The organism is Bradyrhizobium sp. USDA 4011 (assembly GCF_054063415.1).
In genome coordinates this window covers 6,171,159-6,228,829 of the sequence record NZ_JBSSGG010000001.1, presented here as the reverse complement: position 1 = coordinate 6,228,829, position 57,671 = coordinate 6,171,159, and the positions used below count along the sequence as shown (strand labels likewise).

The 57,671-nt window shown below is 59.8% G+C and carries 30 protein-coding genes and 32 pseudogenes (2 of these 62 cut by a window edge); 29 read left to right on the top strand and 33 right to left on the bottom strand.

The genetic code is table 11. The annotated features are described in order from the left end of the window. Nucleotides 1-111, bottom strand: a pseudogene (locus tag ACVW1C_RS29450) (IS110 family RNA-guided transposase); it reaches 931 nt to the left of the window's first position. Nucleotides 112-188: 77 nt separating this feature from the next. On the opposite strand from ACVW1C_RS29450, the gene tnpA reads away from it, so the two are divergent. From tnpA to tnpB (ACVW1C_RS29435), 3 genes are read left to right on the top strand one after another with little or no spacing between them, the layout of a single operon-like run. Then, nucleotides 189-584 carry an IS66-like element accessory protein TnpA gene (gene tnpA, locus ACVW1C_RS29445; RefSeq protein ID WP_456761296.1) on the top strand — a complete coding sequence of 132 codons (396 nt, stop codon included), beginning with the start codon at nt 189-191 and terminating at the stop codon, nt 582-584. Further along, complete coding sequence (gene tnpB, locus ACVW1C_RS29440) at nt 581-733, top strand: IS66 family insertion sequence element accessory protein TnpB (protein ID WP_456761295.1); 153 nt, start codon at nt 581-583, stop codon at nt 731-733. Before tnpA ends, tnpB (ACVW1C_RS29440) begins: the two co-directional genes overlap by 4 nt. Beyond that, nucleotides 696-836 carry an IS66 family insertion sequence element accessory protein TnpB gene (gene tnpB / locus ACVW1C_RS29435; RefSeq protein ID WP_456761294.1) on the top strand — a complete coding sequence of 47 codons (141 nt, stop codon included), beginning with the start codon at nt 696-698 and terminating at the stop codon, nt 834-836. Before tnpB (ACVW1C_RS29440) ends, tnpB (ACVW1C_RS29435) begins: the two co-directional genes overlap by 38 nt. Nucleotides 837-1,124: 288 nt before the next feature. On the opposite strand, the pseudogene ACVW1C_RS29430 reads toward tnpB (ACVW1C_RS29435), so the two are convergent. Then, nucleotides 1,125-2,197 (bottom strand): annotated as a pseudogene (locus tag ACVW1C_RS29430) (IS110 family RNA-guided transposase). A 39-nt stretch (nt 2,198-2,236) separates the two neighbouring features. On the opposite strand from ACVW1C_RS29430, the gene ACVW1C_RS29425 reads away from it, so the two are divergent. Beyond that, entirely contained in the window at nt 2,237-2,452 is a 216-nt protein-coding gene (locus tag ACVW1C_RS29425; RefSeq protein WP_456761293.1) for a hypothetical protein, read from the top strand. A gap of 13 nt (nt 2,453-2,465) precedes the next feature. Beyond that, a pseudogene (gene tnpC / locus ACVW1C_RS29420) lies at nt 2,466-3,379 on the top strand (IS66 family transposase); the annotation flags it as partial. Here tnpC (ACVW1C_RS29420) and ACVW1C_RS29415 read toward each other — a convergent pair. After that, nucleotides 3,380-3,889: pseudogene (locus ACVW1C_RS29415) on the bottom strand (IS5 family transposase); the annotation flags it as partial. It abuts the pseudogene before it with no gap. Nucleotides 3,890-3,969: 80 nt separating this feature from the next. Between ACVW1C_RS29415 and ACVW1C_RS29410 the strand changes: the two are divergent. From ACVW1C_RS29410 to ACVW1C_RS29395, 4 pseudogenes are all read left to right on the top strand, one after another. Next, a pseudogene (locus ACVW1C_RS29410) lies at nt 3,970-4,410 on the top strand (IS66 family transposase); the annotation flags it as partial. A 315-nt stretch (nt 4,411-4,725) separates the two neighbouring features. Continuing rightward, a pseudogene (locus tag ACVW1C_RS29405) lies at nt 4,726-4,941 on the top strand (ATP-binding protein); the annotation flags it as partial. Nucleotides 4,942-5,413: 472 nt separating this feature from the next. After that, nucleotides 5,414-6,354, top strand: a pseudogene (locus ACVW1C_RS29400) (IS21 family transposase); the annotation flags it as partial. 8 nt (nt 6,355-6,362) lie between these two features. Next, nucleotides 6,363-6,595: pseudogene (locus tag ACVW1C_RS29395) on the top strand (ATP-binding protein); the annotation flags it as partial. A gap of 325 nt (nt 6,596-6,920) precedes the next feature. On the opposite strand, the pseudogene ACVW1C_RS29390 reads toward ACVW1C_RS29395, so the two are convergent. Further along, nucleotides 6,921-8,075: pseudogene (locus ACVW1C_RS29390) on the bottom strand (IS630 family transposase). Here ACVW1C_RS29390 and ACVW1C_RS29385 point away from each other — a divergent pair. After that, nucleotides 8,045-9,081: pseudogene (locus ACVW1C_RS29385) on the top strand (IS630 family transposase). The pseudogenes ACVW1C_RS29390 and ACVW1C_RS29385 overlap by 31 nt on opposite strands. 137 nt (nt 9,082-9,218) lie before the next feature. Here the strand turns inward: ACVW1C_RS29385 and ACVW1C_RS29380 are convergent. Beyond that, nucleotides 9,219-10,121, bottom strand: a pseudogene (locus ACVW1C_RS29380) (TauD/TfdA dioxygenase family protein). A gap of 282 nt (nt 10,122-10,403) precedes the next feature. After that, entirely contained in the window at nt 10,404-11,540 is a 1,137-nt protein-coding gene (locus tag ACVW1C_RS29375) for a threonine aldolase family protein (RefSeq protein ID WP_456761292.1), read from the bottom strand. A gap of 1,020 nt (nt 11,541-12,560) precedes the next feature. On the opposite strand from ACVW1C_RS29375, the gene ACVW1C_RS29370 reads away from it, so the two are divergent. After that, nucleotides 12,561-13,664 (top strand): saccharopine dehydrogenase C-terminal domain-containing protein, encoded by a 1,104-nt coding sequence (locus ACVW1C_RS29370; RefSeq protein WP_456761291.1) that lies wholly within the window; start codon nt 12,561-12,563, stop codon nt 13,662-13,664. Nucleotides 13,665-14,449: 785 nt separating this feature from the next. Beyond that, nucleotides 14,450-15,223: pseudogene (locus tag ACVW1C_RS29365) on the top strand (transposase); the annotation flags it as partial. A gap of 15 nt (nt 15,224-15,238) precedes the next feature. On the opposite strand, the gene ACVW1C_RS29360 reads toward ACVW1C_RS29365, so the two are convergent. After that, complete coding sequence (locus ACVW1C_RS29360) at nt 15,239-15,901, bottom strand: IS630 family transposase (RefSeq protein ID WP_456763208.1); 663 nt, start codon at nt 15,899-15,901, stop codon at nt 15,239-15,241. Beyond that, on the bottom strand, nt 15,802-16,185 hold the full coding sequence (locus tag ACVW1C_RS29355) for an IS630 transposase-related protein (protein ID WP_456761290.1): 384 nt from the start codon (nt 16,183-16,185) through the stop codon (nt 15,802-15,804). The genes ACVW1C_RS29360 and ACVW1C_RS29355 overlap by 100 nt, the downstream gene beginning before the upstream one ends. A 171-nt stretch (nt 16,186-16,356) precedes the next feature. Here ACVW1C_RS29355 and ACVW1C_RS29350 point away from each other — a divergent pair, with 171 nt between their 5' ends. The 3 genes and pseudogenes from ACVW1C_RS29350 to ACVW1C_RS29340 all read left to right on the top strand — a co-directional run. Next, entirely contained in the window at nt 16,357-17,442 is a 1,086-nt protein-coding gene (locus ACVW1C_RS29350) for an IS5 family transposase (RefSeq protein WP_456761289.1), read from the top strand. A 134-nt stretch (nt 17,443-17,576) separates the two neighbouring features. Next, nucleotides 17,577-17,822, top strand: a pseudogene (locus tag ACVW1C_RS29345) (IS5/IS1182 family transposase); the annotation flags it as partial. Between the two features lie 65 nt (nt 17,823-17,887). Beyond that, a pseudogene (locus tag ACVW1C_RS29340) lies at nt 17,888-18,592 on the top strand (IS481 family transposase); the annotation flags it as partial. A 491-nt stretch (nt 18,593-19,083) separates the two neighbouring features. Here the strand turns inward: ACVW1C_RS29340 and ACVW1C_RS29335 are convergent. From ACVW1C_RS29335 to tnpC (ACVW1C_RS29325), 3 genes and pseudogenes are all read right to left on the bottom strand, one after another. Next, nucleotides 19,084-19,359: pseudogene (locus tag ACVW1C_RS29335) on the bottom strand (IS256 family transposase); the annotation flags it as partial. A 54-nt stretch (nt 19,360-19,413) separates the two neighbouring features. Next, nucleotides 19,414-20,772: an LLM class flavin-dependent oxidoreductase gene (locus ACVW1C_RS29330; RefSeq protein ID WP_456761288.1), complete on the bottom strand. Its 1,359-nt coding sequence runs from the start codon at nt 20,770-20,772 to the stop codon at nt 19,414-19,416. Nucleotides 20,773-21,081: 309 nt separating this feature from the next. Beyond that, nucleotides 21,082-21,692, bottom strand: a pseudogene (tnpC, locus tag ACVW1C_RS29325) (IS66 family transposase); the annotation flags it as partial. A gap of 74 nt (nt 21,693-21,766) precedes the next feature. On the opposite strand from tnpC (ACVW1C_RS29325), the pseudogene ACVW1C_RS29320 reads away from it, so the two are divergent. Continuing rightward, nucleotides 21,767-22,793, top strand: a pseudogene (locus ACVW1C_RS29320) (IS110 family RNA-guided transposase). A gap of 604 nt (nt 22,794-23,397) precedes the next feature. Here ACVW1C_RS29320 and ACVW1C_RS29315 read toward each other — a convergent pair. After that, nucleotides 23,398-23,917: pseudogene (locus ACVW1C_RS29315) on the bottom strand (IS66 family transposase); the annotation flags it as partial. 74 nt (nt 23,918-23,991) lie between these two features. Continuing rightward, nucleotides 23,992-24,201: an IS66 family insertion sequence element accessory protein TnpB gene (gene tnpB, locus ACVW1C_RS29310; protein WP_456761287.1), complete on the bottom strand. Its 210-nt coding sequence runs from the start codon at nt 24,199-24,201 to the stop codon at nt 23,992-23,994. A 185-nt stretch (nt 24,202-24,386) separates the two neighbouring features. On the opposite strand from tnpB (ACVW1C_RS29310), the pseudogene ACVW1C_RS29305 reads away from it, so the two are divergent. Beyond that, nucleotides 24,387-25,498, top strand: a pseudogene (locus ACVW1C_RS29305) (IS110 family RNA-guided transposase). 315 nt (nt 25,499-25,813) lie between these two features. Here the strand turns inward: ACVW1C_RS29305 and ACVW1C_RS29300 are convergent. From ACVW1C_RS29300 to ACVW1C_RS29275, 6 genes and pseudogenes are all read right to left on the bottom strand, one after another. Continuing rightward, nucleotides 25,814-25,924: pseudogene (locus ACVW1C_RS29300) on the bottom strand (transposase domain-containing protein); the annotation flags it as partial. A 113-nt stretch (nt 25,925-26,037) separates the two neighbouring features. Continuing rightward, nucleotides 26,038-27,039, bottom strand: coding sequence for a tyrosine-type recombinase/integrase (locus ACVW1C_RS29295; protein WP_456761256.1), 1,002 nt, complete (start codon nt 27,037-27,039; stop codon nt 26,038-26,040). Then, complete coding sequence (locus ACVW1C_RS29290) at nt 27,036-27,962, bottom strand: tyrosine-type recombinase/integrase (protein ID WP_456761255.1); 927 nt, start codon at nt 27,960-27,962, stop codon at nt 27,036-27,038. Before ACVW1C_RS29290 ends, ACVW1C_RS29295 begins: the two co-directional genes overlap by 4 nt. Then, complete coding sequence (locus tag ACVW1C_RS29285) at nt 27,959-29,059, bottom strand: tyrosine-type recombinase/integrase (protein WP_456761254.1); 1,101 nt, start codon at nt 29,057-29,059, stop codon at nt 27,959-27,961. The genes ACVW1C_RS29290 and ACVW1C_RS29285 overlap by 4 nt, the downstream gene beginning before the upstream one ends. Nucleotides 29,060-29,459: 400 nt before the next feature. Continuing rightward, nucleotides 29,460-30,556, bottom strand: a pseudogene (locus ACVW1C_RS29280) (IS3 family transposase). A gap of 143 nt (nt 30,557-30,699) precedes the next feature. After that, nucleotides 30,700-31,458, bottom strand: coding sequence for a GntR family transcriptional regulator (locus tag ACVW1C_RS29275; protein WP_456761286.1), 759 nt, complete (start codon nt 31,456-31,458; stop codon nt 30,700-30,702). A 1,481-nt stretch (nt 31,459-32,939) separates the two neighbouring features. Here ACVW1C_RS29275 and ACVW1C_RS29270 point away from each other — a divergent pair. The 4 genes from ACVW1C_RS29270 (at nt 32,940) to ACVW1C_RS29255 (ending at nt 37,370) form a co-directional block, all read left to right on the top strand. Next, on the top strand, nt 32,940-33,365 hold the full coding sequence (locus ACVW1C_RS29270; protein WP_456763207.1) for a beta-eliminating lyase-related protein: 426 nt from the start codon (nt 32,940-32,942) through the stop codon (nt 33,363-33,365). 1,038 nt (nt 33,366-34,403) lie between these two features. Continuing rightward, entirely contained in the window at nt 34,404-34,655 is a 252-nt protein-coding gene (locus ACVW1C_RS29265) for a hypothetical protein (RefSeq protein ID WP_456761285.1), read from the top strand. 616 nt (nt 34,656-35,271) lie between these two features. Next, on the top strand, nt 35,272-35,511 hold the full coding sequence (locus ACVW1C_RS29260; protein ID WP_456761284.1) for a hypothetical protein: 240 nt from the start codon (nt 35,272-35,274) through the stop codon (nt 35,509-35,511). A 104-nt stretch (nt 35,512-35,615) separates the two neighbouring features. Next, nucleotides 35,616-37,370 carry a recombinase family protein gene (locus tag ACVW1C_RS29255; protein ID WP_456761283.1) on the top strand — a complete coding sequence of 585 codons (1,755 nt, stop codon included), beginning with the start codon at nt 35,616-35,618 and terminating at the stop codon, nt 37,368-37,370. 175 nt (nt 37,371-37,545) lie between these two features. Here the strand turns inward: ACVW1C_RS29255 and ACVW1C_RS29250 are convergent, their stop codons facing one another. From ACVW1C_RS29250 to ACVW1C_RS29240, 3 genes and pseudogenes are all read right to left on the bottom strand, one after another. After that, nucleotides 37,546-38,394, bottom strand: coding sequence for an IS3 family transposase (locus ACVW1C_RS29250; protein ID WP_456761282.1), 849 nt, complete (start codon nt 38,392-38,394; stop codon nt 37,546-37,548). 33 nt (nt 38,395-38,427) lie between these two features. After that, a pseudogene (locus ACVW1C_RS29245) lies at nt 38,428-38,976 on the bottom strand (transposase); the annotation flags it as partial. A gap of 228 nt (nt 38,977-39,204) precedes the next feature. Then, nucleotides 39,205-39,417: pseudogene (locus ACVW1C_RS29240) on the bottom strand (transposase); the annotation flags it as partial. Between the two features lie 346 nt (nt 39,418-39,763). Here ACVW1C_RS29240 and ACVW1C_RS29235 point away from each other — a divergent pair. Then, nucleotides 39,764-40,625 (top strand): annotated as a pseudogene (locus ACVW1C_RS29235) (saccharopine dehydrogenase family protein); the annotation flags it as partial. Nucleotides 40,626-41,624: 999 nt separating this feature from the next. Here ACVW1C_RS29235 and ACVW1C_RS29230 read toward each other — a convergent pair. From ACVW1C_RS29230 to ACVW1C_RS29215, 4 genes and pseudogenes are all read right to left on the bottom strand, one after another. Beyond that, nucleotides 41,625-42,530 (bottom strand): TauD/TfdA dioxygenase family protein, encoded by a 906-nt coding sequence (locus ACVW1C_RS29230; protein ID WP_456761281.1) that lies wholly within the window; start codon nt 42,528-42,530, stop codon nt 41,625-41,627. 982 nt (nt 42,531-43,512) lie between these two features. After that, nucleotides 43,513-43,638, bottom strand: a complete 126-nt coding sequence (locus ACVW1C_RS29225; protein ID WP_456763308.1) for a hypothetical protein — start codon at nt 43,636-43,638, stop codon at nt 43,513-43,515. A 139-nt stretch (nt 43,639-43,777) separates the two neighbouring features. Beyond that, nucleotides 43,778-43,912: pseudogene (locus tag ACVW1C_RS29220) on the bottom strand (IS66 family transposase); the annotation flags it as partial. Nucleotides 43,913-43,971: 59 nt separating this feature from the next. Further along, nucleotides 43,972-44,193, bottom strand: a complete 222-nt coding sequence (locus ACVW1C_RS29215) for an IS66 family transposase (RefSeq protein WP_456761280.1) — start codon at nt 44,191-44,193, stop codon at nt 43,972-43,974. 47 nt (nt 44,194-44,240) lie between these two features. On the opposite strand from ACVW1C_RS29215, the pseudogene ACVW1C_RS29210 reads away from it, so the two are divergent. From ACVW1C_RS29210 to ACVW1C_RS29200, 3 genes and pseudogenes are all read left to right on the top strand, one after another. Then, nucleotides 44,241-45,267 (top strand): annotated as a pseudogene (locus ACVW1C_RS29210) (IS110 family RNA-guided transposase). 663 nt (nt 45,268-45,930) lie between these two features. After that, nucleotides 45,931-46,737 carry a class I SAM-dependent methyltransferase gene (locus ACVW1C_RS29205; RefSeq protein ID WP_456761279.1) on the top strand — a complete coding sequence of 269 codons (807 nt, stop codon included), beginning with the start codon at nt 45,931-45,933 and terminating at the stop codon, nt 46,735-46,737. 249 nt (nt 46,738-46,986) lie between these two features. Continuing rightward, nucleotides 46,987-48,022, top strand: a pseudogene (locus tag ACVW1C_RS29200) (IS701 family transposase); the annotation flags it as partial. Nucleotides 48,023-48,034: 12 nt separating this feature from the next. Here the strand turns inward: ACVW1C_RS29200 and tnpC (ACVW1C_RS29195) are convergent. Then, nucleotides 48,035-49,636 (bottom strand): IS66 family transposase, encoded by a 1,602-nt coding sequence (tnpC, locus tag ACVW1C_RS29195; RefSeq protein ID WP_456761278.1) that lies wholly within the window; start codon nt 49,634-49,636, stop codon nt 48,035-48,037. Nucleotides 49,637-49,704: 68 nt separating this feature from the next. After that, a complete protein-coding gene (gene tnpB / locus ACVW1C_RS29190; protein ID WP_456761277.1) occupies nt 49,705-50,475 on the bottom strand; it encodes an IS66 family insertion sequence element accessory protein TnpB in 771 nt (256 codons plus the stop codon). 89 nt (nt 50,476-50,564) lie between these two features. Between tnpB (ACVW1C_RS29190) and ACVW1C_RS29185 the strand changes: the two are divergent. Further along, nucleotides 50,565-50,828, top strand: a pseudogene (locus tag ACVW1C_RS29185) (transposase); the annotation flags it as partial. Then, nucleotides 50,806-51,024, top strand: a pseudogene (locus tag ACVW1C_RS29180) (helix-turn-helix domain-containing protein); the annotation flags it as partial. The pseudogenes ACVW1C_RS29185 and ACVW1C_RS29180, both read left to right, overlap by 23 nt. A 69-nt stretch (nt 51,025-51,093) precedes the next feature. On the opposite strand, the pseudogene ACVW1C_RS29175 reads toward ACVW1C_RS29180, so the two are convergent. Then, nucleotides 51,094-51,968: pseudogene (locus tag ACVW1C_RS29175) on the bottom strand (IS3 family transposase); the annotation flags it as partial. A gap of 229 nt (nt 51,969-52,197) precedes the next feature. Here ACVW1C_RS29175 and ACVW1C_RS29170 point away from each other — a divergent pair. After that, nucleotides 52,198-53,580 (top strand): IS110 family RNA-guided transposase, encoded by a 1,383-nt coding sequence (locus tag ACVW1C_RS29170; protein WP_456758468.1) that lies wholly within the window; start codon nt 52,198-52,200, stop codon nt 53,578-53,580. 2 nt (nt 53,581-53,582) lie between these two features. Here ACVW1C_RS29170 and ACVW1C_RS29165 read toward each other — a convergent pair. Then, a pseudogene (locus ACVW1C_RS29165) lies at nt 53,583-53,840 on the bottom strand (transposase); the annotation flags it as partial. 91 nt (nt 53,841-53,931) lie between these two features. On the opposite strand from ACVW1C_RS29165, the pseudogene ACVW1C_RS29160 reads away from it, so the two are divergent. Then, nucleotides 53,932-54,650, top strand: a pseudogene (locus ACVW1C_RS29160) (IS630 family transposase); the annotation flags it as partial. 335 nt (nt 54,651-54,985) lie between these two features. Here the strand turns inward: ACVW1C_RS29160 and ACVW1C_RS29155 are convergent. The 3 genes in view from ACVW1C_RS29155 to ACVW1C_RS29145 are tightly spaced (each overlapping or abutting the next) and all read right to left on the bottom strand, a layout consistent with a single transcriptional unit that may run on beyond the window. Beyond that, a complete protein-coding gene (locus ACVW1C_RS29155; RefSeq protein WP_456761276.1) occupies nt 54,986-55,801 on the bottom strand; it encodes an NAD-dependent epimerase/dehydratase family protein in 816 nt (271 codons plus the stop codon). Further along, the gene (locus tag ACVW1C_RS29150) at nt 55,798-57,018 is read right to left on the bottom strand and encodes a pyridoxal phosphate-dependent aminotransferase (protein ID WP_456761275.1); all 1,221 of its coding nucleotides are present in this window, start codon (nt 57,016-57,018) and stop codon (nt 55,798-55,800) included. Before ACVW1C_RS29150 ends, ACVW1C_RS29155 begins: the two co-directional genes overlap by 4 nt. Beyond that, nucleotides 57,015-57,671 carry the 3' portion of a hydantoinase B/oxoprolinase family protein gene (locus tag ACVW1C_RS29145; RefSeq protein ID WP_456761274.1) on the bottom strand. The gene runs 963 nt beyond the window's last position, so the window shows 657 of its 1,620 coding nt (coding positions 964-1,620); its start codon lies beyond the right edge, outside the window; the stop codon is at nt 57,015-57,017. The genes ACVW1C_RS29150 and ACVW1C_RS29145 overlap by 4 nt, the downstream gene beginning before the upstream one ends.

Here is a 57,671-nt window from a genome sequence, read left to right as displayed (position 1 = left end):
CCACTTTTGCCGCAGCACGATGGCGCCGCGCGCATCGTGGCCCACGACGTGGTACGAGTTTTTGCCGATATCGACGCCAATCACGGCGATCGCAGTATTCGGTGTAGACATGGTGTGGCTCCTTGTCTTTGGCGCCCTTGTCAGCTTCGTTTAGTGGCGGGGCTGGATCGCGGCCGGTCACGTGGCGAATGCAGGTCAATGTGTTGGGCGCCGAGCGTCGGCGGCGATGGAGTTACGACGAGAAGGTCCGCCTTGTCGAAGAGACCTTGCAGGCCGGCGAGACTGTTTGTGGGGTGGCGCGGCGGCATGGCGTGGCACCGAGCCTGTTGTTCACTTGGTGTCGACAAGCGCGCCAGGGCCGCCTGGGCGGTGATACCGTGCCAGCTCTTGTTCCTGTTGAGATCACACCTGCGCCGGCTCCGGTATTGATCAGCACGCCGCAACCGGCGTCTTCCCCGCCTGCGCAGCGTGCAAGGGCTGGAATCATCGAGATCGAGCTTGGCGGCGGCTGTCGCGTTCGCGTTGACCGGGACGTCGACGGTGAAACGCTGCAGCGGGTTCTTGAGTTCCTGCGACGACGATGATCCCGATCCCGAGCGGCGTCAAGGTCTGGATCGCCACTGGCCACACTGACATGCGTCGCGGCATGCAAAGCCTGGCTCTTATGGTTCAGGAGAGCTTGAAGCGCGATCCCCATGCCGGCGATCTCTATATCTTCCGAGGCCGCCGGTGACCTGGTCAAGATTCTTCGGCACGATGGGCTGGGCATGTCGCTCTACGCCAAGCGTCTGGACCGTGGAAGGTTTATCTCCTATGGCCTTTGTCAACCGTTTTGAACACAGCTTCCCGACCGCTCCTTTGGAGACGGGATATTTTGATGCATACGATCCGCATGGGTGAGGACGCCGAGTGTTCTCGACGGTCGCTCAGACTCCTATGCGGGGATTGGTTACCCCATGATGACGGTGCGTCGGAGGGCTGCCTCGCTCTGGCCACGGACGTAGGCGACACGGCTGTCCAAGATAAACTCGAGGGTTCCCTCTACCGCGCTCGGCGTCCTCGCTGATGCGGATCGTAGGATGCGTGGTCGATCACGCGCCTAGCGGGACGCGCTGGCCGATGGACTAGATGAAGCCGAGCAGTTCCCGCGCAACTGCACAGTCGCGACAACCGAGCGTTTCCCGCGCGCGGTTAGCTTCCGGTGGGTCTTGTGAAGGCGTAGCTGGGCCTTCCAGGCTAGAGCAGCAATATCTTGTGAAACTGGCGGGCAACGCTCTTTCATCCACTGCCCGACCTTCGGCGTTGTCCGATAACTCCAGGCAGCTTCACACAGCATCGCCCGTGCGATCGAGCTTCCGGCCTTGGTAATGCCGCGCGGCCTTACCGTACCGCCGCTGCTGTGCTCGCCGGGAGCGAGGCCGAAGTAGGCAACGAGTTGCCGCGGATGAGCGAGGCGGGAGAAGTCTCCGACCTCAGCGAGCACAGTGGCGGCGACGATTGGACCGACACCCTTCAATGCTTGCAGTGCCTGCATCTGCTTGGCCCATGGCGAGCCCGTGATCACTTCTCGGATTTGCTGCTCGATTCCTGCCTTGTGTGCCTCATTATGCCCGAGCGCGTTGAGGTAGGTCTGGAACGCAATCTGTTGCGCTGGATGGCCGAACGTTCTGTTGCAGAGCAACATCCGGTGTCGGCGGCTCCAGGCTTTACCTTCGAAGCGCAAGCCGCAACGGAGCATGAACGCCTGGATGCGGATGCGATCACGGCGGACATCTTGACCGGCTGCGCGCCGCGCTCTTACCAAGTCGCGCAGTGCCTCATGAAGCGCGTCTGGTACCCAGACATAGGTGAGCTCACCGGCCCGGTGCAGACGAGCCAGAGCGATGGCGTAGCGCCGATCATTTTTGATCCGCTCGCCCGGCTTTCGTGGCGTCAGCGATGGGGCGCACACTCTGCAGATCATCCCCATTGCCGAGAGTTGACGCTGAACGTTGTAGCCGCATGACCCGGCCTCGTAGACGAACTCGACGACACCGTGTCGACGCGCCAGACTTCGAGCGAGCTTGCCGATTGCTGTCGGATCGTTCTTGATCGTGCCGACATGTCGAACCTCACCCGCTCGTCCAGCGTCCGCCACCGCTACAGAAATTGTCTCCTTGTGCACGTCGAGACCAACGAAGGCACAAACACCTTGCATAGCATCTTCTCCTTCCTTGCCGGGCACCACGCTCGGTCGATGGCCAAGATGGAATCCTGGGCAGGAAAAGGCCATGTCATCTGGCCCGCGGCGTCGGCCGGCGCGGTATCGATCTCAGCGGCGCAGATGACCTATATGCTCGAGGGCATCGACTTGCGGAAATCCGCAACTGAGTTGGCGATCGCAAAGCGCTGGCTGGCGAAGAAATCTGCGGTTGCCGCCATTTGGGGGAGTCACATCGCGCCCGATCTGTGATTCACTGCGTCACATGAATGCCGATCGTGACGCTGTTCCGGATGACGTTGCCGCCCTGAGGAAGGCGCTGGCAGTCGAGCGCGCCAAGGATTTGGAGATCGCGGCTGAACTCGCAATCGCCCGCGCAAAGGCATCGGAAGACGAGGCGCTGATTGCACAGCAGAAACTGCAGATCGACAAGCTGAAGCATCAGATCTACGGCCAACGGTCAGAGCGCCCGGCGCGGCTGATCGAGCAGTTGGCATTGGCGCTCGAAGAGCTGCAAGCCGACGCCACCGAGGACTAGCTTGCGGCGGAACAGGCCGTGGCCAAGACGACGACGGTGCGCGGATTTACGCGCAAGCGCGCTGAGCGCCAGATCTTCCCTGAGCACCTTCCCCGGGAGCGGGTGGTGATCGAAGAACCTACGGCTTGTGAATGCTTCGGCAGCAATCGCCTTCGCAAGCTACGCGAGGATGTGACGCACACGCTGGAGGTGGTGCCGCGCCAGTGGAAGGTGATCAAGACGGTCCGGGAGAAGTTCTCCTGCCGCGATTGCGAGAAGATCAGCCAGCCGCTGACGCCATTCCATGCCGTCGCTCGAGGATGGGCCGGCCCGAGCCTCCCGGCCATGATCATGTTCGAGAAGTTCGGTCAGCATCAGCCTTTGAACCGCCAGGCGGAGCGCTACGCTCTGGAAGGCGTGCCGATCGCGCTGTCGACCATGGCGGATGCCGTGGGATCGGTCTGTGCGTCGCTGGATCCCCTGCTGCGCCTGGTGGAAGCCCATGTGATGGCGGCCGAGCGGCTCCATGCCGATGATACGACCGTGCCAGTGCTGGCCAAGGGCAAGACCGACGCGGGACGGTGCTGGTCTACGTCCGGGACGACCGGCCCTTTAGGGGCGCGGGCCCGCCGGCGGCGATGTTCTATTACTCACGCGACCGCAGCGCCGTGGACATCCTGAACGTTGGCGGGATGCACGTGGACTGCCAGCAGCAGACCATTGGTGTCGGTGACGATGTGCCGCTTGCGTCCGTGAAGGCGCTTGCCGGGATCGAAGCCACGTGGCCCGCCGGCCTGCGTCGTCGGAGCCTTTTGGCTATCGATAACTGCCGCCGTTGGTCCCGGCTTGCGCCCGAGTTTCCGCCGCGCTTGCCGGACCAAGGCTCCGACGATCCGGTGCCACCGGCCACTGTCGCGCCAGGCATAAAAATCGCCTTGGACCGTCGAGTACGGCGGGAACTCGCTCGGCAGAGCTCGCCATTGGCAGCCAGTCGACAAAATGTAGAAGATCGCCTACACCACCTCGCGCAAATCGACTTCCCGCGGGCGTCCTTGTCGCTGCCGCGTCGGCATCTTCCGGGATATCAGCGCCCACTCCGCATCGGTCAGATCGCTTGTGTAGCGCAGCCCTTTGCGTTGATACTCGACACGAGTGATTTCGGTCCACGGCATCGTGCCCTCCCTCGAATCTTCGCAAATCCGAAGGAATCACAGCCAACCGAGATCACTCACTCCTTTTTCAGTCAGGCTCTCAGGTGCATCTGGCCCGGTATGCCGGCATCCTGCAGGCCGACGCCTATGACGGGTACAACCAGTTCTATCTGGCCGGGCGCCAGCCCGGACCGATCCGGGAGGCTGCCTGCTGGTCGCATGGAAGGCGCCCGTTCTTCGCCATGGCCGACATCGAAGAGAATGCGCGGCGCCAGGCTGCGGGCAAAAGGGAAATCCCGCTCTCTCCGATCGCGATCGAGGTCGTGCGGCGGATCGATGCCCTGGTCGAGACCGAACACTCGATCAATGGCAAGAGCGCCGAGGAACGCCTTCAGGTGCGGCAGACGCTGAGCCGACCCTTGGTCGAAGATCTGCAGGTCTATATGCGCGAACAGCTCGCCAAAGTGTCCCGCGGCCATGACCTGGCCAAGGCCTTCAACTACATCCTTGAGCGATCGACGAGCTTCACGCTGTCCGTTGAAATTGAAATTGAGATCGAGGATGGGGTCATCTGGGTCTATGGCGTCGGAAAAGATGGCGTCAAGGTGTTCACCGGCTTCGGCATCGAACGCCTCATCGAGCTCATCCAAATTTAAAAGAAAATCCGGAGTTGCTTAGGCGCTGGCCGTCAGAACAATCCAACCGAGCCCGCGGCCTAGGCCGAATGCGTACTGAGCTGGCGGCGCGCGAACAGTGCAAGCGCGCGACGTTGCTGAAGCTGGCGACGATGTCGGCGGTCAAGACGTTGGAGTACGACTTGAACACCGGCAGCGGTGGCTCAACGCGCAGATCTTTAGATCGGGTACCTGCGGTTTGGGCGCGAGGAAGCCACTCTGCTCTTCACCGAGGTCGCCAAACGTTGCGAACGCGGCTCGATCGTGCTTGCCAGCAACCTATCGTCCACGCAGGGGGCCGAGTCTTCGCCGACGATCAGACGTTGATTGTCGCCATGCTCCTTCGCCTGCTGCATCACGCCCAGCGTCCAAGTCAGTGGCGAAAGCTATCGCCTGCGCGGTTCTGGGAGACATGATATCCCAAGCCAAGTCCCTCCCGAGATTTGGAATTCCATACTGCAAATGATCCGGGATACGTTCCGAAGGCGGCAGCCGGCGAACCTACGATTTCGCACTTCGGCATGGCATGCGAAGCGCGGGTGAGGTCCCATCCGTTGTGGCTACCGAGCCAACGACCTCGCGGCAAAGATCGTCGCCACAATGCTGTAAACGGAAGCGCTGCAAGGCTCACCAAGGTGGAATTGATGGACCGCGCTTGGTTTCTTTCGAAGGGACGTGGATCAAAAGCAGCATGGCGCCGCTCTCCGGCTGAGGACCAAGTGGTCAACGGGCCCAAGTATCGACGCATTTCGGCTAGCAGTTGCAAGCTGGACGACGGCGATCCGGAAGGGACCCCGCCGTCTGGCGATCTCGGCAGGCTGGTTGTGCAAGTAGTTCTTCGCCCAAGAGGATCGCTCGCTAGCGCCGACACATCACCGATCACCGGACGAGGCCTACGAGAAGTGGCGTCAGACCGATACCCGCCAGTCCCCCCGCAGGCGTCGTTCAGTATGTCAACCGCCTATCGGATCGAGCGAGATCCCCCACCTGCCATCGCAGAAAAAGGAGCCGCGGAAGTCGGCGGTCGGATCCTTTGGCCGGCGTGTTTGAGACCGAGATTGTTCCGATGCTAAAGGCCGCGCCCCGTCGTGCGGCCGATTGCGGTCTTCGAGGAGATATTCCGGCGCCATTCTGAGCTCGGAGCCGGAATCCGCCCAGCGCTGGAGCGCCGGATTCGTGCCTGGCAGACGATCCACGGCGAGGAACAGGAGGTGATCTTCCGCCTAACCCACGAAGTGGGCTAGGTCGGCTCCTCCGGTTTCACCGACATCAGAGAGCTTGGGTCGCCCTCGCTGGCGCGCCGCTCAATCGTCGCCTCTATCACTTCCGGTTGGCTTATTGCGGGTTTGAGCACGCCCACGTCGTGTTCGGCGCTTCAGTTTGGCCGAAGGGCCGCAGAATACCCCGTGGTCGCTCAGTGGGACACCGCGAGAGCATCGGACCGAATGGGCTGCCTTCTGCAATCTCGATGGCAATGCGAGGATGATCTGACTCGGCGGCACGAGGACCTCTGCGCCCGCTACGGCTGTGACCTTCCCTCAACAATCGCAGAATCGCCCACGAGAACGTGGCGATCGGGAGCTCGCATGGCCATCTCAAGCGGACGATCGCCGATGCGCTGTTGCTGCGCGGGATTGCCGACTTCGATGATCTCGCCGCCTACCGCCGCTTTATCGACAAGATGGTCAGTTGCCGAAATGCCCGTAACGGCAGGCGGATCGACCACGAGCGCGCCGCCCTGCGGCATTGCCGGGTCGCGCACCTCGGATTGTCAGCGTGACGTCAAGCGGCGGCTTCACCCTGCAAAGTGTTCTAGCCAGATCAGCTCGCGTTACGAGCGGCGCTCCAAGGATCACCGTCAATCAGCCATTCGGCGAATGGAATAGGGTCTTCCCGAATGTCGCCACGACACTCGCTCCCATCGATCGCCTCGGCCCCACGCCACCAACGTCGAGATGAACGTGGAGAACTATCGCAGGCGCGCCGCACTCGAACGCAAACGCGGATCGAGATGACGCCCTCGCAGGCTACAACCCAAACCCTCGCTGATTGACGCTCCGCGACAATCACAACCAACAAAATTCTCGCGCGCGAAGGGTTCTCGGCAATAATCACGACGCCGCCATGTTGGCTCGCCATCCTAATTGTCGCGCACTTCCCATCCTCAGATTGTCGCGCTATACTAACAACAATCTTCATCGTAACCATTGCGCTAGATCAGCTCAGGACACGTGGCTCATCGACGGCGTCATTATTGGAAAACATCTTTACGCTCTACATGGTGCCCACTCTGGCAAAAGGCGAGATCGTCGTTCTCGACAGGCTCGGAAGTTAAAACGGCGAACCCCGCCCGCAATGCAATCCGTGCTTCCGAAGTTCTATTCCTGTCGCCCTACAGCCCCGGATCTCAATCTGAGAGACCGTCCTGGACCGGAAGTTCGCAACATCGCGTCGTATTCTGCTGGGGCATTGTAACGGCAGAAGCGCTCGATGGAAGCAAGGATGTCATCGGCGGGTTTGGTCCCGCGGTGCGGCTTGGGATCGGCGTTGTGTTGGTCGATGAACGAAGTGATGTCAGCCCTGAGGGCGGCGACGCTGCGATATACGCCGCGCCTGATCTTCTTATCGGTGAGGAGCACGAAGAAGCGCTCGACCTGATTGAGCCATGACGAACTGATCGGGGTCAGGTGCACATGCGAACGTGGCCCTTTTGGCCAGCCATCGCCGGATCTGCGGGGTCTTGTGCGTGGCGTAGTTATCGATGACGAGATGGACGTCGAGTTCACGCGGCACGGCGGCCTCGATCTCGTCGAGGAACTTGCGGAACTCAGCGGGGCGGATGCCGTCCGTAGCATTTGCCGATCACCCGTCCGGTTGCGATGTCGAGGGCGGCGAACAGCGATGTGGTACCGTGCCTTTTGTAGTCATGGCTCCTTCGGGCCGGCTGACCGGGACGCATCGGCAACATCGGCTGGCTGCGGTCCAGCGCCTGGATTTGCGACTTCTCATCTATCACAGAACGATGGCATGCTACGGCGGCGAGACATAGAGGCCCGCGACGTCGCGTACCTTGGCCACGAAGTTTGGATCGGTCGAGCGCTTGAACAGCTCCAGCCGGTGCGGCTGGAGCCCGAAGGCCCGCCAGATGCGTTGCACCGTCGACACCGACAGGCCTCTGGCCTTCGTCATGCCGCGGGAACTCCCATGGGTGACGTTCTCGGGGCAGTTCTCCAGCGTTCCCACGATCACGGCTTCGATGCGGGCATCGTCAATCTTGCGCGGCGCCCCGGACGCGGCTCGTCGTGCAGTCCGGCCACGTGCCGCTCTACAAAACGCCGCCGTCACTTGCCCACGGTCCGTCGTCCGAGCCCCAGCTTGGCCGCCACTTCGTTGTTCTGACCCTCCGCGCAGGTCAGCACGATATGCGCTCTAAGAGCCAGCGCCTGCACCGTCTTCCGACGCATCGTCAGCGACTGTAGTTCGGTACGAACATCATCGCTCAATATCAGGGCTGCAAGTTGCCGGGCCACCATCAGATCCCCTATCTGAGCGGTGCCGCGCGATCCTGCGGTGTGCGGATGGATTGCCAAGCAAGTCCGTGGCTGCCGAACTCGGCCTAACACACCGTTGGCAAGTGGCGTCGCCGATTTTTGAAGGACCGCTGTGATGGCCTGCTTGACGAGGCGCGCCCCGGCCGCCCTCGAACCATCAACGACGATCAGGTTGCCGAAGTGATCGAACGAACATTGCGGACGACGCCAGCCGACGCGACGCACTGGTCGATCCGCTCGATGGCTGCGGAAAACCGGCTTTTCCCACACCACGATCCGCCGAATGTGGGCAGCGTTCGGCTTGCAGGCGCACCGTAGCCAGACATTCAAGCTGTCGAGCGATCCGCTGTTCGTCGACAAGGTACGCGATATCGTCGGCCTTTACCTATCCCCGCCGAACCGAGCCCTTGTCCTCAGCATCGATGAGAAAAGCCAGATTCAGGTGCCCGATCGCGAGCAGCCGGTCTTGCCGATGCTGCCCGGCATACCGGAGCGTCGTACGCACAGCTATGTGCGGCATGGTACGACGACGCTGTTTGCCGCGCTCGATGTCGCCTCGGGGTTCGTCATCGGCAAATGCTACAAACGCCACCGGGCAGTCAAGTTCTTGAAGTTTCTAAAAGAGATCGATGCTCAAGTTCCTGAAGGCCTCGATGTCCATATCGTCATGGACAACTACGCCACCCACAAGACACCCAGGATCAAGGCCTGGCTCGCCCGTCGGCCGCATTATCATGTCCACTTCACGCCGACTTCCGCGTCATGGATCAAGCAGGTCGAGCGCTGGTTCGCTGAACTCACCAGAAAGCAGATCCAGCGCGGTGCTCACACCTCCGTCAGGCAACTCGAGGCCGACATCCGTACCTTCATCGACCTGCACAACAGAAACCCGAAGCCCTTCAAATGGACCAAGTCCGCCGACCAGATTTTGGCTTCCGTCAAACGCTTCCGCCACAAAGCCCAGCAGACTTTATGCGGTGAACTTTAGATTCACGTGACTAGTGACTCGGGACACTAGCATGTCTTCGCCAAACTCAAACATCTAGGTCCGAGCGGCAGGGCCTTGCGATGTCGAGGCAACCTGGCGACGGCCGACCAACGGGAGTGCGCAAAGTACGTCAAAACTCAGGTTATGTTGGGCGCGGGCTGCTCGATGAGCTTGATACGCGCCACACTGCGCCGACCGTCGACACTGACCGGAACCTCGCCGTCAATCATCGCACGATGAACGACACGAGGCTGATCGCCGTAATCCATAGCCGCATAATGCATCGTGATGCGGTTGTCCTAGATAGCGACATCGCCCTGCTTCCAATTCCAGCGCACAGTATTTTCCGGCGCAATGATATGAGACTCAAATAGATCAAATAATCTCTGACCGTCACTTTTTCGGACGTCAACAAAACGTTCCAAATAAGAGCCGAGCACCAGGGTGCGCTCACCCGTCTCGGGATGGACACGTACGACAGGATGCTCGATCTCCAACCTCACTCGAATATGGGCGTCATCAAAATGATTCTTATCGGCTTCGCTAGGGCTGTCAAATATGACGAGGCTGTGAACAGCCCAGAGGTCGTCGGCAAGCCGTTGCAGTGGCGGCGGCAAGTCCAGATATGCTGTTGCGGTGTTCGACCACACCGTGTCGCCGCCGAGTGGCGGTATCACAACGGCCCGCAGCACCGAAATCTTGGGATAGGCATCTCGGCACGACCAATCCCTGTGCCAAACGTCAGCTCGGAAGGGTGGGCGTCTCGAAGCAATCTCGAGGATCGAGGTAGTTCCGTTGTTAGCAGCAAACGTCGGATTTGGCGCAAGCTTTCCAAAACGCGCAGCAAAGCGCTCCTGCTCTACGTCGTCAAGATGACCCTGGTCGCGGAAGAATATGACTTTGTGATCAAGCAGCAGGCCGTTTATCATAGCGATGGTCTGGTTAGGCAGATCGCTCGTTAGCCGAATATTCCTGATTTCAGCGCCGATACGCGGCCCAGGTTTTACAACATCGGTACGCGGAATGACATTATCGATCAAAACCCTTTCACTGAATCCCCGCGGCCACCCTGCGGCCGCAGCAGAAGAACAACCGGCGGTAGCCGAACAGCGGCGCTCGTTGACAGGGTTTTCGTGGACACGTTGGCGCACGACAAAGGCGGTTAGCTCGGTAAAAGACGTAAAGACACGTTTGGTAAATGCTGGCAGTGGCTATTCCGAAGCGAGACGCGTTTCGGCAACATCACCAAGAGCGTCTTCAACGACCGGAACGTGTTGATATCCACAAAGGCCGTTTTCACGTATCTTGTCTCCTCCCCGTCGTCAGGTTGCTTGCCTGACTGCGGTGATGACACGTTCGAGACGCTGGAGGGCGTCCTCTACATCCACGCGGTCCACATCGAGGTGAGTCACCATCCGGACAACGTTTGGAAGCCACGGCATTACCAGCAAATTCTCCGCCCTCGCCCGCTCGGCAAATGTCGCGGCGCTCATACCAAACAGGGTGACGTCCAGCATCACGATGTTCGTCTCGACGGCTGAAACCGCGATCGCAGGCTCGATCATCCGCGCCAGTCCGACGGCAAGCGTCCGAGCGTTGGCGTGATCGTCCACTAGGCGTGCTTGGTGGTTACGGAGCCCGAAGAGTGCAGCCGCGGCTAGGATTCCTGCCTGGTGCAGCGAACCACCGTACCACTTTCGGTAGCGGCGCGCAGTCTGGATCACTTCCGCGGAACCTAACAGGACGGAGCCGGCCGGTGCGCCCAACCCTTTCGCCATGCACACTGATACTGTATCTACATCTCTGCAGTACTCGGAGGGCGCGATGCCCGTAGCCACGCAGGCGTTCCATAAGCGGGCGCCATCCATATGGATCGCGATCTTACGCTGGTCGGCGAAGCAACGTAGTTCGCGGATGGCCGCCAACGGAAAGACGCGGCCGCCGGCCGCGTTGACTGTGTTTTCGATGCACAACAGCCGTGGAACGGCATAGCCGAAGCCACGTGGCTTGCACAGCCAAGCCTTCTCCACGTCGTCGACGGTGAGCACGCCGTCGATGGTTGTGCATGAATTGAGCGTCACGCCCGCAAGGCAGGCGCTCTGTGCGCTCTCAAAAAAGTGAATGTGGTAAGATGCATCGAGAATAGCCTCCCCTCCCGGCTCGACGAGGCAACGCAGAGCGATCTGGTTGCTCATCGTGCCCGTGGGCATGAAGATGGCCGCCTCTTTGCCGAACAGCGTGGCGCAGTACGTTTCCAACTCGTGCACCGTCGGATCTTCACGATAGAGATCGTCGCCAACAGACGCACTGGCGATGATGGCGCGCATTGCGGCTGTTGGGCACGTAATGGTATCGCTACGCAGGTCGATAATTCGGGTGTTCGCCTCTGAGACTTCCGTCGTCGTCGGCGCGCCATTGCTGTGATGGCCGTGCGCGTTGCGGCCGCACTCCGTTTGCATGTCGAACTCCTTACACCTGACAACTGACATCAGCGCTAGTCCAATAGTTACTAGCTTCTGCTCCGATTCAATCGTCACTCCTGGTAGTTGACCGAGGAAGGAACGGTCTCTCAATGTCATCAAGTTGGAGCTTTTCGGCGAACCTCAAACAAGAGACCAAAAGCGAAAATCTGTGATTAGGTCGAAGTTGCATGCGGATCAGGTCTGTTGCATGACGACTGCCGTTAATCTCTTGTGCACCGTGCGCGCGACCCATGTAGGCATACTACTGCAAACGGGACTCGTCTCGTGTCAGACATGGACTGGCAGCGCTGGGCGGTGCTAATAACGTGGGCTGTCAAGACGAATGTGTCTTTCTGCATCGATCCGCTGGAAGCAGTTGCCTACCTCCGGCGATCGGACATCTTTAACACGGCAGACAGTTCACCCGGCGCGCCGATAGCGGCCGCGTGCGCATTTCAATGGGCGACTGCGACCGCCGTATGGACGACGCCTTCATCGCGCCGCTGCGGCGCTGGCTCAAGCACGATGACTTCTGTCTCAAGGCTACGCCCCGACAGCACCACTAAGGCGTTGCCCACTACCTACAGCGCCCCCCAAGTAGCAGACAGCACTTTGATACGAGGAGATCGGAGCGGCCGAGCGCCCCGCTAACAAACCGGTCCCGCGATCTCAGCAACTCTACGGCGAAGGCCGCCGGACCCGGAAACTCGAGCTGGCTGCCTTTGAGGTCGCAACCGACCGGCGACTGCCCCTAATTTCCGCTTGATCGCGGAGATACTTGCCTGCAAGGCCTTGGCTAAAACAACCGGTCGATTGAGAAAAAGCCTAGCACCGAGATGTCCGCGGCCTCAGTGAGCTCGACTGAGGAAGTGAGCTCGACTGAGGAATTTATTTTGGATTATCCACATCGTTAGTCAATCTGCTAAAACGAGTAGGTCGAACCGCGCCTGTTGTCGCTATAAATCGTCAGATTGTTGCCAAGACTCATGACCATCCAAGCTGCAAAAGGAGAGAAACATGAAGGAGGTTATCCTCATCGGCGCAGGCAAGATCGGTGGCGCGATTGCAACGATGCTAGCCCATACGGGCGATTACCACGTGACAGTCGTCGACCGCAGTGACGAGCAGCTCGCCGGGATCGACCGCCATCCGGCGATTTCCCGTGCGATTCTTGACATCGCCAGTAAGGAAAATCTGGCGGCCGTGATCAACGGTAGATTCGCCGTGCTTTCGGCGGTCCCCTTTCATTTGACGGCACACATCGCCGAGGCTGCACTGGGGGCAGATGCGCACTATCTCGATTTGACCGAGGATGTCACTACCACAAAGAAGGTCGAGGCTCTGGCTCGAGACGCCGAGCGTGCATTCATCCCCCAATGCGGTCTGGCCCCCGGCTTTATTTCAATCGTCGCCAACGATCTTGCATCTCGCTTCGATCGCCTCGACAGTGTGCGCATGCGCGTCGGCGCGCTGCCGCGGTATCCGTGCAACGCACTCAACTATAACCTGACCTGGAGTACCGAGGGTCTGATCAATGAATACATCGAGCCGTGCGAAGCCATCGTGGAAGGTAGACTGGTGAATGTGCCAGCCATGGAAGAACGAGAGGAGCTTTCGCTCGACGGCGTGACCTATGAAGCTTTCAATACCTCCGGCGGCCTCGGCACGCTGGCAAGGACACTGGAGGGTAAGGTACGCACCATGAACTACCGCACCATCCGTTATCCTGGCCATCAGGTGATAATTAAGGCTCTGTTGAACGACCTAAATCTGAAGAACCGCCGCGAAGTGCTGAAGGATCTGTTCGAAACCGCACTACCCGCAACCATGCAGGATGTGGTCGTCATCTTCGTCACGGTCTCCGGCTGGCGAGACGGGCGCTACCTGCAGGAAACCTATGCAAACAAGATCTATGCCGGAGTTGTCGCCGGGCGCAGTCTGAGTGCCATTCAGATCACCACCGCGGCCGGCATTTCCGCCGTCTTCGACCTTCTGGCGCAGGAGAGGCTGTTAGCAAAGGGCTTTGTCCGACAAGAGGAGATCGCACTGCCGGACTTTCTCGGCAATCGGTTCGGGCAGCTTTACAAGCCAGAAGCGGTGTCGGCGAGGCGAGCCCGATAAGGCATTCGCGTGCCGTCAACATCCGTTGCGAATGCCATTAAACGGTCCGGGATCCGCCTTCTTTCCGCAGCAGAGGCCAAAGAGCTCCTTAGGCTCAGTAGGTGTCTCTGTTGCCTTGTACGATCACGTGAAAGCTTCGACCGGGAACGGCGTACTAGACGCGATGACGTGTCGTTCGCGGACGAGCGATACCGGCAAGTGGCACCGCGCAGAACACGCAAGACCGCAGCCCCTTGAGATCAAGTTCAACGAGCCGTGTAGATCATGCAGGTCTCGATAAAGATGCTTCGGGAGCATAGACATCGAGGCGCTCCAACGGTCGCGCCCTCAAGCTTTGTGGCCGCGCTTGGAGCTCGAGCTTCACCTCTGCAGGAGCACCTGGATTCCGCTCCTCTTGCCGACTGGATGAGCTATCACTTCGGCAGTTTTCAGAACCCGACGCAGGCACTGGTTGCGCACGGGGTCAAAGCAGATGTGCGATGGTGTGGACTTTTGTTCACGCGGAGGAGCTCCGCTTCAAAGAGCGCCTCTGCCGACCAAGCAAGATGGCAGCGACATCGCCCGTAAACGGAGACGCTGGAAGGCTCACCCAAGGCGTGGGATTGACGCATTGCGTCTTGTTTTGCCGTACGTGAGGAACTCTCCAAGCCATTGAGCAGGAGAAGAGTTTCGGAGCAGAGCGAGGTTTGAGATTGACAGCTTTTGGGGTTTGAAAGCCGGGAAGCTGGCAATTTCATTTTGCGATTCCCTCGGGTCGTGATTCCGTGATCGCATTGGAGGGGACGATGCGGCCCAAGGAACGACGGCACAGCAGACAAGCCGATCTTCTGCGCTCGGGGCTGGACGCGATCATCGGCATGAACCATGCACTGGTGAAGCTGGCGGGGACGATCGACGATTGGTCGTTACTCGAGGAGCGGTTCGGCGCGGTCTACGAGGGCAAGTCAGGCCGGCTGCCGATGGCCGGATTGGCCATCCTCAAGCACACCTGCGACCTCTCCGATGAAGTGCTGTGCGAGCGCTGGGTGAAGAATCTCTATTACCAGTTCTTCTGCGGCGAGGAGTTTTTCGAGCATCGCCTGGTGTTCGATCGCTCCTCGCTGTACGCGCTGGCGACAACGCATGGGCCAAGAGTGGTTGCAAGCCCTGCTTCAGGAGAGCCTTTCGGTCGCCACCAAGGTCGAAGCGATCAATCTATCCGACCTCAACCGCGTCATCGTCGACACCACCGTGCAGCCCAAGAACGTGATGTTCTCGACCGACGCACGGCTACTCAACCGGGCGCGCGAGATCCTGGTCCGGGTGACGAAGCGATATGGCGTCAAGCTACGCCAGTCCTATACCAGGGTGGGTACGTTCGCCCTGATCAAACACCAGCGCTACGCCCACGCCAAGCAATTCGAGCCCGCCCATAGGCCTTGAAGAAGCTCAAAACATACCTCGGCCGCATCATCCGCGATATAGGCCGCAAACTATGTGACAACGCCGATCTGCTTGGTGAGATCGCGCTGGAGCGCATGCTGGCGCTGGCCCGGCAGGTGCGGGACCAGAGCCAACGCTAGAGCGTTTTCCGATCACGTTGCGTCGTAACCAGCCGCGACGAGATAATTTTGACATTCCTCGGGTGAGAAGCGTTTGAGAGCGTTGGCGATTGCTTGCCAGAGATCGAGCATGGTGCGCGCTGCGGCGGCCCGCAACAGCGCTTTCAGTTTGGAGAAGGCCATTTCAATCGGGTTGAAGTCTGGACTGTAGGGCGGAAGATAGAGCAGGCTAGCTCCGACCGCCTGGATGGCCTCTCGAACGCCATGGACCTTGTGAGCGGGCAAGTTGTCCATGATAACGGTATCGCCCGGCCGCAGCGATGGGGCGAGCAATTGCTCGACGTAGGCCAGGAAAGCGTCGCCATCCATTGGACCGTCCAGAACAAGCGGCGCGATTAGACCGTTTGCGCGCAATCCAGCGGTGAATGTCGTCGTCTTCCAATGTCCATGTGGGACGGCCGCGCGACATCGCTCGCCGCGTGGCGAGCGCCCGTAAAGCCGCGCCATTTTGGTGTTGGCGCTGGTTTCGTCGATGAAGACGAGGCGCTCTGGGTCAAGATCGATTTGCCCTTCGAACCACTCCTCACGCGCAGCATTTATATCGCGGCGCCGTTGCTCGGCGGCGTGCGCTGTCTTTTTTTGAGTGTGATCTTTCTGCGCTGGAAGAAACGCCAGAGCGACGCGATGCCGGCCGATATGCCACGACGCTTCAATAGTTCTTGCAACTCGGCGAGCGTGATATCCGGCTTCGCTGTCACCGCGTCCAAGATCAACTGTGCATGTGCTTCGATGCGCTGCGATTTGCGGTCACCGCCCTGGCGTTTAGGAACGATGTCGCCAACTTCCTTGAGGCGACTGCGCCAGCGGATCGCGCTCGCCGCGCTGACACCAAAACGCTCCGCGGCCTGTCGACAGGACAAGCCACCGTCAATCGCGGCTACCACCCTTTGGCGAAGATCAACCGAAAGCGGCCTGGCCATACATGCTGGCCTCCCTCGCCAGCATGCAGCTTGAATCTGACTCGCGCCGTTTTGGGACTCCCCACCCAATTCTTTCCGGTCGGAAACTGCTCTAGCAGTCTGCTGAAGAACTCCTCGCCACGGAGGGGGCTTGATGATTCACTTTATCATCTCGATTCGGTGGAGATGATGATGCGCGGCAGGTTTACGGATCAGGGCGGCCTGTTTTCGTACATTGCGCCGGATAAGCGTGTGCCGGCGAACCATCCGCTGCGGCAGGTTCGGGAACTTGTCCGGGACGTTTTGAGTGATTTGAACCGCAGCCTTGGGAGGCTCTACGCCAGCGAGGGACGCCCTTCGATCCCTCCAGAGCAATTGTTGAGCGCCTTGCTGCTGCAGGTGTTCTACGGCATCCGCTCGGAACGCCAGTTGATGGAGCAACTGGACTACAATCTTTTGTACCGCTGGTTCGTGGGACTGTCGCCGGACGATCCGGTGTGGGACCCGACCACCTTCACCAAGAACCGGGAGCGGCTGCAGAACGGCGATGTGTTCACGAAGTTCATGACCAGGCTTCTGAACCATCCGCAGGTCAAACCGCTGCTGTCGGACGAGCACTTCTCGGTGGATGGAACGCTGATCGAAGCCTGGGCTTCACAGAAGAGCTTTCGCCCCAAGGACGGCAGCGGCGACGATGAGGACGGCGCCAACTTCCACGGCCAGAAGCGCAAGAACGACACCCATGCGAGCACCAGCGATCCGGACAGCAGGCTTTATCGCAAGGCGGCCGGACGGGAGGCCAAGCTTTGCTATATGGGCCACGTCACCATGGAGAATCGGCATGGGCTGGCGGTGGCCGGCAGGGTCACACATGCCGATGGCACCGCCGAACGCCGGGCTTCGGAGACCATGCTGAGGGCGAGACGCAAAGCCGCAGGCCGCCGTATCACCGCCGGTGAGGACAAGGCGTACGATACCGTCGATCATGTCGCCAATCTTCGCGCCATCGGCGTGACGCCGCATGTGACGCAGAACCAGGCCGTCACCAAAACCGGCAAGACCCGCAACAGCGCCATCGACGAACGAACCACGCGGCATCCGGGATATGGCATGTCGCAATCACGCCGGGCGATGGTCGAGTGCATCTTCGGATGGGGCAAGCAGCACGGCACCATGCGCAAGACCAAACATCGTGGCATCGGCCGCGTCGCCGCCGATTTCCTGCTCAATCTGATCGCCTATAACCCGATCCGCATTCCCAAACTGCTTGCCGCGTAGCCACCCCGCGTCAGGGTACACCCAACACCAGCCTGGAAAACTATAACCAACTCCACCGCGCCGCCCCAACAACGGCCGCAACAACAAGAAAGCTCTCCATTTCAAGGTTTTTCAGCAGACTGCTAGTGTTGACCAAGGTCTATCGGCTGCACGCGCCGGTGGTGGAATGCATCGGCAAGGGCAACGCACACCGGCCCTGCGAGTTTGGCGTCAAGGTCTTCATTGCAACGACGTTATCGTCGACCTGCGGCGGTCAGTTTGTGATCCATGTAAAGGCGCTGCTCGGCAACCCCTTGGACGGTCACGCGCTTACAATCGTCATCCCCGAGATGGAGGCGTTGATCGGCAACACCATCGAGCGCGTTCTCCTCGACAAGGGTATCACTGCCAGAACGCCCCGCAGGTTTGATGATGCATTCTTGTCGAACGAGTCGAAGGATACGCTATGGACCAAGTTCTAGACGGCTGCGCCACCGCGACGGAGGAAGTCCGTCTAGCAATACGAAATAGTCAAGAGAGCCTGAGAGCACTCGCGAAGCGCTACGGGATCAACCAGAAGGCTGTCGCGAAGTGGAAGCAGCGCGAGACCACGCCGACCGTCGACAGGCCCCAAGGTAGCCAGGTCGACAGTTTTCCATTGAGGAGGAGGCGATCATCATCGCTTTCCGGCGGTACGTGCCGCAGCCTCTCGACGATTGCCTCTATGCCTAGCAGTCAACCATCCCACATCTGGCGCGGTCATCCCTGCACCGCTGCCTCCGCGCCGCGGCATCAGCCGATTGCCGGAAGTCGAAGGTGGCAAGCCTTCGAAGAAGAAGTTCAAGGTTTATCCGAGCGGCTATTTCCACATCGACATCGCTGAGCTCCAGACTACCGAAGGCAAGCTCTGCCTCTACGCAATCGATCGCACCAGCAAGTTCGCCTTCGTGCAACCGGTCAAGAAGACGGGAAGGACCTCAGCCCCGGCCTTTCGCGAAGCTCTGATCGCGGCTGTCCCCTACAAGATCCACAGGGTGCTCACCGGCAATGGGATCAGGTTCACTTTCCCGCCGCGCTATACGGACGGCCCGACGGCAGATACGTGACGCATATGTTCGATATACGATGCCAGGAAACCCGGATCGAACATCGGCTCTCCAAGATCAAGCATGTCTCGAGCAGGATGTACGCGTCATAATGCCAGCTCACGACATCGAGGACTCGAGCCAGAACATCAACTTGGTCACACCTAACGGCGGGCGGTTCGAACGGGTGAACTTGTACGAAACGAGATGGATCGGCCGGCCGAAGGCAATCATAGTAAGTAGCGAACATCGACGTTAGGCGGTGCATCATGGTATCGTGCAGGATGCGCAAGCGTCGTTGATGCCGTTAAAACTGTTTGGCATGGGCGTAGCCGGCTGCCATCGTCGCCGCGGCTTTGGCCACGCGAGACTAGGATGCCGTAGGCAGCCCCCGTGCTTCCTCGCAGAGCGCCTCCCGGATCGCTGCACACGGCAGTTTGGCGTCAGTCGGGAAGGTAACGCATCGCCCTCGTGAGTCACACGAAAGGCTCTGAGGCAACGACCGCTCCGGCTTGTCGCAGAGCCACCAGCGCTAACGACTCAGACCTGAGCGCTCGTGCGGGAGACGTGCTTGAAGCGCCGACAAATCGCGCCTCTGCCAGCGCTCGTACTCGCCTTGCCACTCGGCCGTCTGCCGAGAATTATCGTGGGCGACGGGTTTGGCGCGTCTTGCCCAGCAAGGCCGCTTCGAAGTCGGCGGTCGAAATGCCGCGCAGCTAGTACACCGGCAACAGCGCATCCAGACTTCTGGACACGCACAGCAGCAGGATCGCCGAGTTGAACCGATCTCGCTCACCATGTCTGGGAGCCTGTGGCCGCGGATCTTCATCCGAGCGACCTCGACCGGGCCAAGCTGCGCCAAGAAGCCAAGCCAAAAGCCGAATACCGCTGAACGCTGAGCACTTCTCTATGGACATTTGCTTACGCTGTCCTCCGTGTATTGGTTAAATGGCCGCTTGAGACCGAGATTCTCTCTTAGTGTTTGTCCGAGATATCCGGACCTGAATTTGCCTCGTCGGCGCAATTCGGGAACGACGAGCTCAACAAACTCTTTTAGTCCGCCGGGAACGGTCGCCGGCATTACGTTGAACCCGTCAGCTGCACGTTGATCAAACGCATCCACCATCGCATCTGCAATTTCGTCTGGCGTTCCAACAACCATAAGTGCGCCCTTGCTGTCGGATATCCAGCTGATCAGTTGCCTCCAGGTAAATTTCTGGCGTACCGCTAGCATGAGGAGCAGCTCCTGACTACTCCGGGTGAAATTCGTCTGCGGTAAAGTCTCGGGGACTAATGCGTCAAGATCGATTGAGCGCAAGTCGGCCACAAACCCAAGCATACGCTCGGCCAATCCAATTCGCACGTCGTTGTGTATATGCGATTGTAGTCTTCGAAGCTTTTCAGACGCTTCTTGCTTAGTCTTTCCCACGATCGGAAGAATGCCCGGCATGACTAACAGTTGCTCGTCCTTCCGTCCAAGTGTGCGTGCCTTCTCTTTGAGAGTTGCGTAATACCGTTTACCGTGCTCTATGCAAGGCATGAAGTAGAACACGACCTCCCCGAATTCTGCAGCAAATTCGGTTCCGGCCTCGGATGCGCCTGCCTGAACCAACACAGGATACCCTTGCGGCGGTCTTGCAATATTCAATGGGCCCCTGACTGATAAGAAATCGCCGCCGTGGTTAAGGAAATGCAGCTTCGCGGTGTTTGCGAAAATACCACTTTGCTTGTCACGAATAAACGCGTCGTCCTCCCACGTGTCCCAAAGACCTTTAACAACTGTTACAAATTCTCTCGCTCGAGCATAGCGCGCGTCATGATCTGGAAGTTCTCTTTCGCCGAAATTTAGGGCTTCGGACTTAACTGCTGAGGTGACAATGTTCCAGGCCGCACGTCCCCGCGATAGATGGTCAAGCGAGGCGAACAAGCGTGCGAGATGATAAGGATGGTGATACGTCGTTGTCGCTGTCGCAACGAGACCGATGTTTTGTGTTCTCGATGAAAGCGCCGACAACAACGTGATCGGCTCGAACCCATCGTTTCGGCTTACACGAGCTATGTGTGCGTGGTCTCGTTCTAATACGCAAAGGCGATCGGGAAGAAATACAAAGTGAAATGCCGCACCTTCAGCAAGCGCCACCAGATGAGCAAAGTGGTCGATGTCGATACCGCCATTCGCTGGAGCGCTTGGATCGCGCCATGCGCCTTCGTGGAATCCCGCCTGATCGAGAAACAGTCCGAGCATCATTTCGCCATGGCGCTGCATGCCGTATCTCCCTCCAAATTGGAATATTCCTCGCGGACCGAGTTGAGTTGGTTATTGGACGGAACATTTGCCGCAACGTTCGACCTCCGCAGCTCGTTGAACTCTCGACGGGGGTGCGTTCCGCCGCACACCTATGAACGTCTCCGTCCTCTACATCAATTACTAGCGCTGGTAGTTGACTGTGCGGCAGAAACTCAGAGGAGGCGTGTTTTCGAGCATTCGAGCAAATCTATTGATATGTCGTCTCGCCTGATGAGCTCATGACCGACAGAGGCGGCCTACTTTATGGTAAGCGGCAAGCTGAGGCCGTCAGATGGCGTGGTTCCATGGCATAAGCGCGTCGATTTCGCTGCTCGGCCAGCCGTTGGCGATACGCTGAAGCGTGAGAGCAAGCCAGGCGAGCGGATCGACGTTGTTCATCTTCGCCGTCTGCAGCAGCGTTGCGATGGTCGCCCAGGTTCGTCCGCCGCCTTCGCTGCCCGCGAAGAGGCTATTCTTTCTCGTAATTGTTTGTGGCCTGATGGCGCGTTCGACGATGTTGGAGTCGAGCTCGATGCGACCATCGGTCAGGAAGCGTTCGAAGATGGCACGGCGAGACGGCATAGCGGATCGCCTCGGCCAGTTTTGATTTACCCGGAGATCCGCGGCAAGGTCTGCTGCCAGAGATCGAAGAGATCTGCGACGACCGCTGCGGAGGCTTGCTGGCGCGCGGCAACGCGTGCGTCGGGGCTTTGACCACGCACGCCCTTCTCGACCTGCCAGAGCTTTGCCATCCGCTCGACCGTCGTCGTTGCCACTCTTGAGCTCCCTGCAACATGCAGCTCGTAGAACTTGCGCCGGCTGTGTGACCAGCAGCCAGCCAATGTGATGCTATCATTGCCGCGATCGGGTCGCGCCAACTTGTTATAGGCGGCATAGCCGATGGAGTGGACGCCCCCCGACGGCATCGATTGTGCCAAAGTGTGGGTGTTTCAACCCAGCAAGGAGGGCATCCGTGGACGAGGTTAGCATCATTGGTTTGGATTTGGCGAAGAACGTGTTCCAGCTCCACGGCGCGGGGCAGGATGGGAGGACCGTTCTGCGCAAGAAGCTCAACCGCAGCAGATTGCTCGAGTTCTTCGTCAAGTTACCGAGGTGTGTGGTCGCGATGGAGGCCTGCGCCAGCGCCCATTATTGGGGACGGGAGATCGGTAAAATTGGTCACGATGTCCGGCTGATCCATCCCTCCTACGTGAAGCCCTTCGTTAAGCGTCAAAAGAACGATGCAGCGGATGCGGAGGCGATCGCCGAAGCCGCGTCTCGACCAACGATGCGCTTTGTCGGCGTCAAGAGCGCCGAGAAGCAAGCCTCTTCTATGGCGTTCAAGGTTCGCGATCTCTTGGTTCGACAGCGCACACAGGCGATTAATGCTTTGCGCGGACATCTTGCGGAATACGGTTTGATCGTGGCCCAGGGCGTCAGACATATCCCCCGATTGCATGAGCTCCTGGCAACATATTCGGACCTGCCCGACCTTGCCCGCGGCCTTTGCCAGAATCTCTTGAAGCACGTGGAATCTCTGTCGGAGCAGATAGCCGAGCTGGAGAAGGGACTGCGGGTACGGGCTAGACAGGACGAGGTGGCCGCTCGCTTAATGACCATTCCGGGGATCGGCGCAATCTGCGCCACAGCGATAGAGGCCTTGTCGCCGTCGGCGGAGACCTTTTCCAAGGGGCGGGATTTTGCGGCCTGGACTGGTCTCACGCCCAAACAAGAGTTCCTCTGGAGGCAAGGATAGGCTGGGCAAAATCTCCAGGATGGGCCGGCGAGATCTCCGGCGCCTCCTTGTGCTTGGTGCGACCGCCGTCGTGCGATGGGCAAGACGCTACGGATCGCCAGCACGATCCTGGCTGGCGAGAATGCTCTTGAAGAAGCCGCCAAAGCTGATTGCGGTCGCTCTGGCGAACAAAATGGCGCGCATCGCCTGGGCCTTGATGGTTCGCGGTGGCGCCTACCAAGCTCCAGCGTCTGGCGCGGCGTAACGCAAAGCCAGACGCCGGGAGACGTCGGGAATGTGGTAAAGTCGAACGGAGGTTATGGGCAATCGGTCAGGGACCGGGATTGGAAGAATCAAAAGGTGGATGAGTGCCAGCGAGCACGCGTAGCCGAATTGGATCCAATCCACGTATTCCATAAGGGCCCGCGACGTGTCGAGGTCGCATCACGAGGCCGGACACACGTCAGCACCCGACCACATGCCTGTTCCAAAGTTATATTTTGCTTGCATTTACTGGGCGTCCACACACATCCACTTGCAGAACGCCGGAAAAGCCCATCAATTGTCCGGCGATCTCCTCCGTGCCGCGGCCGTAGGCAACCGCCTGCGCCGAGGGCCCGCCCCATGGCCGGTCATCCATGGCATGCGCGCAGAAATGGCAGATTGCGGGTGCGATGTCGCCCGGGTTGGCTGAATGCCGCCACGTTCTGTCGGTTGTCCGCTCCGCTACACAAGCTCATTTGCCATTCACTCACTTTCGCTCGCAGCTCAAATCGCTGAAGGCAAACAAACGCAGTTCTCTCTTCGGCTTCGATCAACCAGTGGCACGAGTTTTGAACTCACTTGCAAGCCGCGAGGGCCGCACACCAGAAGGCATACTTGGGACGGCGCGTGACGATCACACGGAACTTCGCCGGCACCACATCCAGGCGCTCCGACACGTCCTCGCCGATCAGCACCTTCTGCTTGCCGGCATGCTCAGCCAGCTCTTCCGGCTCAATGACGGTTTCGATCCGTTCCAGATGGGGCGCAAAGCCCTTGCGCCCGCGCGGTGCACGCGTGCCGTCCGCCTGCTCACGGCCCTTGCTGACCTGGGCCTTGATCGCAGCGATGCCGGTCTCAATTTCCTCGAAGACGAAGGCCTGTTGTTCATCGTCGCCGTCGACAGAGCCGAGCTTTTCCGATCGTCGGCCGAACCGGGCGCGGTCGAAGGCCTTCAGGATCTGCGTCAGCCGCTCGATCCGCGCATCGGCATCGGCGTTGCGGGCCTTGAGATCGGCGACCTCGCTCTCCAGAGCATCTGGCGCGGGCCGCCTTCTCGGCCATGGCAAGCACCATGGCCTTCAGCGTCTCTATGTCATTCGGGAGGCTGAGATCGGGCGGCGTCATTGACCCGACCAGAGCACATTTTGCCCAGTTTCTCCTGCCCTTTCAGGCCGCTGATTCACTTCGCCGCAGTGCTTTTACCCAACAATCCCCGGCGGCTTGACCGCCATGGTCCGGACCCGCTTCCAGTCCATCCCATCCACCAGTGCCATCAACTGCGCGGGATTCATCTGCACCCGATGATGCCCGATCCGCGGCCAGCAGAACTTCGCCTTCTCGAGACGTTTTAAATAGAGGCACACGCCGGACCCGTCCCACCACACGATCTTTATTCTGTACGGAAGCATGTCCGGGACGGCGAAGCAGTTGCTGCGTTCTCCGAAGATGGAGTTACCAGATCAAGATGTATCGCCGATTGTGTTCGAACGTAAGACCGTATGTCCACCTCTGCCGATGAGGTGGCTCGCCCTACACTGCGCGTCCGAGGGTTGCTCGGGCGAACCGAGCCGATCCTCATCACAGAGGACGAGCCGTGGCAGATTATAGGGAAGCATTCGTCGGAATCGATGTGGCCAAGCTGAGAAATGCCGGCGCGATTGCGGATGCAGGCCGGGAGGGGGAGGTTCGGTTCTTCGGCGAGGTTGATGCTTCGGCTACCGACATGCGCCGCGTCTTAGGGCGGATCGCCCACCGGTTTGACCGCGTCCACTTCTGTTACGAAGCCGGCCCGACTGGCTATAGTCTTTATCGCCTGATCCGGTCGCTCGGCCATCAATGCACGGTGGTGGCGCCGTCGCTGATCCCAAGGAAGCCGGGTGATCGTGTGAAGACGAACCGCCGGGACGCCGTTTCTCTCGCGCGGCTGCTACGCGCCGGCGAGCTGACGGCGGTATGGGTTCCCGATGAAGGTCACGAGGCGATGCGCGACCTCCTTCGCGCTCGATCCGCAGCGGTTGAGACGCTGCGGATCCACCGGCAGCAGGTGAGCGCCTTCATGCTCAAGCATGGCCGCACCTCTCCCCGCAAAAAGGCCTGGACGATGCGCTATTTGCGTTGGCTTCAGGAACAACAGTTCGACCACCCCGCGCATCAGATCGCGCTACAAGAAATGGTCGAAGCAGTTCGCGTCGCCAGGAACCGGGTCGACCGGCTCGAGCGCACGATCGAAGAGTTCGTCTCGACCTGGTCTCTGGAGCCGCTCGTGCGGGCGCTTCAAACATTGCGCGGCGTCGATCTGGTCGTCGCAGTGACATTCGCAACCGAGGTCGGTGACGTGAGCCGTTTTGAGGGCCCACGTCAACTTATGGGTTACCTCGGTCCGGTGCCAAGCGAGCGATCCACGGGAGAGGCTGTCAGGCGTGGCGGCATCACCAAGGCCGGCAACGGCCGTGTTCGCTACATGTTGGTCGAAAGCGCCTGGACATATCGACACCCGCCGAAGATCGGCAAGACAAAACTATACCGGCTCGAACAGACGTCGCCAGCAGTGCGAGAGATTGCTTGGAAGGCGCAGAGCCGCTTGACGGCCCGGTACCGGAAGCTGGCGGCGCGCGGCAAACGAACGACGGTGGTCTGCACCGCTATCGCCCGTGAAAACTGGTCGGGTTCATGTGGGCGGTTGCCAGGCAAGTGCAGACAGCCTGATCGAGCGCCCTTATCATCGTGCATGGGCGGAGGCGGGACCACGGCAGAGGGAATGCCCGTCAGACGCTTTGTGGCCGGCAAGAGCGCCGACGCCCGCAGTAAGATAGGAGCAGACCTCGGACGCACAATCGGGAATGCGGTAGCCAACCCGCGCATCAGAGCTTGATCACCGACGTCGTTCGGTTCCGCCTCCACCTATGCACGACCATCTCTATGAATAGCCGATCGACGATCGGGCGGTGCTCTGCGTTCTAATCCTTGACAGCGGACATCAGAGCGTCGTTCTCAGGCCACGGCTTTGAGGGCTTGAGCGCGTTAGGCCCAGGGCAGTAGCTGGTCGATGTCGCGGTTTGGATGCCCGTTGACGATCCTGGTCAGGACGTCGGTGAGATAGGCATGCGGATCGACATCGTTCATCTTGCAGGTTTATGCCGGCCGCCGAACTATGCCGAACGGGTTTGGTATGGCGCGCCGTTGTCACGCTGGCACGCGTCGATTGCGTGCGCGGCAGCCCCACTCCATTCGGCATAGTCTGGCGTTCAGAGCGCCTCCAGAAAGGCGAGCAGGCGGTCGTTCGGCTGGAAGCGGGTTCGCTTGCCGCGCTCGTAAGGCTTGAGCTTCGCCAGGGCAGCTTCCTTGAGGGCGAGGTGGGCGGGCAGGTACGTCTGCGTCGTCTCGACCGATTCATGACCGAGCCACAGCGCGATCACAGAACAGTCGACGCCGGCTTGCAGCAGTTCCATCGCAGCGCTGTGCCTCAGCACGTGCGGCGACACGCTCTTGGCCTTCAAAGACGGGCAACTCTTGTGAGCGACACGAACATGCTTTCCCAGCAGGGACTGGACGCTGTCGGCACTGAGCCGGCCCCCGTGCACGTTCGGGAACAACGCTGTTGCTCCTTTCCGCAACGGTTCCTTGAGCCATGCCTGGAGCGCACACCGAGCGAGTGTGGTCAGCGGAGTGGTCCGCTCCTTCCGCCCTTTACCGACGCATCGCACGTGTGCGCCAGACCCGAGGTGGACGGCATCCCGGTCAAGGCCAGTCAGCTCTGAGACGCGTAAGCCCGTCTGGGCCGCGACCAGCAGCAAGGTGTGATCGCGGCGGCCAAGCCACGTCGTTCGATCGGGCGCGGCGAGAACCGCCTCGATCTCGGGGCGCGTCAGGAAGTGCACCTGTCGCTTGTCGTGACGCTTGCTCGGTATGGCGAGCACGCGCTGGATCAGCGCACTGTGTGCCGGTTCCTCGAAGGACACGAACCTGAAGAAGGAACGGATGGCCGTCAGACGCAGGTTACGCGTCTTCGCACTGGCGCCGCGCGTTACCTCGAGATCGGTGAGGAACGCGCCGATGAACGTTGCATCCAGATCGGCGAGCGTCAGGGCCGATGGGGACTTCCGCAGCTGCACCTGAGCGAACATGAACAGCAGCCGGAACGTGTCTCTGTAGGAGGCGATCGTGTTGCCGCTAACATTGCGCTGGCGCATGAGGTGCTCGGTGAAGAAGCGCTCGATCAACGTGGCGACATTGCAGGCGGGCTTCATGGCGTCACCTCCCATCGCCGATCGAGACGCCGCGCGGCTTCTTCCATCAACTCGGGGCAGGCCGAGAGATACCAGTAAGTGTCGCGCACGCAGGCGTGGCCGAGGTAAGTGGATAGTACTGGGAGTTGTTGCTCGACGTCCTTGCCTTCGCGATACCAGTTGAGCAGCGTCCGGATGGCGAAGCGATGACGGAAGTCATGCACGCGTGGCCCGGTACGATCACCTGGGCGCCGCAGCCCGATCTCTCGGGACAATCGCCAGAAGACGCGATGAACGTACTGGTGCAGCAAGCGGCCTCCCTGTTCGGCAACGAAGAAGGTCGAGCCGCAGCGTGATCCGAGCATCGCGTCGCGCCGGTGGGCGTAGTCGCGCAACGCGATTCTCGTCGTCGGATGCAATGGCACGAGCCGCGACTTGCCGAACTTGGTCAGCCGGACCGTCAGCACGCCGGCGTCGAGGTCGACGTCATCACGCTCCAGGCCCATCGCCTCGGATATACGCTTGCCCGTCACCGCGATCAGCCCGAACAAGGCATGGTAGGTCCATCGGCGCAGCCCGTCCGCTGGTGGCAGAGCCAGCGCTGCCGTCAGCAACGCATCGATCTCCGCGTCGCTGTAAACATAGGGCTTGGCGCGCTTCCATCCGGGCAGCATGCCGACGGGCGGCACCTCCGTTCTCGGGTCGAAGTTGGCGACATGGCGCGCGAACCCGCGCACGCCGCTCAATCGCAGCGCCCAGGATGCATGACGATCAGGCGGCAGCGTTGCCCATTCCATGGCCAGCTTCGTCGTGATGCTCCTGGCCTTGCGCTTCTCCATGAAGGCGACGAAGTCGGCGAGCCGACGGGTCTGGTGCTCGTACTTGTATCCAAACCCCTTGCGCATGCTCAGGTACTTATCGAGTGCGGCGCGCAGATTGGTCATTGCACGCCTCCCGGCCAGGGCAGGCTCAATGTTCTCAGCGCATCGATGTCGACCTTCGCGTAAATCCGGGTAGTGTCGTGGTTCTCGTGCCGCAGCAACTGTCCGATCTCCGACAAGGTCGCGCCAGATCGGAGAAGCTCGGTAGCGAGACTGTGTCGGAAGATATGGGCGCCGCGATGTGCGCAACCTTCGATTCCAACGCGATCGAGAGCGGCCTTGGCGATCATGGTGATCGCACATCCGGAAGCAAAGCCGACGTGTGACGCGAGCGTACGGACGAACAACCGTCGGCACGACGACTTTGGGCGGCCATTGCGGAGATATGCAACGATGGCCGCGCCAACGTCTGGCGGTATCGGCATCCGTGCACGCTGTCGGCCCTTGGCGCGAACGAGTATCTCGCTGGCGCGCCAGTCGATATCATCAAGGGTGAGCGTCGCGACCTCGTCGGCCCGCAGGCCGAGCTTGGCCAGCAACAACAGAATGGCGTAGTCCCGCCGTCCCATCACCGTCTCTCGGTCGCAACCGTCGAGAGCCTTCCGCACCTGTGCAGCAGGCAGATAGGTCGGCAGAGTTGCGAGCTTCCATCGCCGCATCGATGGAACGCAATCCGCCAACGGGCGCGCATTCAGCCCCCGATGGTGGAGGTAACGAAGAAAGGCGCGCAACGACCAGCGCATCGCCTTGCCTGTTCCCGGGCTCCAATCCTGGGCGTGGCGCTCAATGTAGCGGATCACGTCTTCTTGGCTGATCTTGCAGAGGGCGGCGGCGCCACCGGGGCACACCTCGTGCAGGAACCTGCGGATGACCGGGAGATGGCGGACGATGGACCTCGGGGCCAAGCCGCGCTCTGATCGTAGGTAGGCATCGAACTCCTTGAAGATCCGTTTGTGCGGGGTGAGAGGCAGTAGCACCAACGGCGCGATCGCGCCTTCCGCGCGCAGCACCGACAGCCATCGCTTGAGCGCGGCTCGGTCACCGGGTTGGATAGACTGCCTCCCGCCTCGATGTCGGAGGTACCGCTCAACGACCTGTTCATCGAGATCGACCAGCTTGTAGCGACGGCCGGCGATCCAACTCAGGAGCCCGCTGACCACGTTGAGGCAACGCCACGCGCCATGCCGAACGAGCCTCTCTTCGACGAGACGAGCGGCGTAGCGCTCGACGAGTTGTCCGTGCGGCCCGCTTCTGAGACGCCGGTACAGCCGGCTGTGCTGCCCAAGTACTCTTCAACTTCCATCTTCCTGTTCTCCGCTGTTGAAAGCGGAGGCACAGAACGAACTATGCCGAACGGACCAAACGCCGGTCAGCGAGAAATCTGGGGAAAACGACCCAACTCGGCATAGTTCGGCGGCCGGCATAAACCTGCCTATGCCGCGCTCGGCATAGGCAGGTCTCAACCAGGGACGCGACGACAGCCCAGTGTTCGGCGCCGCCATCGGATCCCGCAGCGAGACCGAACTTTGGACCACCCAGAACTAGAGTTTTGCGCTTCTTTCACGGTGGCGGGCTGGTGCCGCCATCGCGGTTATGCAGCAAAATCGGCGCTCTGTTGCCGATTGGCCCATGCGGACGTTCTTCATTGTAGTATCTGTGCCAAGTCTCCACCTTTTCCTGGGCGTCCGCAAGGCTGAGGAACCAGCGGACGTTGAGGCACTCGGCTCGGAAGCGACCGTTGAAGGCCTCGACGAAGGCATTGTTTGCCAGGCCGCGAGAAGTCCAGCGTGACGCCGCGCTGGTAGGCCCACAAGTCAAGATCGCGCGACACGAACTCGCTGCCCTGATCGACGCGGATCGTCGCCGGGAATCCCATTTCCTTGCAGGCCCTTTCCAGGATCGCCACGACGTCGCTGCCGCGGAAGCTGAAGCGGGGCTGCAGCGCCGGCGAGAAGCGCGAGAAGATATCGACGATCGTGAGCACGCGCAGCTTATGCCCCGTCGCCAACTGATCGTGGACAAAATCCATCGCCCAGGTCTCGTTCGACCGCGTCGCCGGCCGGCGATCGTCGCGCAGCTTGCGCCTTGACGCCGGCGCTTCGGCGTTTTGTTGCGCAATTGCAGGCCCAACTCGCGATAGATGCGCGGGGTCTTGTTCTGGCCGTGGCGCCATCCCTCGCGGCGCAGCAGAACGTGGACACGGCGGTAGCCGTAGCCAACGCGGGCATGACAGATCTCCCTGATCCGATGTTCGAGGGCAGCCTGGCCGGAGCGACGCGACTTGTAATGGTAGGTCGACCGGTCGAACTCGAGGGCTTCGCAAGCCTTGCGGATCGAGACCTGCCACTCACCGCAAACCTCGTCGACCAGCTTGCGTTTCCGGCCAGGCTTCATAGCTTTCGGCGGATCACGTCCTGCAGCATCTCCTTGTCGAGCGACAGATCCGCCACCAGCTTCTTCAGCTTGCCGTTCTCGTCCTCGAGCTGCTTCAACCGTCGCATCTCGGTCAGCAGCAGTCCGTCATACTTCTTCTTCCAATTGAAATAGGTGGCCTGGCTGATCCCGGCCTTACGGCAGATCTCTGCCACCGCAACGCCATCGTTGCCCTGCTTCAGGTTGAACGCCTTCTGAGCGTCCGAAAACTTCGAAGCCTTCATCGTTCTTCGCTCCTCCCAGCCGGGAATCGGTGCGAAAACTCTAGTCAAAAATGGTCCAGTTTGCCGACCTCGGATCAAAGCTCTGTTGCAACATACCGCATTGCATTAATCAAACCCACTCGAATTTTCCTGTCTAACAGGGATCATTTCCAGTCAATAGCATCCGCAATTGTGCTGTAATCCGCTCCCCTGCTGACATCTGCGGAGAATGCTAGTCGGTCAAATGGCGATTCGGACATTCCAAATATTTTGAATGAAGGCTCCATGATTGTTAATTCATAAAGGCGTCGGAGGGCTGCATATCCATTAGGAATCCCAAATGCCTGTTGAGCGGCTTCCGAGACTGGTGCGGCGTCGATGAGCAGGCTTGTCTTTCGAAGCTTCAACCCGCAAACGTGCAGTGCCTCGAAGACAAACTTGCTTCCAAACTCATCGATCACTCTCTCGCTTAAGGAAAGCGGAAAGTACGAGGTGTCGTGTATGATCGGCGTACTATCGACCGATATTATCCTTCTTAGGCAAAGCATTGTTCGACTCGGTGCATCAAACTCGCCAAACGACGGATGACGGATTCCCTCCCTTGTTACTGATGTCAATTGAATGCGCGGTTTAAGTCCAAGTCTCCGCATACCTTCAAAAGATGTGAAGCCGAGCTCAACATTGCAAATGAACCTACGCGTCTCACATACAAACGTTCCAAGCCCCGGGACGGAACGCAGAATTCCGGTAGATTGAAGGTCTCGCAGCGCACGCTTGATCGTTATTGCGCTTACGCCAAACTCCTCTGCCAACGCGGCGGCAGATGGCAAAGCTCCCCCTGCCCTGTATTCATTTTTGACTACTCGCCGCATGATCTCTTGCCTGACCGTTTCGTGCAGCGGGCCGCCAACTGTCCTCTGCATTTAGCAGACTCCCGTAACTTCACCAAATACAGCCCAAAGATATCTTTCTAGTCCATGTGTTTAGAGCTCTGTTGAGCAGCGACCCAGCTTGCGTAATTTGGACCGGACTCGAACTCGAACATTAATGGACTGCTTCCTCTCACGCGCTCCTCGTGGCGGAGCTGAAACGAGAGCACCAAAGACGAATCAACATTGTGCCCGTGAACCACACAAGGGCGACACTACCCGAAAGGAGGCTTTCGCTGGGCCACCCCGGATTACCCCTGGATATTGGCGTAATTTTAGAAAGAGTGGGGGCGGTCCCAGCGGCTTCGATGATTTCATAGAGATACTCAAATCGAATTGCGTCGATGGGCGCAGTATTCTTGGCATCCTACCGTATCTTATATTTGAGGATGTTCTGTGTGCTGATTGTGCCTATGTGGGCAGTGCCTCTGTCCTACTGCAAGCATGAGATAGTGGACGCACGGTCGGTTCGTCTCACTCCAGTGAGCGACAAGTCTGACTGCTGCCGCAACACACCCATTGCGCTGGCATGTCGAGCCAATGCGAAGATTGTGCCAAATTATCACGTCTGATGGTGCCCATTCCAATACAGCTGGCTTTTCAGGCAGCACAACGAAGTTGCCAACTCTATCGTGGGTCACGATTGAGAAGGGGTTCTTCAGTTCGGGATGGGGGTTATCCCAAAACTCAGAGAATACGGACGCTATCGGGTCTACAAATTGTTCTTGTTCGGGGCTTAGCTTTAGATGGGCGCCTGTCGCCCCGTCAAAGCAAGATGAAGCTTTCAGAGCCGCACCGCACGGTTTCTGAACAGGTTTGGTCAACTTCCGGTGTGTCATGGCAGTAAGCTCTCTCCGAATTTTGGATTACTGGGTGGGAGGACTGATGGCCGAATGTCTGGTCGCACGGTTGATCGGTCTGGGACGCATGCCGTCGAGCATTCGCCTGCCCCACGCAGCCTCGCGACCCGACTTCAAGATCCGTGCCAACCGCTGAGAAGAGATAACGCTATTCAAGGAGCTCAGATGAGATGTGGCTGGAATTGTCCAAGCACCACCGTCATGAATAGAACAATGGGGTGTCGGTCATTGAACATTCGTCCGCTATTGCAGGAAGGCGATCGCAGATATTCAACGTACATGGAGAAATGATGGTGAAGATCATCCCTTGTCGGTAGGGATCCTCATGTGAGAAGACGGTGTCAAGCGACGTTCGGATTCAACCTCCGCATACTCCGGTGCAAATCCAGGCGGCGCTGCTGGTGTGGGCCTCGCAGTCGTTCGCGCAGCCTTTAGTAGATGTCCTTGTACTCGAACGAACGCCACAGCCGCTCTATGGGACACATTATCCATCAATAGCCGGGGCAGCCCGTCGAGATGGGCACGTTGGCCGCCATCGGCAAGGCGGTGGCCGCAGCGCCGGCGATTGGCTGCCCTGGCCGGCGTTGAAGATATCCGGCCATCTGAAGCGGGTAACTGCTTCCCGCAGCGCATCGACGTAGAAAGACACATCCGCGCTCGATATTCGCCACGTCAGCGTGGTCCGGTTCCCCCAGTCCATGGTCGCCGCGAGACGCTTCGCCGTGCTTTGCCGACCACCGTAAGATGATGATCCATATGGATGCTGTCCGCTTATGGAACGCGTGCGTCGCCACAGGCATTACACCCTCTGAGTACTGCAGAGATGTAGACACAGTCTCGGTGTGCATGGCCGAAAGGGTTGGGTGCACCGGCCGGCTCCGTCCTGGCGGGTTCCGCGGAAGTTATACAGACAGCGCGTCGCTACCAAACGTGGTACGGCGGCTCTCGATGCAATGCACCAAGCAGGGCACCTTGCCGCGGCCGCGCTTCGGGCTCCGCAATCGACCTTTGCCGTTCGCGCTTTCTGCACACCGACTATAGCGCAACAATCTGGCTGGGAGGCGTGCGACAATCAGGACGGGCGAGCCAATAGCGGCCACGCGATGATTGTCGCGCGTAGGAGTTGCGCTCTGATCGTCGCGGAGGGTCAATCAGCGATTGTTTTGGTGTCGCGTGCGGCGCTGGCCGTTCTGGGCATTTTCGCTCGATCGCAGTGCGCCTGCGATAGCCCTCGACTTCAATTTCGATAACGTAGCGAACTGAACGCGGCGATCGATGGCGGCGAGCGTCATGGCGGTAGCCCGGACGTCACTATTCCATTCGCCGGTGATCTGACTGGAGGTGATTCGCATTGCGCGCCGTTCGGAGCGCGCTGATGAGTTCGAGCAGCACTCTGGTCTCTGCCGAATCCTTGGAGAGAGCCGGACACTCTGCGGCTCAAGCTCGGCGTAAGGTTATCGCGCAAGGCGATCGCGCGGAGCCCTGGAGATCGATCCTTCGACCGCACGAGTGGCCCTCGAGCGCGCATTTTCCGCAGGTTCTCCCGCCGGTGCCGATGCTGCGATCCTAACGAAGAAAGCTCCACGGTCACACCCTGGACTAAGCAGGAATTACCCTACCGACGCTGCTTCGGGCCCGATTGGTCTACGATCCATCGTAAGCTAAAAGAGCGCACGCCCAGAAGGGGGTGCGTGACGCAGCTTCTCTCCAGATCGATGCCTCGACGTCCGAGCGACGTTATCCGGGAACGGTGGACGAAATCACTTTCGACGGCAACTGATATATTAATCGACGCCGTGTCGGCAAGATGATCGCCCTGGTCCGATTTGTTTGCTCCCACTCGACCACCGCATCGGCGCTATGTTGCGCGAGCTGCGGTGCTGCGGGCTCGTGCCCGCCACTACCGCGCACTTAGTCGATTCCTTACAAGTCATGAACAAACGTGCATGGCTTGAACGCGCGCAGCGAGCCGTCGACGTCGGCTCGGCTTAACTTCCAAGCTCGTGCGAAAACGAGCTCGTTCACGGCGAAACACAGTAACAGACGAATTGTTTCTTCTACGTTCCCTTAGCAAATCTATTGGACCAGATCCACCACTTCTTCGTGCAGGCTGCTCACATCATCTTCGGTGATCTTGTCGAACCGTTGCAGCTGCACGCAGCCTACTTCGGGCGAGCGCACAATACGCCCGCTCGAGAACTAGGCCACGTTCCTCTCGACGACGCACCAGCCTGGGACGGCGTCTACGGCGAACTCCTGACCGAGGTCTATGACCTATGGAAGGACCACGATGGAACCTCGGACACCTTCCCCAAATGTGCCTCAGTTTGACTGAGCTGCTTTTCCGCTTTGCGAGAGCCACGCTTATCAACTCGCCGCCCCAGACGCGATCGGTGTCGTGGCACGCGCCGTCGATGAGCTAAATCGTCGGTTCCAGCAGACGCTAAGATAGCCTCCAGTATCACAGCAGTTTGCATGAGACTTACTCACTGATCTTCCCCCAAAAAAATGGACAGGGTTAAGCTGCTTTTAGCTCCATCTCGATCGGGCTGATATATCCGATGGCTGAGTGGCGCCTGGTCCGGTTGTACAACGACGTTTGAGAACGCCCACAGGACCGTTCTTCGCGAGGTTCTTTATCGGCATCATCCCTGGTTTAGTCGCCGAGTTTGCGTTTATGGGGCGGTCGACAAGGCTGACGATGTCGTTTTTCGCTGCACCCTGGACGGATCGCAAGCAGACCGTTGGCTGGAAGTTCCAGCATGGATGTTCGACCGGACGGCCTGCCCTGACGCCGAGCTTCTGACAGTTCGGCCGTTTGTTAGCATCGATGCACTTGCGGCGCTCGCTGCGCTTCTCGATCTGGCGTTGAAGGATCGAACGCCATCAGCTGCCCCGCTTTCTGGCGCATCCAGAGGCTCTCACGACCAGAATCGGGGAGCGACTCATGTCACGCGAGACGGCAATGCCAGGGAGCGGATACCGACACAATCGACAACCGCGGTTGCAGCAGCAGATAAATCTGTTCGGGAGCGGCTTGTCGAACGGCGCCCTCGGCGCGCCGGCATGGTCGGAGCTGCCGGCGGAAGCGCGGACGGCCCTCACAAGCCTGATGACGCAGTTGATCCTCGACCATGCTGCGATGACAGCGACGCCGCCCGCGAAGGGGGTCGATCATGATCTCTGACAAGGTCAGGCCTCATCATCTGGAGCGTAAGGCGATTCTTTACGTGCGCCAATCCTCAGCACATCAGGTGTTGCACAATCGCGAGAGCAGCGCATTGCAACGCCATGCGGGACCGGCTGACGGCACTCGGGTGGTCAGAGATCGGAGTGATCGATGATGATCTCGGTCGTTCAGCCGCCGGCGACGTGCAACGCGCCGGTTTCGAGCGAATGGTAGCGGAGGTTTGCCTCGGTAAGGTTGGTGCGGTTTGCGCCCGCGAGGTCTCGCGCTTCGCCCGCAACAGCCGGGATTGGCAGCAACTCATCGAGATGTGCCGCGTGGTCGATACCGTTCTGGTCGATCAGGAGACTATCTATGCGCCAAGGCACGGCAACGACCGCCTGCTGCTCGGGCTCAAGGGCAGCCTCAACGAGTACGAACTGGATTTGTTGCGCCAACGCTCGCTCTCAGCCCGCTACGAGAAGGCGCGCCGGGGCGAGTTGGTTGTGGCGGCGCCCGTCGGCTTCGTGAAGGCCGGCGACCATTATGAGAAAGATCCGGATCGGCGTGTCCAGGAAGCGATCAAGCTGGTGTTCGACAAGGTCGAGGAACTGGGCAGCGCGCGACAGGCGCTCTGCTGGCTCCACGAGTACAATCTCGATCTACCAGTGAAGCAGTCCAACGGCGACACAGCCTGGCGGCGACCGAGTTACTCCGCCATCCACCGGATCATTGAGAACCCGGTCTACGGCGGCGCCTATGCCTATGGTAAGACGGCTGTGGCGGCGGGATACAGCGCCGGGGGCGTGAGCGTGAAGATCCGCCGCAAGACACGGAACGAATGGCTGGCGCTGAAGCCCAACACCCACGACGGGTATGTGAGCTGGGAGAGGTTCGAGGCGATCCGCACCATGGTCAGCAGCAACGTTCCCACCGGTCGGCATCACGGCGCACCCAAGCATGGTGACGCGCTGCTGGCCGGTCTGATCCGGTGCAAGCGCTGCGGCCGCAAGCTCACACTCCTGTACTCCGGCATGAAGCACCATATCCCACGCTACAGCTGCAGCCGCGCCTGGATGGACAATGGCGGTCCTCACTGCATCGCCTTCGGCGGATTGCGTGTCGATGATGCAATCGAGGAAGCACTGCTTGGCGTCGTCGGTCCGGGCGCTATCGCCGCAGCAACCGCTGCCGCCGAAGGAGCCAGGGAACGGCGGGATCAGGTGCGCGATGCGCTCAGTCGCGATCTGGAAGCGGCGCGCTATGCCGCCGACCGGGCTTTCCGGCAATACGATGCCGCCGACCCCGCGAACCGGTTGGTGGCGAGTGAGCTGGAAGCGCGCTGGAACAGGGCACTCGCTCACGCGGCGGAGGTCGAGGGCAAGATCGCCATGCATGATGCGGCCACGCCCGCCCCCATTGCTGATCCAGCTTCGCTCGGCGTACTGGCCTCGAACCTCAAAACGGTCTGGGATGCGCCGACGACGGATGCTCGTCTCAAGAAGCGCATTGTACGCACCCTCGTCCATGAGGTCGTGGCCGATATAGACGACGCGGCGTCCGAGATCGTTCTCATCGTCCACTGGGTGGGTGGCGCTCACAGCGAGTTGCGCTTGCCCAAGCGCCGGCGCGGACAGCGCAACAGCACTTCCGCCGATATTATCCAAGCCGTGCGTCAACTGGTGCTGATCGCCAGCGACGATCTGATTGCCGGCCTCCTCAACCGAAACAGCCTCAAGACGGGCAACGGCAATCGCTGGACCCGCGAGCGCGTCACATCAATGCGCTCGAGCTACCACCTCCCGGTGTTCAAGCCCGCCGATGACGGGATCGAACCCTGGCTCAACCTTAGCAACGCCGCAAAGCTCCAAAGCTCCTGAAGGTCGCGCCCAAGACGCTCCGGCTCGCCGCTGAAGCCGGCGAGATCGCAGCCATCCATCCGCTATCGGACGGCCCGTGGATCTTTGCTCGCGCCTCGCTGATAACAGCTGCCGCTCAATCTATCGCCGAAGGAGCGCGACAGAACCCAAGATACCCCACAGGACCGCATCCCGATCAGCAAACTCTCTTCTCTTCAACAACATAGACAGATGGGTGTTCTGATGCGCGGTTGTAGAAGCCTTCGATGTAGGCAAAGATATCACATGTGGCCTCCTGCCGTGTTGCATAGTGCCTGTGATGGACGAGTTCAGTTTTGAGCGTGTGGAAAAAGCTCTCCATCGGAGCGTTGTCATAGCAATCGGCCCTGCGGCTCATCGAGGCCCGGAATCCGGCGGACTGCATCACCTTGCGATACTCCGCCGAGGCGTATTGAACGCCACGATCTGAATGGTGGACCAGGCCGGTGCCAGGCCGTTGTGTTGCAATGGCCATCGCTAAGGCCGCCAAGGGCAGCTCGGCGCGCAAATGATCCGCCATCGCCCAGCCGACGATCCTGCGGCTGTAGAGGTCCATGACCGCGGCCAGATAAAGCCAGCCCTGATCGGTCTCGACGTAGGTGATGTCGGCGAGCCAGATTCGGTTCGACGCGGTGGCCATAAAGTTACGCTCGAGCAGGTTCGGGGCGATCGGGAAGTCATGACGGCTGTCGGTGGTGCGCACCCGGCGTGGCCGCGCCATGATGGCCCTGATACCGTGATGCCGCATCAACCGCTCGATGCGACCGCGGCTCGCCCCGCGGCTCTGGGCCTTCAACTCGACATGGATGCGCGGGCTGCCATAACGACCGCGGGCGTCGCGATGGACCCGCCTGATGTCGTCGACGAGGTCACGATTGGCCGCAGATCGTTGACTCTCCGGGCGCGAGCGGCAGGCATAATAGCCGGCCGGCGAGACGCCGAGCACGTCGCACAGGAGCGTTACCGGATAATCGGCGCGACGATCTTCGATGAAGCGGAACCTCATGTCCGCGTTCCAGCAAAGATCGCGATCGACTTCCTAAGAAACAGCCGGATTGGCGTCGCCGGGAATGGCCTGCAACACGAAGCCCAGCGATTTCGCGCGGCGCTGTAGATTGGCGAGGACGCGGTTGCGGTATTGCTGCTCATATTGGTCGGCACCAGGATCCCTGTAGCTCATGCCGTGGCGGAGGGTGTTGTAGAATAAAACTGCGATCTTGCGGGCGGTCGCTGTCACCGCCTTCGACTTGCCCGCACGTGACGACAGTCGGCGATAGAATGCTCCGAGCGCCGTATCGCTCCGCCCCACGGTTGTGGCTGCCAACCGCAACAGTGCGGCTGCCCGACTGGACGATCTCCGTGTGCGCGAGGACAACACCTTACCGCCGGAGATTTTGTTGCCTGGTGCAAGGCAGAGCCAGGAAGTGAAGTGCTTGGCGCTCGGCCATGCCCTCAGATCGGTGCCACACTCACCGACGAGCTTCAATGCCAGTGATGGACCCAACCCATGGATCTCAGTCAGATCGACGCCGACCACACCATACAGCGCGGTCCTGACATCGAAGGTGGGCGTGTTGACCTGTTTGGTCTTGATGCGTGGCTTGGATAGCTTTCCGACCGGTTTTGCGCCTTTATTGCTCAGTGCCGCGATCGCATGCACCCATGGACCACGTTTTTTAACGGGGATCTTTGCCTCCAATAATCGGACGGCCGCTACCCTCCCAGCGGCAGAGGATAGCACGAGGCTGTTTCTACGCCGCATAGGCGCGCCACGGTGCTGGACAGTTTTTAAAATGTCGCGCTCCATGCGCAGCCGCTCGTTCTCTCGCTGCAAACGCGCGATCTCTGCCGCGTGGTCCGCCGACGGCTGCAGCCGGCCCCCTCGCTGCTCCACCCACCGCCGCAGCACGGAATCGCGCAGCCCAAGCTCCTTGGCCACCGATCCGACCGAGCGCCCGCTCGATGCTACGAGATCGACCGCTTGCCGCTTGTAGTCATCCGTAAACGACCGACGTTGACGTCCTTCCATCCGACACCTCCTGGCTCTTCGAGCCTACTACAGGTGTCCATCAATTCGGAGGAGGTTCACACCGAGACATGCAACGTGAAGCCTTACTGGTGGATTGTGCGTCACTCGAATGGGTGAACGTGAGTCGCGAGCTAAAGGAATTGATTGAGCATGCCGATGGGTCATGCAACCCTCCATACCGTAGGGCGCCCGAACGCACCATCAAGATCAATATCGAGCAACAAGGGGCTAGCCGAAGGGCCGCGAACGTGGCGCCGCCAACTTACCAACAACCTTGTCAGCCAACAGGAACGGGCGGTTCCCCGGACAATCCTAAAGGCTTACTGCGTTCACCTGCGAAACCCACGTGGACATCGCCAATCGGGCAAGTGTGTTGGCCACGCTCAACTGTAAATTCGCTGTGCTTTCGACTGTCCCTCCACTTGACGACACACATCACTGGAGCCAGTGCCCACCATCTCGAAGGATGTCACGACTACAAAGAAGGTCGAGGCTCTGCCTCGAAACACCGAGCATGCATTCATCCCCCAGTGCGGTCTGGCCCCGACTTTACTTCGATCGTCGCCAACGATCTGGCATCGCGCTTCGATCGCCTCGATCGTGTACGCATGCGCGTCGGTACGACGCCGCAGTATTCCTTCAACTTACTCAACTATAACTGACCTGACCTGGAGCATCGAGGGTCTGATCAACGAATACATGGAGCCATACGAAGCTATCGTGGAGGGCAGAGCGGTGAATGTGCGAGCCATGGAAGAGCGGGAGAGGCTTTCGTTCGACGGCGTGACCTATGACGCTTTCAGTACCTCCGGCCCCTTGGCACGTTGGCAAGGACACTGGAGGGTAAGGTACGCACCATGGACTACCGCACCATTCGTTATCCCGGCCATCAGATGATCATTAAGGCGCTGCTGTCTGTTCGAAAACACACTACCCGCAACGATGCAGAATGTTGTCGTCATCTTCGTCACAGTCTAGGGCTCGCGGTACGAGCGCTATGTACAGGAAAGCTATGCAAAAGACCTATGCTGGAGTTATTGCGGGGCGCAAACTGAGCGCCATTCAGACCACGACCGCGGCGGTGCAGGAGGCTGTCAACAAAAAAGGGCTTTGTCCAACAGACGGAGATCGTTTTGTCGGACTTCCTCAGCAATCGGTTTGGTCCAGATTTACAATCCGGACGGCGTCGGCTAGGCGAGTCTCGATGAGGCATTCGCGTGCCGTCAGCTCCGTTACGGATGGAGCCACTAAATGTCTCGGCGCTTCCGCTTTGTTTCCGCAGCAGCGGCCAAAGAGCTACTCAGTCTCAGTAGGTGCCCGCTTTTCCTATTTGCCTTGTACGATCGCTTTAAAAGGCTTCTACGGAGAACGCCGTACTCGACCGTGATGACGCACCGTTGGTGGACTAGCGATACCGGCATCTTTGCCGCTGTGCAGAAGGCCGTCCGAAACCGCGGCGTCCTAAGATCAAATGCAACGAGCTCTGTAGATCGAGCAGGTCTCGATCCAGATGCTTCGGGACACCGTCGTCGAGGCGCTCCAACAGATCCGCCAGCTGCGCACGGGATCAAAACGGATGTGCCGCCGTGGGAACTTGTGCTCATACCGAAGAGTCAGCTTAAAAAAAGTGCTTCCGCCGGACAACCAGGATCGCTGCGACATCGCTCCGTAAAAGGAGACGCTGAAGGTGTCACCAAGGTGCGGGATTAGCGCAATGCTCCTGGTTTTTTCGATGGGAAGAGGATCAAAACCAACATGGCCTCCGCGGCTGGGAACGAGTTAGTAACGGCTCCAGGCATCGACGACCTTCGACCAGCCGGAGAAAACGACCACCACCGCAGCATTGTGCCACGATCGGTTCAGGGCGCGAGGGTCATCGATGGCCCCATCAATGGCGAGCGCGTTACACTCTATATCCGGAATGTGCTGGCGCACACCATGGCAAAAGACGAGATCGTCATTCTCGACAACCTCGACAGAAGGGCAATCCGATACTGGAGCGCATTTACTCTTCATCCCGCCCTACAGCCCCGGATCGATCCGATCGAGAAGGCCTTCGCCAAACTCAAACACCTAATCCGAGCGGCGGAGCCTCGCGGGGTCGAGGCGACCCGGCGGAGGTCGCCGAACTCCTCGATCTCTCCTCCAAACAGCACTGCTGCAAACTATCTCACTCAGCTATGTTTGCGTATAAGAACATCATGCTCTTAGACGACATTCGGGGACGGCGGCTCGACGACCGTGACACGAGCGATACTGCGCCGGCCATCGACGCTGACGGGCACCTCCCCCTCGACCATCGTACGATGAACGACACGGGGCTGGTCGCCGTAATCCATAACCGCATAATGCATCGTTGCGCGGTTGTCCCAGACAGCAACATCACCCTGCTTCCAACTCCAGCGCACAGTATTTTCCGGCACAATGATATGAGACTCAAATAGATCGAACAGCCTCTGGCCGTCATTTTTCCGGACGTCGATAAAACGTTGCCAATAGGAGCCGAGCAGTAGCGTGCGCTCGCCGCTCTCGGCGTGAACACGTACGACTGGATGTTCAGTCTCGAACCTCGCCCTAATAGTGGCATCATCATAAAGATTCTTATTGGCTTCGCTAGGGCGAGCAAATATGACCAAGCTGTGAACAGCCCAGAGGTCGTCGGCAAGCCGTCGCAGCGGCAGCGGCAAGTCCAGATATGCAGCTGCGGTGTTCGACCACACTGTGTCGCCGCCGAGTGACGGTATCACAACGCCCCGCAGCACCGAAATCTTGGGATAGGCATCTCGGCACGACCAATCCATGTGCCAAATGTCAGCCCGGAAAGGTGGGCGTGCGGAAGCAATCTCGAGGGTCGAGATCGTTCCCTTGTTAGCATCAAACGTCGGATTTGGCGCAAGCTTCCCAAATCGCGTAGCAAAGCGCTCCTGCTCGACGTCATCAAGATGCCCCTGGTCGCGGAAGAAGATGACCTTGTGCTCAAGCAGCAGGCTGTTTATCGTAGCTATGGTCTGGTCCGGTAGATCACCCGATAGCTTGATGTTCCTGATTTCAGCCCCAATACGCGGCGCGCGTTTGACGACATCAGTACGCGAAATGACATTGCTCTCACTCATTATGGCAATTCTCCAAGATTGCGGTTTCCTTTTCGCCGGACAAAGCTATCTGTTGTGAAACGAAAACCATTGAAAGGGATTGTCGACATCACGTTTGGGCCTTACGCGACTAGTTAGCGCTTAATTCATGTTGCCTCGCGTTCGCTAATGACTAATGTTACATGTCTCCATCGCCATCACACCTACCTCTCCTAGTGGGCCGATCGATACCTGCGCCGTCAGAAACTGGAAGATCGCCTCGATCTATGGACCACGCGCGCGTTACAAGGAGAATGAACAGAGGATCTATCCACCTTCAATTTGAGGCTGTCGCCTCGAATGATCATCGATATTCGCCCACTTCTATTCTCGACAACTGACCGCCCCTAGAATGACCATGGGGCGAGCCAGGCTTCAGGAGTAGGGTAAATGGTATGAGCTCTCACGTCCGCGGTGATCAGCGTGTGCCTGCGTAGGATAAGCATCCAATACCGGCGCAAGGCCTCGACGGCCGCTGGGATCTCGGCGTAGGCGTTACGACTGCCTTGCGGTGATCCGAGCGGCGGACGGCTCTGATCATCGCGACTATGCAGCAGGATGGGCTGCAGCAGGCCGTGATTGACGTTGCCGGCGTCCAGCAACGGCAACCACGCCGACAGGCGAGCTGTATCGCAGCATAGAAGCCCTCACGGGCGCGGATCGATATCGCCATTGACTTCGCGCCGATGTATCGGCTCGAACCGGTCGAGAGGGCATTGCTGATGTCGTTGCGTCGCAGCGCGACGGCCGATATTGCGGCGAACTCCGGCGTGCCATCATAATTGAAAGCGTCGGCTTCGATCGCGAGCAGCGGGCAGATCCAGTCGAGCGGGCTAATCGACACCGGTCCGGCTACGATCGCGGCGGCATACCGTCGAGGGAATGCTGGTGGCGGCAGGATGCCCATCGACGCGAGCCAGGAGCCATCCCTCAAGCTCCGCAAGTGTCATCGCGGCTGACGCCATCAACGATGCTGCTTTAGGGCGACGCGCGCGCTCATGCAGCAGCCTGTGCGGTGCGATGGCGCGCCGCCTTCCAGTTCCCAGGTGAGCAGCTCGCGCAGCTGATGGCTCTTGGTTCGCCCGGACACGATGCGCTCCAGCACATCGGTCAGGTAGGCCTCCGGGTCGAGTTCCTGTGTTCACGAGTGAAGCCAGGATCGCCCAGCCCTCGGCGCCGCCTTCACTTTCGCTGAACAATGAGTTGCGTCTTCCCATGACAATCTGGCGCATGGAGCGCTCGACTGTGTTGCTGTCCACCTCGACACGGCCGTCGCAGAAAAACAGCGTCAACCCGTCCCAGTGATCGAGTGCGTAGTTGATGGCCTTCGCCAGCTTCGATTGGGAGAAGAGCTGGCCGACCATTGCGGTCAGGCGCGTCCTGAGCGCCCTATCAATGGAGCGGAGCTGGTGCGGCGGGTGGCCTACCGCTGCACCGCACTGCTGGCGCGGATCTCCCTTCGACGGCATAGACTGTCTGCAGGCGTTCGCTCACCTCGCGCGCGCGACTGCGTCGTTTTGAACACCTCGACGAATTTGCGTCGGGCGTGGACAAGACAAAAGGCGAGCTGGATTGCACCGCCATGGTCACGCGCCAGCGCATTGAAGGCGGCATAGCCGATGGAGTGGACGCCCCCCGACGGCATCGATTGTGCCAAAGTGTGGGTGTTTCAACCCAGCAAGGAGGGCATCCGTGGACGAGGTTAGCATCATTGGTTTGGATTTGGCGAAGAACGTGTTCCAGCTCCACGGCGCGGGGCAGGATGGGAGGACCGTTCTGCGCAAGAAGCTCAACCGCAGCAGATTGCTCGAGTTCTTCGTCAAGTTACCGAGGTGTGTGGTCGCGATGGAGGCCTGCGCCAGCGCCCATTATTGGGGACGGGAGATCGGTAAAATTGGTCACGATGTCCGGCTGATCCATCCCTCCTACGTGAAGCCCTTCGTTAAGCGTCAAAAGAACGATGCAGCGGATGCGGAGGCGATCGCCGAAGCCGCGTCTCGACCAACGATGCGCTTTGTCGGCGTCAAGAGCGCCGAGAAGCAAGCCTCTTCTATGGCGTTCAAGGTTCGCGATCTCTTGGTTCGACAGCGCACACAGGCGATTAATGCTTTGCGCGGACATCTTGCGGAATACGGTTTGATCGTGGCCCAGGGCGTCAGACATATCCCCCGATTGCATGAGCTCCTGGCAACATATTCGGACCTGCCCGACCTTGCCCGCGGCCTTTGCCAGAATCTCTTGAAGCACGTGGAATCTCTGTCGGAGCAGATAGCCGAGCTGGAGAAGGGACTGCGGGTACGGGCTAGACAGGACGAGGTGGCCGCTCGCTTAATGACCATTCCGGGGATCGGCGCAATCTGCGCCACAGCGATAGAGGCCTTGTCGCCGTCGGCGGAGACCTTTTCCAAGGGGCGGGATTTTGCGGCCTGGACTGGTCTCACGCCCAAACAAGAGTTCCTCTGGAGGCAAGGATAGGCTGGGCAAAATCTCCAGGATGGGCCGGCGAGATCTCCGGCGCCTCCTTGTGCTTGGTGCGACCGCCGTCGTGCGATGGGCAAGACGCTACGGATCGCCAGCACGATCCTGGCTGGCGAGAATGCTCTTGAAGAAGCCGCCAAAGCTGATTGCGGTCGCTCTGGCGAACAAAATGGCGCGCATCGCCTGGGCCTTGATGGTTCGCGGTGGCGCCTACCAAGCTCCAGCGTCTGGCGCGGCGTAACGCAAAGCCAGACGCCGGGAGACGTCGGGAATGTGGTAAAGTCGAACGGAGGTTATGGGCAATCGGTCAGGGACCGGGATTGGAAGAATCAAAAGGTGGATGAGTGCCAGCGAGCACGCGTAGCCGAATTGGATCCAATCCACGTATTCCATAAGGGCCCGCGACGTGTCGAGGTCGCATCACGAGGCCGGACACACGTCAGCACCCGACCACATGCCTGTTCCAAAGTTATATTTTGCTTGCATTTACTGGGCGTCCACACACATCCACTTGCAGAACGCCGGAAAAGCCCATCAATTGTCCGGCGATCTCCTCCGTGCCGCGGCCGTAGGCAACCGCCTGCGCCGAGGGCCCGCCCCATGGCCGGTCATCCATGGCATGCGCGCAGAAATGGCAGATTGCGGGTGCGATGTCGCCCGGGTTGGCTGAATGCCGCCACGTTCTGTCGGTTGTCCGCTCCGCTACACAAGCTCATTTGCCATTCACTCACTTTCGCTCGCAGCTCAAATCGCTGAAGGCAAACAAACGCAGTTCTCTCTTCGGCTTCGATCAACCAGTGGCACGAGTTTTGAACTCACTTGCAAGCCGCGAGGGCCGCACACCAGGGGTTGCACGTGAGATGCGACGCACCCCAGCAAATCATCAACATGATGGAGAGAAAAGATGCAAGTTGATAAGAGGCCGTCTTTTGGAAGCTTTTCCGACGCAGCAGAGTACTATCCGGCGTTCCCGGCCTATTCACGGCGACTGCTTCAGATGCTTGCTGACCAGGTAAAACAAGTAACCGAGAGCCCGATATTCGGCGATATCGGCGCGGGCACGGGCGCGATCGCTTATGCTCTAGCTGATATGGGGCTTTCGGGTTATGCAGTCGAACCTGAGAGCCAGATGGTCGCAGTGGGGCAGAGGCTTAGTCCAAACTATCCAGCCGTATCATGGATTAATACGCCCGGAGAGCGCACGGGCCTAGCTGACGGTTCGCTAGATTGGGTTTGCTATGGCACATCATTCCATTTGACGAACGCGAGGGAGGCGCTTCGCGAAAGCATGCGGCTCTTAAAGCCTCGCGGGTTCTTCACAATCGCAACCTTCTTTGCAGATCTTGAAACTGACCCCTTCCAACTAGAAATCGAAAACCGGATACGCGACATGGCACCGGCTTTACGCCGGGCGCTTACTCAACTCCTCGGTCAGATGGGAACATACGCGGCGCTTCTCAACCAATATCCCGGTCTGGGTAACTGCATTTCACTCGCTACCAGCGAAGCGATACCCATGAGCGAGGAGCGGTTTGTCAAGTTTTGGTCTGGGAGGCACGATATTCCGAGCCAGGTCGCTCCAGAGGATTGGAATTCGATATTACAAATGATCAGGGATACGTTCCGAAGACGGCAGCCGGCGAGCCTACGATTTCGCACTTCCGCATGGCATGCTCAACGAGGTGAGGTAATTGCCATTACCTCTAGATGATCATCCACCCCAGCCCCAAGTGCTCGGCTATTCTCATGGATCGGACAGCGAATAATGCGAAACTCCTAATATCTTGTGCTTCGGTCACCGCATTTTGGGACCTTGCGGTAGCTGCCGATGCAGACCAGAAGGAGCTAGGGTGCAATCGCCCCTCCAGTCCCCTAGTCTTACTGAGTCAGAGTGTCGCGGCCCTTGTCGACAGGAATCATATATTTGAGAAGACTCACTTTTCGGCATGCGGGGGCTGAGATGAGTCTGACAAAATCGGGAGACGTAGCGTCGCGGTTTTCGGCATATATTGAGGGCCTTGCGAGTGTGATCGGCCATGCGGGACGCGCCAAACCGCTGCGCGACTACTGTACCGGGCTGATGATGCCTTGCGATCGCAAGAGCGTCGAGCCGATGGCGGCGATCACGGCACCTGAGCGGACAGCAGCGCAACATCAGTCGTTGTTGCATTTTGTCGGTCAAGGTGACTGGTCGGACCAGCAAGTGTTGGCCAAGGTCCGTGAGTTGGTGCTGCCGGGCATCGAACGCTGCGGGCCGATCGAAGCGTGGATCATTGATGATACGGGCTTTCCCAAGAAGGGGCGGCATTCGATCGGCGTTGCGCCGCAATATTGCGGCCAGTTGGGCAAGCAAGACAATTGTCAGGTGGCCGTATCTCTTTCGCTTGCGAACCATCATGCGAGCTTGCCGGTGGCCTATCGGCTCTATCTCCCAAAGGAGAGTGGGTGACGGACCGTACACGTCGGCGCAAAGCCGGAGTCCCCAAGGAAATCACCTTCAAGACCAAGCCGGCAATTGCACTTGATCATTTGCGCTGGGCCTGTGCGGTGGGCTTGCCACGCGGCGTGGTCCTGATGGACGCCGGCTACGGCACCGACACCGCTCTGCGTGGGAGTATTACCGAACTGGGCCTGAGCTACGTGGCCGGCATCTTGCCACAACCTCGGTATGGGCGCCCGGAACCGGACCGAGGCCGCCGAAGGCATGGTCGGGGAACGGACGACCTCCGAAACTGCTACGGCATGACAGCAAACACCGACCGATTTCGGTCAAGAAGCTTGCGATCGGTCTGCCAGCGCATGCTTGGCACAAGATCACGTGGCGTGAGGGTACGGCAGAACCGTTGTCTTCGCGGTTTGCCCGTGTGCGCGTCCGTCCGGCACATCGAGATTACTGGCTCGCCGAAAGCCGGCCCGAGGAATGGCTGCTGATCGAGTGGCCAGAGGGCGAGGCAGCACCAACCAAATATTGGTTTTCAACGCTTGCGGCCAACATTGGATGTAAGCGCTTAGCCGCGACCCCATTGATGCTGCCTTGACGTTTTGCGGAATCGCCATGGCATGAGGTCTTCGATTCTGCTCTGGGAATGGCCGGCGATGATCGCCTCGAGTGTTTGGGCGATGTAGGCGACGGGGTTCACGTCGTTGAGCTTGCAGGTGGCAACGATCGACGCAAGCAAGGCCCAATTTTCGGCCCCGACCTCATGACCAGCGAAGAGCGCATTTTTTCTGGTCAAGCAGATCGGCCGGATCGCGTTTTCGACCGGATTGGTGTCGAGCTCGAGACGCCCGTCATCGAGGACGCGCGTCAGTCCGGGCCAATGATTGAGCGCGTAGCGGATGTCCTGGGCGAGCGTCGAGCCGCTCGAGATCATCGACAGCTGTTTCTCGAACCACGGCTTCAACGCGGCGACGATGGGCAGCGAATGCTCCTTGCGCGCGGCCAACCGGATGTCCGGCGATAGGCCGCGGACCGTGGCCTCGATGGCGTAAAGCTGTGCGATCTGCCGGACTGCAGCCTCGGCGATCGGCGACTTGCTGTTGCGCGCCAATTTGACCAGGCGCCGGCGCAGATGGCTCCAGCAATGCACGAGCGTCCACGGCCCTTGTGGTCGAGCCAGCTCCCAGAGCCGGTCATAGCCGTCGTATCCGTCGCATTGCAGGAAGCGCCCGTTAAAGCCCGCCAGGAACTGTTCGGCAAAAGCGCCGCTGCGTCCGGATGCATAGCGGAACAGCACGATCGGCGGACTTGGGCCGCTATGGCCGCGATCGTCGGAAGCGATCGCCCAGAAGTAGCCTTTCTTCGTCTCGCCGCGCCCGGGATCGAGCACCGGCGCCGTGGTCTCGTCCATGAACAGACGATCCGCCGTGGCCAGATGGCGGCGCATATGATCGCCGACGGGCTGGAGATGGAAGCAGGCGCGGCCTGACCAGTTGCCCAGCGTCGCCCGATCGAGCCGGATCCCTTGTCGCGCATAGATCCCGGCCTGACGGTAAAACGGCGTATGGTCGCCGAACTTGGAGACGATCACGTGCGCAATGGCCGCCTCGGTCGGCAGCCCGCCGGGCACGACATGCTCCGGCGCGTGTGCCTGCACGACAGCGCCCGAGCAGCGACGGCAGACGTATTTCGGACGGCGCGTGACCAACACCCGCCATTGCGCCGGGATCACGTCGAGGCGTTTGCTGACGTCCTCGCCGATCTTCGTCATGGCGCCGCAGCCGCACGGACAGAGCGTGCTCGCAGGCTCAATGATCCGCTCCACCTGCGGCAAATGAGCAGGCAGGCAACCCCGATTGCGATGACGGTCTTGATCCGATCCGGCGGGCGATCGCCCCCTGATGATCGCCGCCGCCTTCTCCTGCGCCGCGTCCAGGACGCCTTGCGCGATCTCCACGTCTTCGAGCGGCAAATGATATTGATCTGGCCGCAGCTTCTCGGACTTCGCTCCGAACTTCTCCCGGCGTAGTTCGCCGAGAATGACCTCCAACCGACGCCGCGCCTCTTCCGACGTCGCCAGCGCCGCCTGATGCTCGCTCAACGCCGCCTGCGTTTCCGCCAAAAGCGCCTTCAGGCGTTCGTTCTCGTCGCGCAGCGTCGCGGTGCTCATGCGCTATGTCGAACACATCTCCGCCGCCGGCGCCATGCGCAACTCGGCTCCGAGTGATTCTGCCGCAGTTATCCAGCGGCCTGTGGACGCCGCGCTTCCTCCGGGCGGACCAACCTCCAATCCAAGCCTTCGAACAACGCCGCGAACATCGCCGGCGATATCCGCATCACGCCGTCCGCAATCTTTGGCCATACGAACTTGCAGCCCTCGAGGCGTTTGTGCACCAACACCAGGCCGGTTCGATCCCACACCAGAATCTTGATCCGGTCCGCCCGTTTCGACCGGAACACGAAGGCCGCGCCGCTGAACGGGTCGAGACCGAGCATCTCCTGCACCTTCGCAGCAAGCCCATCGTGGCCACAGCGGAAGTCGACAGGCCGCGTCGCGATGTAAATCTTCAGCTCGGCGCCGGGTGCAATCATCGTGACGCCCGCACCGCGCGGATCACCCGAGACAGCTGCTCCCCATCTATCGACGCGTCCGTCCGCACCACGACGTCGCCGATCGCAATCTCGAGCTTGACCCGCCGGAACGTGACGCTCCTCTAACGGCCCTTCAACCAGCGGCGCGAACGGTGGCCGCGGAGCTTCCGCAGACGGCATTTCGCCTCGCTGTCGAAAGCGTCGTCGCCAATCGTAAACCTGCCAGCGCGTTGCCCCGTGCTTGCGCGCTACCTCCGACACCTGAGCGCCGGGCAGCAGACTCTCGGCGGCGATCCGCGCCCTTTCAGCCTCCGAACGCACACGACGCCCCGACGGTCCTTCAAGCACTTCAAGCCGGCTGACCGCCCCAACCGACGAGCCGTCCAAATGGACGTCTTTTTTGCCGTCCAATCCCATCCAAAACCTCCGTCCGAGCCGGCTTCTTCGCACATTTAATCTAACCCTGAAGCCAGGGTACTGCCTTCGCGCTTACCATTGGATTTCGTCAGCTGGTCGATATTGCCAAGCTGCGCTGGCGCATCGAGCGCGACTACCACGAACTCAAACAGGAGGTTGGCCTTGGTCACTTCGAGGGACGAAGCTGGCGTGGCTTCCACCACCACGCAACATTGTGCATTGCCGCCTACGGTTTTCTAGAGCATTTTCCGACCGGAAAGAATCGGGTGGGGATTCCCAAAACGGCGCGAGTCAGATTCAAGCTGCATGCTGGCGGGGAGGCCAGCATGTATGGCCAGGCCGCTTTCGGTTGATCTTCGCCAAAGGGTGGTAGCCGCGATTGACGGTGGCATGTCCTGTCGACAGGCTGCTGAGCGCTTTGGTGTCAGCGCGGCCAGTGCGATCCGCTGGCGCGGTCGCCTCAAGAAAGTCGGCGACATCGTTCCTAAACGCCAGGGCGGTGACCGCAAATCGCAGCGCATCGAAGCGCATTCGCAATTGATTCTGGAGGCGGTGACAGAGCTGGTCCCGGTTGTCTGAACAGAATCTCCGCGTCGATAAGTGGAGGCTCTGCCGGGGTTAGGCCGCCATGCGGATTGGCAGCGGGTTGAAGTAGGCTTGATCCGGTGTGCCGCCGTCAAGGCTCGAATGTGGACGTCGGGCATTGTAAAAGTCCAGGTATCGGCCGATCGAGGCGCGGGCGTCGGACACGCTGTCGTAGGCCCGCAGATAAACCTCCTCGTATTTGACGCTGCGCCACAATCGCTCAACGAACACGTTGTCCCGCCAAGCTCCTTTACCGTCCATGCTGATGGCGATGCCGTTGCTGGCGAGCACGCCGGTGAAGGCCGAGCCGGTGAACTGCGAGCCCTGATCCGTGTTGAAGATTTCAGGCCTGCCGTGACGCGCCAAAGCGTCCTCCAGTGTCTCGACACAGAACGCCGCCTCCATCGTGATCGAGAGCCGCCACGACAGAACCCGGCGGGTCGCCCAGTCCAGCACGACAGCGAGATACACGAAGCCGCGCGCCATCGGGATGTAGGTGATATCCATTGCCCAGACCCGGTTCGGGCGCGTGATCTCCACGCCGCGCAGCAGATACGGATAGATCTTGTGCCCGGGCTCAGGGTGGTGGTGCGCGGACGACGGTACAGCGCCTCTATCCCCATCCGCCGCATGAGCGTTTTGACATGCCGGCGGCCGACCTTGCACCCCTCGGCAGCCAGCGGGCCTCGCAACATTCGCGAACCGGCGAAAGGGAACTCCAGATGCAGCCGATCAAGCCGTCGCATTGTCGCGAGATCGTCGGGCGACACCGGGCGCGGCAGATAATAGACGCTGCTACGGCTGATCTTCAAAACTTCCGCCTGCCTGGTGATCGACAGATCGTGCTCACGGTCGATCATCGCTTTGCGCTCAGCAATCCCGCCTTGGTGAGCGCTCCTTCTAAAAAACTATGCGCGGCGCTGCGCGCCCCCTGTGGGATAGAAACGGACCGGCGCTAGATTGCCGACCGGAAGGGAGCGGCCGATACGATTTTGGTGGCACGTGACCCCGTTAAAAAACCTGGTCCATGGGTTGTTGCGCACTTGAGAGTGGTGACGCCATCCAGCGATCCCGTTTAGGAATCTGACCAATAGCGCAGCACCAGCCCTTCCGCGACCGTCAGCAGGAGGATTAGAGATGAACGCCAAAAGATCGAAGTCGAGGAACGGTGGTAAGATGCCGATGGTGCACCCGAACGCGGCTGCCATCGACGTCGGAGCGACTATGCACATGGCTGCTGTGAGGGCAGATCGCGCACCGCAGCCAGTCCGCAGCTTCGGTACCTTCACGGCCGATCTGCATCGGCTGGTCGACTGGTTTACGGAATGCGGCGTCGAGACCGTCGTCATGGAATCGACCAGCGTCTACTGGATTCCGATTTTCGAGCTTCTCGATGCCCGGGGGTTTACCGTGTTTCTTGTCAATGCGCGCGATGCCAAGCACGTGCCGGGGCGCAAGACCGATGTCAGCGATGCGCAATGGCTGCAGCGGCTCCATTCATTCGGGTTGCTGCGGGCCAGCTTTCGGCCCAAAGGGAAGATTGCCGAGCTGCGAGCCTACGTGCGTCAGCGCGAGCGTCTGCTGGAGTACGCGGCCTCACACATCCAGCATATGCAGAAGGCCTTGACGGAGATGAATCTTCAGCTGCACCACGTTGTCGCCGACATCACCGGCGCGACCGGCCTGCGTATCATACGCGCGATCCTTGCCGGCGAGCGCGATCCGGAGGCGCTGGCGTGCTTGCGCCATTACAGTTGCCGCTCCAGCGCCGAGACGATCGCGAAGGCGCTCACCGGAAGCTATCGCGCCGAGCATCTGTTTGCGCTCGAGCAGGCACTTGCGCTTTACGACGCCTACCACGAGAAGGCATCCGCCTGCGACGCCCGGATCGAAGCCGTGTTGAAAGAACTGAGCATCCATCGCGGTCATGGCCATGGATCAGCGCCGCGGGTCTCGCGGCGTCGGAATCGAACCGATCAGGCGAACGCTCCAGCTTTCGACGTCCGCGAGGCGCTGTTCGCGTTGCTCGGAAAGGACCTCACCGCGATCGACGGCCTCGGTCCTTACCTCTCGCTGAAGCTGATCGCTGAATGCGGCGACGACCTCTCCTCGTGGCCAAGTGCAAAGCATTTTACCTCCTGGCTGGGACTGGCGCCGAGCAACAAGGTCTCCGGCGGCAAAATGCTCTCGTCCCGAACGCGCCGATCCGGCGGCCGAGCGGCGGCACTTCTGCGCCTTGCTGCCGTGACCGTGGGTCGTACAGACACCGCGCTCGGCGCCTTTTATAGACGGCTCTCAGCGCGCATCGGCAAGGCCAAGGCCGTGACCGCCACGGCCCGGAAGATCGCAGTTCTGTTCTACAATGCTCTGCGATACGGAATGGACTATGTCGATCCCGGGGCCTCGTCCTACGAGACGTGTTACCGGACGCGAGTGGTCAACAATTTGCATCGGCGTGCCAAGGCATTCGGCTTTGTTCTCCAGCCCTTGGAGCCGAAAGTAGATGCTGCCGTTTCTTAGGAATCGTTCTCCAGCGTCAGTTCTCCGATCTTAGCGTGCAGCGACTTCACGTCGATCGCAGGCACGGCGGGCGCGGCGCTGCCAGGTCCAAAAACTCCGGAAGCTCCACCCTCCAGCTGGGCTTTCCATGCCGTAATCTGATTGGGGTGAACGTCAAAGTGCTCGGCCAGTTGAGCTATCGTTCGGTCGCCCTTGACAGCGGCCAGCGCCATCTTCGCCTTGAAAGCCGGTGTGTGGTTCCGGCGTGCGCGTTTCGTCATCGTCTCTCCTGATTCGCGGGACAATCTTGCCCGCCGTCAGGCAGAAACTCCACTTATCGCCCTGTTCAGATTTACGGAGCCGGCTCTGACAGCGAGGCCGGATATCACGCTTGCCGAGTTGCGAGAACTGTTGAAACGTCGTGGAATATCGACTGGCATCGCGTCGCTCTGGCGTTTTTTCCAGCGCAGAAAGATCACACTTAAAAAAAGACAGCGCACGCCGCCGAGCAACGGCGCGGCGATATAAATGCCGCACGTGAGGAGTGGTTCGAAGGGCAAATCGACCTTGACCCTGAGCGTCTCGTCTTCATCGACGAAACCAGCGCCAACACCAAAATGGCGCGGCGTTACGGGCGCTCGCCACGCGGCGAGCGATGTCGTGCAGCTATCCCACACGGACATTGGAAGACGACGACATTCACCGCTGGATTGCGCTCCGACGGTCTGATCGCGCCGCTTGTTCTGGACGGTCCAATGGATGGCGACGCTTTCCTGGCCTACGTCGAGCAATTGCTCGCCCCATCGCTGCGGCCGGGCGATACCGTTATCATGGACAACTTGCCCGCTCACAAGGTCCATGGCGTTCGAGAGGCCATCCAGGCGGTCGGAGCTAGCCTGCTCTATCTTCCGCCCTACAGTCCAGACTTCAACCCGATTGAAATGGCCTTCTCCAAACTGAAAGCGCTGTTGCGGGCCGCCGCAGCGCGCACCATGCTCGATCTCTGGCAAGCAATCGCCAACGCTCTCAAACGCTTCTCACCCGAGGAATGTCAAAATTATCTCGTCGCGGCTGGTTACGACGCAACGTGATCGGAAAACGCTCTAGTTTCCGAGCGAGAGACGATTCCCCCCTCAGAAGCAGCCTCCACCAAAATCTTCAAGGAAGCTGCTATTCCCGCAACCTATCGGCCGAGGGGATCCGCCATTGCGGCCTGAACGGCACGTTCCGAATTCGATTGCGACCGTCCGACGAAGATTGAGCGCTGCGCTCGTCGTCACACTATCTCGATGCCCTTGTTGCATCAGGGCAATCTCAAGTCAAAGTGGCTATCGAAATTTATGACGCAGTAAGACTAGGTGTCGCAACAGAATTTTTCATTGCGCAACATTGAGCTGCTCGGCAGGCTCGATAAGCGAGCATCATCCTATTCGTTCCGGTCGTCAGGATGGCCGAGATCAACGAACCACCCCCCCAGAAAACGCACGGCCGGCTCGTCCGGACCAGTAGCAGGCAATCGCTCCTCCACCTCCGCACGAAACTCCTCAGTGCTGTCCTGAGGATGGAATCCGATATGGCCGGCCAGCTGATTATCGATCATGCGGTGTCGATTGTTGGAAATGCCGAAGATAATCGAATGTGCCACCCGCGGAGCGGTCAGGCTCGCTTCAACAAGGCGAACACAATCGCCAAATGTTAGCATCGACCACAGCATTCTGCGGTCCGTAAACTTGTCGAACGACGAAAATATTCGGCAGCAGACCGTCTCGATACCGAATTTGTCCCAATACAGTCGCGAGAGATCCTCCACAAAGCATTTTGATACGCCATAGAGACTATCAGGCCGATGCGGCGCATCGGCGTCGATCTGATCCTCGATTTTATGATAGCCGATCGCGTGGACCGAGGACGCGTAGACAATGCGCTTGACCCCGTTGCGCCTTGCCCCCTCGTAGATGTGGTAGCTGCCGCGGATACTGGAATCGAGGATAGACTGCCAGCTCGTCTCAAGGGGAGCGCCTCCAAAATGGACGATAGCGTCGACACCTTCAGTCAGTTTCAGGACCGCATCGAAATCCGAGAGGTCGCAAATTACAACCTCTTCATTCGGCTGGATATCCTTGATCTCTACCCTGTCTGAAACGCGCACGCGGCGCGCCAGTGGTGCCAGACCCCTGCGCAATTGCGTTCCAAGTCGGCCGGCCCCGCCGGTGATCAGGATCGTGTCAAAACGCGGACTCATGTGGTGGCCTCGGAGGGATGCAGCGTGCCCACAGCGTTGGCGATGCGGGCCACAGCTTCGGTTAGGATCTCGTCGGACGTTGCCGTCGAGATACGGAAAAAGGGAGACAGGCCGTACGCCGAGCCGGGCACCGAACTCACATGCCCCTCGGCGAGCAGATAGTTCGATACAGCAGTGTCATCCAACAGTACATCGCCCTTCGGCGTGCGTTTATTGATCAGGCCGGCGCAGCCGATATACGCATAAAATGCGCCTTTCGGCGGCACGAGGGAGAGCCCGGGGATTCCGGCGATAGCTGACACGACGAGATTTCGCCGGCGTTCAAAGGCTACGCGAAATTCGGCCACGCAATGCTGCGGCCCTGTGAGCGCGGCGAGCGCTGCCGCTTGCATCGGAGCTGCGACAGACGTGCAGGATTGGCTCTGCACTGTATTCATCGCTTTCACCAAGAGAGACGGGCCGGCCGCGTATCCGACGCGCCAACCGGTCATTGCATATGCCTTAGCGACGCCGTTCACGATCAGGGTGCGGTCCTTCAGTTCGGGGCAAGCTTCCCCAAACGACACAAACTTTCGACCATCGAACAGAATGTGCTCGTAAATTTCATCGGAAAGGATCAGGACCTGCGGATGCCGCGCTAGGACCGCGCCAAGCGCTTGCAGTTCTTCCCTCGAATACACGGCGCCCGAAGGGTTGCCCGGCAGATTGAGAAAAAGCCATTTCGTACGATTGGTGATGGCCGCCTCGAGGACATCTGGCGTCAATCGAAATCCAGCCTCTGCTGAGCATTCGGCAATCACCGGCACACCGCCCAGCAGCTTCACCATCTCGGGGTAGGAAACGAAATACGGAGCGGGCAGCACAGCCTCGTCATCCTGCTCCAATGTGGCCATCAGCGCGTTGAAAATGACCTGCTTGGCGCCGTTGCCGACCACAATGTCGTCGGGACCGTAGCTCAGCCCATTTTCGCGCCGGAATTTCTCTGCAACGGCCTCGCGTAAGGCGGGCGTACCAGCAGCTGCTGTGTAGAGCGTTTCGCCCGCGAGGGCCGCCTTGTAGGCAGCCTCTATGATATGGATTGGCGTCGGAAAATCGGGTTCGCCTAATCCCAGGTCGATGACATCTATACCCTTGGCTCGCAAGGCCTTTGCTGCCTGCGAAGCAGCCATTGAGCGAGACGGTTTAACCGCGGAAAGTCGTGAGGAAATGTATCTCATTTGCCATTCTCGAGAGCATAGCCTTTAGAGCGATCTCGCGCAGAGGCATCGGGATCGCGCTTAGCCGGATCACCGTAGCCCCCGCCCCCCGGAAGCTCGAGAATAAGTCTGCGGCCAGCCGCCACGTGCTGCCAGCCTTTCGGCCGCATTTTCGTGCCGTCATCCAGCATCACTGCGCCGGCCACGCCGTGCTTGCCGCCGTTGCGGCCCTTTGCGGGATGGTTGACCCGGTCAAACATGGCGGAAAAGTCAAACTCATGGCCGTCGATGGCAGCGATCTCGATGAGCTGCCCCAGTCCACCCCTGAACTGGCCGTCTCCGCCCGAATTCGGGCGCAACTCCTTGCGCCACACGATGATGGGCCCTGTATGCTCGGTCGCCTCGATCGGCATGGTATGGACGCCGGACGGAAAGGCAGTTGCCGACAGCCCATCCGAACCCGGGCGTGCTCCCATGCCGCCCGAATTGAACATCAGCACCTCTGCGCGCCTTCCTTGCTGGCCGGCCACGGGCCGGACCGAGATGTGAATGTTCCAAAGAGCGGCCGCCCCTTCCGCAAGGATCTGGCCAGGTATTGCATTTGCAAGTGCCCCGAGCACAAGGTCGGGAACCATGTGTCCCAAGATATGCCGGAGTGCCACCGGGGCCGGACG

Bases quoted from the DNA above. Each gene is read 5' to 3' on its own strand.
- tnpA (WP_456761296.1), top strand. From the start codon at position 189: ATGCAGGTCAATGTGTTGGGCGCCGAGCGTCGGCGGCGATGGAGTTAC.
- tnpB (WP_456761295.1), top strand. From the start codon at position 581: ATGATCCCGATCCCGAGCGGCGTCAAGGTCTGGATCGCCACTGGCCAC.
- tnpB (WP_456761294.1), top strand. From the start codon at position 696: ATGCCGGCGATCTCTATATCTTCCGAGGCCGCCGGTGACCTGGTCAAG.
- ACVW1C_RS29425 (WP_456761293.1), top strand. From the start codon at position 2,237: ATGGCCAAGATGGAATCCTGGGCAGGAAAAGGCCATGTCATCTGGCCC.
- ACVW1C_RS29375 (WP_456761292.1), bottom strand. From the start codon at position 11,540: ATGCAAACGGAGTGCGGCCGCAACGCGCACGGCCATCACAGCAATGGC.
- ACVW1C_RS29370 (WP_456761291.1), top strand. From the start codon at position 12,561: ATGAAGGAGGTTATCCTCATCGGCGCAGGCAAGATCGGTGGCGCGATT.
- ACVW1C_RS29355 (WP_456761290.1), bottom strand. From the start codon at position 16,185: ATGGCCAGGCCGCTTTCGGTTGATCTTCGCCAAAGGGTGGTAGCCGCG.
- ACVW1C_RS29350 (WP_456761289.1), top strand. From the start codon at position 16,357: ATGCGCGGCAGGTTTACGGATCAGGGCGGCCTGTTTTCGTACATTGCG.
- ACVW1C_RS29330 (WP_456761288.1), bottom strand. From the start codon at position 20,772: ATGCAGCGCCATGGCGAAATGATGCTCGGACTGTTTCTCGATCAGGCG.
- tnpB (WP_456761287.1), bottom strand. From the start codon at position 24,201: ATGCTTCCGTACAGAATAAAGATCGTGTGGTGGGACGGGTCCGGCGTG.
- ACVW1C_RS29295 (WP_456761256.1), bottom strand. From the start codon at position 27,039: ATGAAGCCCGCCTGCAATGTCGCCACGTTGATCGAGCGCTTCTTCACC.
- ACVW1C_RS29290 (WP_456761255.1), bottom strand. From the start codon at position 27,962: ATGACCAATCTGCGCGCCGCACTCGATAAGTACCTGAGCATGCGCAAG.
- ACVW1C_RS29275 (WP_456761286.1), bottom strand. From the start codon at position 31,458: ATGCAGAGGACAGTTGGCGGCCCGCTGCACGAAACGGTCAGGCAAGAG.
- ACVW1C_RS29260 (WP_456761284.1), top strand. From the start codon at position 35,272: ATGTCACGCGAGACGGCAATGCCAGGGAGCGGATACCGACACAATCGA.
- ACVW1C_RS29255 (WP_456761283.1), top strand. From the start codon at position 35,616: ATGCGGGACCGGCTGACGGCACTCGGGTGGTCAGAGATCGGAGTGATC.
- ACVW1C_RS29250 (WP_456761282.1), bottom strand. From the start codon at position 38,394: ATGAGGTTCCGCTTCATCGAAGATCGTCGCGCCGATTATCCGGTAACG.
- ACVW1C_RS29230 (WP_456761281.1), bottom strand. From the start codon at position 42,530: ATGAGTGAGAGCAATGTCATTTCGCGTACTGATGTCGTCAAACGCGCG.
- ACVW1C_RS29215 (WP_456761280.1), bottom strand. From the start codon at position 44,193: ATGCCGTCGGGGGGCGTCCACTCCATCGGCTATGCCGCCTTCAATGCG.
- ACVW1C_RS29205 (WP_456761279.1), top strand. From the start codon at position 45,931: ATGCAAGTTGATAAGAGGCCGTCTTTTGGAAGCTTTTCCGACGCAGCA.
- tnpC (WP_456761278.1), bottom strand. From the start codon at position 49,636: ATGAGCACCGCGACGCTGCGCGACGAGAACGAACGCCTGAAGGCGCTT.
- tnpB (WP_456761277.1), bottom strand. From the start codon at position 50,475: ATGGGATTGGACGGCAAAAAAGACGTCCATTTGGACGGCTCGTCGGTT.
- ACVW1C_RS29170 (WP_456758468.1), top strand. From the start codon at position 52,198: ATGAACGCCAAAAGATCGAAGTCGAGGAACGGTGGTAAGATGCCGATG.
- ACVW1C_RS29155 (WP_456761276.1), bottom strand. From the start codon at position 55,801: ATGAGTCCGCGTTTTGACACGATCCTGATCACCGGCGGGGCCGGCCGA.
- ACVW1C_RS29150 (WP_456761275.1), bottom strand. From the start codon at position 57,018: ATGAGATACATTTCCTCACGACTTTCCGCGGTTAAACCGTCTCGCTCA.